The sequence below is a fragment of the Ruegeria hyattellae genome (assembly GCF_041537925.1).
Taxonomy (GTDB): Bacteria; Pseudomonadota; Alphaproteobacteria; order Rhodobacterales; family Rhodobacteraceae; genus Ruegeria_C.
In genome coordinates this window covers 56,763-112,486 of the sequence record NZ_JBGOSH010000004.1, presented here as the reverse complement: position 1 = coordinate 112,486, position 55,724 = coordinate 56,763, and the positions used below count along the sequence as shown (strand labels likewise).

Below are 55,724 nucleotides of genomic sequence, written 5' to 3'. Positions count from 1 at the left end.
CCATTCCTCGTTCACGCCGTCATGGTTGCGCGGCAGCATGCGCATCACTTCGCGCCCCTTGGTGTCGACCCGGATGTTCGAGCCCAGCGCATCCATCACGTCGATGCTCTCGGTCTTGGTCAACTCCCACGGACGGGCGGTGAAGGCGTAGGGCTTCGAGGTCAGCGCGCCAACCGGGCAAAGATCGATGATATTGCCCTGCAGGTTGCTGACCAACGTCTCGCCCAGATATGAGGTGATCTCGGCATCCTCGCCACGGCCGGTCTGGCCCATCTGAGTGATTCCCGCCACTTCGCTGGTGAAGCGCACGCAGCGCGTGCAGGAGATGCAACGAGTCATGTGCGTCTCGACCAGCGGCCCCAGATCGAGGTCATCCACAGCGCGCTTGGCCTCGCGAAAACGGCTGAAGTTCACGCCATAAGCCATTGCCTGGTCTTGCAAATCGCACTCGCCGCCCTGATCGCAGATCGGGCAATCCAGCGGGTGGTTGATCAACAGGAACTCCATCACGCCCTCGCGGGCCTTCTTGACCATGGGCGAGTTGGTCTTGACCTGCGGCGCCTGTCCTTCGGGACCGGGACGCAGATCGCGCACCTGCATCGCGCAGGAGGCCGCCGGTTTCGGTGGGCCGCCCACAACCTCGACCAGACACATCCGGCAATTGCCCGCGATTGAGAGCCGCTCGTGATAACAGAAGCGCGGGATTTCCACCCCTGCCTGCTCACAGGCCTGGATCAGGGTCATCGCCCCGTCTACCTCAACCTCAGTCCCGTCGATGTTGATTTTTCGAAGGTCAGACATTGGTGTTTCGTCCTTTTGGCAACGCAACCACAAGCGCGGCGCCTGCAAATTGCAGTGCTGTAGTTTTTCCAGGCTGTGTGACATTCAGTTGAGACGACGAAGCGGCGCCCGTTTTGACACCAACCCTGCCATACCCGCTTGTGCTGGTTTGGCAGGCCGACAGTGTCACAAACAGCCCCAAAACGATTATTGCCGACGTTCTCAGCCTCATGTCACCGCCCCCTCAGATACACGCCGACGGCGCTGTTTCTGTCGATTTCCGACCGGCCCAATGCGCAGAAGCTATCCGGCTGGTCGTAGCTGACGCCGTTCTGCGCCAGATAGGCCTCGCCCTTGCGGCGCATCCGGGCCTTTTCGGCATCCGAATCCACATAGGCGCGGATTTCGCTGTCCGAATACCCTAGAGCATTGGCCTTGGATTTCAGGTCCCAAAGTACCCCGATCGCCTTCAGCCTGCGGCCGCTGATGCTGGCGCATTGCTTGTCGATCTCATTGGCGATGGCGATGAAATAGAGCTCGTTGTCGATCTCTGGCACGTCCCGCAGGGGCTGCTTGGCCCACCCCATCGTCGGCAGAGTCAGGGCAAGGGCAAGCAGGGCGGTTTTGCAATATGTCATGGGATTTCCTTTCATTCCGGACGCACCAGAACGAGCACCCACGCCCGCGTTATTCAATAACAGCGACCGCCAATGGCGAGGATATGCGCCAGATATGCTCATGGGCGCTGACAGGTTCCCTGAAAGGTCAGACGGCCATCCACCACACGCAACTGTGCCGGGTCGGTATCGGGCCCGACGGCCCATTCGATATCGGAATTGCCGTAATTCTCAATGCAATATCGCGTGCCCTGATAGCGCCCCGCCTCGCGCGCGCCATCAAGCGATCTGGCGACATCGTCGATCGTCACCGTGAACTCGGCCCGAGTCCTGCGCTTGTCCACTGCCGAGGCCTTGGTGCGGAAAGCTTGCCCGTCGAACAGTATCTGGTCCTTTTCCCTTTGGCCACATGCGGCCAGAGCCGCAACAAGGCAAAGCGTCCAAGCGGGCACCAATGGTCGATCGAGGAGTGTTCTTGCCGACATTCTTGTTCCCTATTCCGCCGCGACCGGCGCACAGCCATGGCTGTGCCACATAGTGGCATTCTTCAGATAGGCCCAGTCAAAAGCCTGATCGCTGGCCCCATTGGCGCGCAGAAGCTCGAGCCGCGCCAGTGCCTCGTCCAGCGTGGGTTCATGGCCCTCAGACACCCACCACATGACGAAATGCATCTGGCCGAGCAGTTCGAACCATTCCGCGCGGCGCTCATAGAACTGCTTGTGGATGGTGCCCCAGACAAAGCGTTCGAGGCTCGCCACATCTTCCCACACGGTCAGATTGGCCACCTGCTGCGGGTCGTCGCCAATGGCGTTCTCGGTATTGCCCGTGCCCGGCTCGCCCGAGCCTTCCATCATCCAGACAAACCCCGGCATCCGCTTGCCCAGCCCGTTGATGCGGTCGAGATTTTCCATGAACTCCGCCACACGCGGGTCGTCGGTCGGGGCCAGCAAACGGCCCACATTGAGCTCGGCCAGGTGATATCCGTCAGGGCGTGTCAAAACAACTTCACCAGTGCCAAAAGGCCAATGAGGATCATGCAGAGCCAGCCACCCACATATGCGAAGGAACGCAGGCTGGTATTCGGGGCGCCCAGCCCCTTGATATGGATGAACAGCATCAACAGACGCGAGACCAGCGCCAGCGAGGCCAGCAGGTTCACCCAGAACGGGCTGGCACCGGCAAGGATCGCCGCAACCACCACGGTGAGAAAGGCGGGCAGCGTCTCGGTGCCGTTCAAATAAGCGCGGTTCAGACGGTAAGCGCGGTCGCCATAGTCCTGCTCGGGCGTGGCGCCGGGGGCCAACCCCTTGGCCTGCTTGGCCAGCGCGGTGAGAGGCGACATCACCAGAAGGATCACGGTGAAGATCACCAGCGAGGCGATCGCGTGGGAATATGCAAGAACGGTTTCCATTAGGTTACTCCTTGATCAGAAAACGCCCGATCGCGTCATTAGTCCCGGCGATTTTCTGCGCAAACCCGCAAAAGACCTTGTTTCCCTTATGCAATATGCCGCGATCGGCCAAAACAGTCTTTCCCATCTGCTGCTGCCATTCTGTTTGCCCATAAAACAGCAAGCGCCGCATCTTTTGTCGGCGCAGACCTTGCGCAACGGCCGCGTCGGATACGGCAAAAACAAACTGTTGATAATCCTGGCCCAAATGGCCGATGCCCGAGCACTCGTCGCTCATCCACCACGCCGCAGCAGCCTCCCCTACAGCCTGTTCATAGTCCGCCTTGGGTGCAGCGGTCACGGTTGTCGCGCATGTCACAATGGTCGCAGTCATAGCGGCCACAACTATTATGCCTTGGATTCTAGCTCTCATTCCGCCGCCATCGCGCCCATGCGCCCGGATTTCTGTGCCTTGATGCGATCTTCGATCTCTTCGCGGAAGTTGCGGATCAGGCCCTGGATCGGCCAAGCTGCCGCGTCTCCGAGCGCGCAAATGGTGTGGCCCTCGACCTGTTTGGTTACATCGAAGAGCATGTCGATCTCTTCCAGTTCGGCCTCGCCGCGTACCAGGCGGTCCATCACCCGCATCATCCAGCCGGTGCCCTCGCGGCACGGCGTGCACTGGCCGCAGCTTTCGTGCTTGTAGAATTTCGACAGCCGCCAGATCGCCTTGATGATGTCGGTGGACTTGTCCATCACGATCACCGCCGCCGTGCCCAGACCCGAGCCCAGATCGTTGCGCAGGTGGTCGAAATCCATGATCGCGTCGCGCATATGCTCGCCGCGCACACACGGAACGGACGAGCCGCCCGGGATCACCGCCAGCAGATTGTCCCAACCGCCGCGGATGCCGCCGCAATGGGTCTCGATCAACTGCTCGAAGGGGATCGACATCGCCTCTTCGACGACGCAGGGATTATTGACATGGCCCGAAATCGCGAACAGCTTGGTCCCCGCATTGTTCTGCCGCCCGAACCCGCTGAACCAGTCCGGCCCGCGCCGCAGGATTGTGGGCACAACAGCGATGGATTCCACGTTGTTCACCGTGGTCGGACAGCCGTAAAGCCCCGCCCCCGCCGGGAACGGCGGTTTCATCCGGGGCATACCTTTGCGGCCCTCAAGGCTTTCCAGCAGCGCAGTTTCCTCGCCGCAGATATAAGCGCCTGCCCCGTGATGCAAAAAGATATCGAAATCCCAGCCTGAACCGGCAGCGTTGCGCCCGACCAGCCCGACCTCATAGGCCTCGTCTATCGCGGCCTGCAGCGCCTCTTTCTCGCGGATATATTCACCGCGGATGTAGATGTAGCAGGCATGGGCGTTCATCGCGAAAGACGCGATCAGGCAGCCCTCGATCAGCGTGTGCGGATCATGGCGCATGATCTCCCGGTCTTTGCACGTACCGGGCTCGGATTCGTCGGCATTGACCACCAGATAGGCGGGCCGCCCGTCGCTTTCCTTGGGCATGAAGGACCATTTCAGACCGGTGGGAAAGCCCGCGCCGCCGCGCCCGCGCAAGCCGCTGTCCTTCATGTTCTGAATGATCCAGTCGCGGCCCTTCTGGATGATCCCGGCGGTGCCGTCCCAATGGCCGCGCGCCTGCGCGCCTTTCAGCGTGCGGTCATGCATCCCGTAAAGGTTGGTAAAGATGCGGTCCTGATCTTTCAGCATCGCCGGTTATCCCTGACTGTCCCGGCGCATGCGCCAGAGTTGCAATATATTGACGCCCGCATAAACGAACCCGGCCAGAGCGGCGAGGTCAAACAGCAGCGCGTAGCGGCCCGGCAACCCGATCGCCGGACCGATGAACAGGGTCAGCGCCAGCCACGCCACCATGGTGATGGCAATCACCATACCGATATGGCGGCCCTTGCGGGCGATGGCCTGGTCCTTGTCCATTCACATCTCGCCACCTAGTCGGCGGCATTTCCCTCATAGCGCCAGCTGCCTTTGCGGCTGGCAAGTTCCTGTTCCCCGGCCAGCACGGCCGAGGGTTTCACAACCGAGCCGGTTCCCGGCGCGGACGCTGCGGCGGGTGCCACGGCGGCTTCCGGTTCAGGCTCAGCAGCCGCTTGCGCTGGAGCTTCGGCCACCGGTGCAGGCGCTGACTCGGGCGCTGACGTCTCCGGCTCGACCGGTTGTGCCGCAGCCTCGGGCGGAGGTGCTGGTTTGGGTGCCTCGGGCGCTGGCGCCGGTTTGGGTGCCTCGGGCGCTGGTGCGGGTTGGGTTGCAGGTTTCGTCGCGGAAGCAGGCGCGCTTTCGTTTTTCGCGTCCGGGCAGAGGAAACGCGACACCACAAAACCGATCACACCGAACGCCACCAGCCCGGCGATCACCGCGCCTATCAGACCGGCGCCGCCGATGACCATGTAGAGCACCGCAAAGCCGACACCGCCGAAACCCGCGGCGCGCCAACCGCGCGAAGCGCAGCTTTTCTGATTGCTGTTACCGGTCATCTGTTGTCTCCCCTAATCGTGCTCAGTCTTCGTTTGTCTCGTCTTTCCTAGCGCGTTTCGCGAATTCCGTTTCTTTTCCTGCGGCCAGCTCAGCGGCCTGTGCGATCCAGCCATCCCGTTCGATCCGGCCTTTGAATTTCAATCGGCTGTCGACCCAGGCGATATGGATCGGCGTCCATGCGGCGATCTGGTCGAAATGGAAGAACCCAAGCTCATTGAGCGTCTGTTCCAATTTTGGCCCAACCCCCTTGAGCAGCTTGAGGTCATCCGCCTTGCCCTCGTGTGGGGCGTCAAGCGTTTCGGGCGCCTCATCCGCTGCCGCTTCCGGCGCGGTTTTCGCCGGCGCGGGTTTGGCCGCTTTTGCCTCAGCCGCCTGTTTCACAGCCGGTTTCGGGGCCTCGGGCGCGGGTGGTGGCATGTCCTTTGCATCCCGGCTGACGACTTTGCCATCCTTGCCCATCCATGGAGTCAGCAGCCGCACTTCACTTCCGTCAATCCGCTTGATCGTGTCGCCGATATCCGTCGCCAGCGCGACCGAGGCGTTCTGCGCCGGTTTGCCGCTGTCATACTCGGTCAGAGAGGTCAGCCCGCTTAGTGGCTCACAGGCATAGCGCCCGTTCTGCGGTCCCGGCGTGGGCACCTTACCGGCCGCCATCTCGTCGATGATCCGGGCCAAGCTCTCGGTGGTCAGGTCCTCGTAATAGTCCTTGCCGATCTGCGCCATTGGCGCATTGGTGCAGGAACCGAGGCATTCCACCTCTTCCCAGGAAAACTTGCCATCATCCGAGACTACATGCGGCTTGTCGGCGATCTTCTCGCGGCAGACCGCGACCAGATCCTCGGCCCCGCAGATCATGCAGGAGGTTGTGCCGCAAATCTGGATATGTGCAACCGAACCAACTGGTTGTAACTGAAACATGAAGTAGAACGAGGCCACTTCGAGCGCGCGGATATAGGCCATGCCCAGCATATCCGCGACCGATTCAATCGCGGGGCGTGACAGCCACCCCTCCTGCTCCTGCGCGCGCCACAGCAGCGGAATGATCGCGCTGGCTTGACGCCCGTCGGGGTATTTGGTGACCTGCCCCTCCGCCCAGGCCAGATTGGCGGGTGTGAAGGCAAAATTGTCGGGTTGGTCGGGATAAAGACGGCGCAGCATCAGGCGGCTCCATTGGCGCTGAGAGCAAGAAGGGCAACCACAGCGGCTGCGATACCTGCAATCAGGTGTGGCATGAACGGGCGCTGCGCGCCGCGGTAAACCCAGGCATCATAAAAACCGAGGAAGGCATAGACCAGAAAGAGACCCGCAATAACGGCCATATCGCCGTACAAGGCGGCAAGCAGCGCCAGCGCTGCCATCCCGGTGTAGCGTCCGCCCATGACCTGCGGCAACTGCTCCAGATGGTGACTAGTCCGCTCCATCCCCAGCTTGAGATCGCGCAGGAAGATTGTCGAGATAACGGCAAGGCCTGCACCTCCGAAGCCTGCCAGAATTAACGCGAGCGTGGCCATCAGCGGTCGATCTCCCCGAACACCACATCCATGGTGCCTATGATCGCTGCGACATCGGCCAATTGGTGCCCACCAGCCACATGGTCCATCGCCTGCAAATGCAGGAAGCCCGGTGCGCGGAGTTTGGCGCGATACGGCTTGTTGGTGCCGTCAGCCACCAGATAGACGCCGAACTCGCCCTTGGGGGCTTCGACGGCGGCGTAAACCTCGCCCGCGGGCACGTGGAAGCCTTCGGTATAAAGCTTGAAGTGGTGGATCAGGCTTTCCATCGAGGTTTTCATGTCAGACCGCGAGGGCGGTGTGATCTTGCCGCGTGCCAGAATGTCTCCGGGACAGTCGCGCAGCTTGGCGATGGCCTGCCGGATGATATGCAGCGACTGGCGCATCTCTTCCATGCGGACAAGATAGCGGTCGTAGCAATCGCCGTTCTTGCCCACCGGCACCTGGAACTCGAATTCGTTGTAGCATTCATAGGGTTGCGCGCGGCGCAGATCCCAGGCGAGGCCAGATCCGCGCACCATCACACCCGAGAAGCCGTAAAGCTGGATGTCTTCTTCGGTCACCACGCCGATATCGCAGTTGCGCTGTTTGAAAATGCGGTTCTCGGTCAGCAGCCCGTCGATATCGTCCATCACGGCGGGGAACTCGTGGCACCACGTCTCGATATCGTCCAACAACGCATCGGGCAGGTCCTGATGCACGCCGCCGGGGCGGAAGTAAGCCGCGTGCAAACGCGCGCCACAGGCCCGTTCATAGAACACCATCAGCTTTTCGCGTTCCTCGAACCCCCAGAGCGGCGGGGTCAGCGCGCCCACATCCATCGCCTGCGTGGTCACGTTCAGCAGGTGGTTCAGGATGCGACCAATTTCGCTGTAGAGCACCCGGATCAGCGAGGCGCGGCGGGGCACCTCAACACCGGTCAGTTTTTCGATCGCCAGACACCAGGCATGTTCCTGGTTCATCGGGGCGACATAGTCGAGCCGGTCGAAATAGGGCAGGTTCTGCAGGTAGGTGCGGCTTTCCATCAGCTTTTCGGTGCCACGGTGCAGCAGGCCGATATGCGGGTCGGCGCGCTCGACGATTTCGCCATCCAGTTCCAGCACCATCCGCAACACGCCGTGGGCGGCGGGGTGCTGGGGGCCGAAATTGATGTTGAAGTTGCGGATTTTCTGCTCGCCGGTCAGGGCGTCTTCGTATCCTCTGGAGCCGTCCATGAGCGTTCCCTACCCTTCAAGCGCCGGACCATCCATGGTCCGGAACACTTTGGTGATCAGTTTCCATTTGCCGCCGTCGCGGACAAAACCCAGATGGTCCTCGAAGCGGCGCGGCGGCACATCGACCCAAAGATGGGCGCGCGCTGTTTCCTCTCCTGCGACATCCACACTCAGAATTTCGAAGGATGGATCGCCTGGAAAGGGATCGCGTCCCGCAACCCGCTCCAGATAGTCGGCTTTGTCCCAGAACACGGTTCCACCGGCGCCGGTCACAGCCGTCATCAAAAATTTCTCGTGGCACATGTCTACAAAAACATCAGGTTCGGAGCGATGAATCGCTTCGCAATACGCTGTGGCGAGCGCGTGAATGGCCTGGGTATCGCCCCCTTGGGCACCGCCCACCATCACCGCTTCTCCAGTTCCTGAAGCTTCAGCCCCATCCACCATAAGAGCGCGATGGTGCCAAACGGGATCAGACAAGCAGCGGCCCAGTATTTGTTGATGCCGAAGAATGGCAGCAACTTGACCATCGGGATCGCGGTCAGGGCCGACAGGATCAGCCACCAAAGGGTTCCCATTATTCTGCCTCCTGCTTCTCATCGCCGGGAAGGATGTACTCGGCACCTTCCCACGGGCTCATGAAATCGAATTGACGGTATTCCTGCACCAGGCTGACGGGCTCATAGACCACCCGTTTCTGCGCCTCGTCATAGCGCACTTCGGTATAGCCGGTGGTCGGGAAATCCTTGCGCAGCGGATGACCGCGAAAGCCGTAATCGGTCAGGATGCGGCGCAGGTCGGGGTGACCGGTGAACAGGATGCCAAACATATCGAACACCTCGCGCTCGAACCAGTTGGCCGAGGGGTGGACCTCGATGATCGAGGCCACCATATCCCGCTCGCGGATCGAGACGCGCAGGCGGATGCGCTGGTTCTGATACATACTGAGCAGGTGATAGACCACGTCGAAGCGCTGCGGGCGCTGAGGATAGTCCACCGCCGTGATGTCCACCAGCGTCGAGAACCTGCAGGTCGGGTCGGATTTGAGGAACTCGATGAAGCCCGGCAGGTTGGATGGCGTCACATCCATGTTCAGCTCGTCATGGGTAATATCCCAGGACAGCACGCAATCGGGGCGTTTCAGTTCGATATGGGTCCCGAGTTCCCGAAGCGTGTCGCTCATCTTGTCATCTCCATCCACGCGCGGGTCATCGCACGATTGTCCCCGTACGTCGGATCTTGCGTTGCAACTGCATCAGACCGTAAAGCAGCGCCTCGGCGGTGGGCGGGCAGCCGGGCACGTAGATGTCGACCGGCACGATCCGGTCACAGCCGCGCACGACGGAATAGCTGTAATGGTAATAGCCGCCGCCATTGGCGCAGGAGCCCATCGAGACCACGTAGCGCGGCTCGGGCATCTGGTCATAGACCTTGCGCAAGGCGGGCGCCATCTTGTTGGTCAGTGTTCCGGCCACGATCATCACATCGGACTGGCGCGGGCTGGCGCGCGGCGCAATGCCGAAGCGTTCAGCGTCATAGCGCGGCATCGAGGTGTGCATCATTTCGACCGCGCAGCAGGCCAGACCAAATGTCATCCAGTGCAAGCTGCCGGTGCGCGCCCAGTTGATGATGTCCTCGGTCGAGGTCAGCAGGAAACCCTTGTCCTGCAACTCGGCATTCAGGGTTTGCGTCGCGACCTCTTTGTCGACGTCTGCCGTGTTTGCTCCGGTCATCAGTCCCATTCCAGCGCCCCCTTCTTCCATTCGTAGGCGAAGCCGATAGTCAGGACGGCAAGGAACACCATCATCGACCAGAACCCCGTATCACTGATGTCCTTGAAACCAACGGCCCAGGGAAACAGAAAGGCAATCTCGAGATCAAAGATGATGAACAGGATCGACACCAGGTAGAAGCGGACATCGAATTTCATCCGTGCGTCATCGAAGGCGTTGAAGCCACATTCGTAGGCGCTAACCTTTTCGGGATCGGGGTTGCGGACGGCCAGCACGACAGCGGCGAGAATCAGGACGATGCCCAACCCCACCGCAACGGCCAGAAACACCAGAATCGGGAGGTATTCCCGCAACAGATCATCCACGAATGGCTCCTTTCCCGCGCGGCCCGTTTCGGGCGCACCGTCAATTGGCGAGTTGACGCGTCATTCTGTACCGCCGCACTCTAGGGGCGTCAACCAAGCGGCATCCTTGGGACCGTGGAATATCGTCGCATAAGCTTGGAGATTTTCCTGAACAATCGCGACTTTGCAGAGTTTTTGCAACGCGCAGCGGCCTGTTAGCTTTGGGGCAACCCGGTTTCAGAGGACGCATGCCGCTCAACTATCTGCCGGAGGCAAATGACGCAGGCCGCCGTTCGAAAAATGCGGCGATCCCTTCCAGGGCTTCGTCGGTCTCCCAGCGCTCGACAAGCGCGGTGATCGTGGCGTCGATAATCGCGTCGTCGATGCGCGGCCCAAGGCTGCGGGCCAGCGCCTTGGCCGAGGCTACGGCACCCGGCGCGCAGGTTAGGTAGGGCACGACTTCGGCTTCGACCGCGTCGTGCAGTGAATCCTCCGGCACGGCGCGCGCGAGCAGGCCCAGTTCCACCGCCTCTGCGGCCCCAAAGAGCCGCGCCGACATGAAAACCCGCCGCGCCCGCGCCTCGCCCATGCGCGCAACTACGTAGGGCCCGATCGTGGCAGGGATCAACCCCAATCGCGTTTCGGTCAGACCCATCTTCAGGCCCTCCACCCCGATTGCCACGTCGCAGACCGAGGCCAGTCCGACGCCACCGCCAAACGCATTGCCCTGCAGCGCGCCGATCAACGGTTTTGGCAGCGTGTTGAGCGCCTGCAGCATCTCGGCCAGCTTGCGCGCCTCGGTGAAGCGCGTCTCGCGGTTGGCCGCCATCTGGGCCTGCATCCAACCCAGATCGCCACCCGCGCAGAAGGATTTACCTGCGCCAGTCAGCACCACAACCCGCACAGCCTCATCCTGCGCTAATGCCGCCGCCGCCGCGGTCAGGTCGGCGAGCATCTGCCCAGACATGGCATTGTGTTTTTCGGGCCGGTTCAGCGTCAGGGACGCCACCCCGCGTGCGTCGACAGATATTTCTATGGTTTCAAACACCTAGTTCCTCCTGAGCATCATTTCGGATCACCCTACAGATCATCGAAACAGACTGATCTACGGCAGTCAGCGCCGTGTCGATCCGCATCGCAGCTTCGGTCATGGTCTCATATTCCCGCGCTTGTATGGCATCCCAATCGGGACCAACCCAACCATCAAGATTTACGACCCGGTTTTCCAACCGATAGCGATGCTTCCGGGGATCGCTGCAAACCACCTCCACATCCAAATGCCGCGCTCTGGTTTCCTTGGAAACGTCGCGCCACGCCTCGCGTGTCAAGCGAATGGGGTTCACACAATCTGCAATCACATCGAAGCCCTGCTTCAAGGCCCCTTTGGCCACCGCTTGCGCCGCGGCATACCCGGCATCTGCCAAATCGTTGGCCTGCATTCGAGAGGCTTTCATCGCCGTCTCGATTTCGTCAATCCACAACAGGAGCGCACCGGTTTCCTCGGCCAAGCGCTTGGCAATTGTTGTTTTCCCAACCCCCGGCAACCCGCTCAGGCAGATGAGGGTCGGCATTTATGCACTCCGCATGGCGCGCGCCATATCCGCCGCCTCATCCAGGATGGTGGCGTCTAGACCGGTCTCATAGCCTAGCCGTGCCAGATGCGCCGCCACCGCTTCGGTCGCCACATTGCCCGCAGCACCAGGTGCGAAGGGGCAGCCGCCCAGTCCGCCCACAGCGGCGTCGAATACGCGGATCCCCAGCGACAGGGACGCGTCGATATTGTCCAGCGCATGACCGCCGGTGTCATGGTAATGCCCGGCCAGCCGGGTCACCGGTACCGCCTCGCGCACCGCCAGAAGCATCCGCACGATGCTGTCGGGCGTGCCCCGCCCCAACGTATCGCCCAGCGAAATCTCATAGCACCCCAGACCAAAGAGCCGGTCCGCCACTTCCGCCACCTTTTCGGGCGGCGTCGGTCCGTCATAGGGGCAATCGGTCACACAGGAGACATAGCCCCGCACCGGCAGATCGATATGGCGGGCCGCCTCCAGAATGGGCTCGAATCGTTCGATCGACTCGTCGATGGATGCATTGATATTGGCCTTCGAGAACCCCTCGGAAGCCGAGGCAAACACCGCGATCTCATCCACCCCGGCCGCCAGCGCGTCCACGTATCCGCGCATATTCGGCACCAGCGCCGCATAGCGGATGCCATCACTGCGTTTGATCCCGCTCAGCACCTCACCGGACCCGGCCATCTGCGGCACCCGCTCAGGCGAGACGAAGCTGGCGATTTCGATCCGCGAGAACCCGGCCCGGCTCAGGCAATCGACCAGTGCGATCTTGTCCTGGGCCGGAATATCGCGTGGCTCGTTCTGCAACCCGTCCCGAGGTCCGACCTCGAATATCTCGACCCGCTCGCTCATCCCGACACCTTTCCCTGGTTCTTTGCACGCGACATGCGCGGCACCTGTCGTCGCAGCCTGCGCCGCGCCCGGTTGGGACGCAACCTCATTCCTCCTGCAAGCGCACCAGCGCGGCGCCGGCCTCGACCTGCGCGCCCTCAGCAGACAGCACCTCGGCCACCACCCCATCGCGCGCGGCCAGCAGCGCATGTTCCATCTTCATCGCTTCCAGCACCGCAAGCCGGTCGCCTTCGCGGACCTGCTGCCCGGGTTCGGCCAAGACCGCCTTGACCAGGCCCGGCATCGGCGCCTCGATCACATTGGTATCGCCGCCGCCCGAGGCATCGCGATCCAGCGGATCAACGATATCAAACGCCAGCCCGTGCCTGTCGAACACGGTCACGGTGGACCCTGACAGCGCGGTGTCCGGCATCGCCTGCCAGCCAATCCGCCAGCGCCCGTCGCGACGTTCGGCCCGAATCTGATCGGGCCCCACCTGCCAGAGCTGGAGATCAGGGCCTTCCACCTGCACGTCCACTACAATGGCCTCACCCTGCCAGCCCAGATGCGCGGCCCTGCGCACAGGCGCCCAAAGGGTGAAGCCGGTGTCGTCACTTGTCTCCACCAGACCAAGCGCCCGCATCGCCGCCGCAACCACATGGCACGGTTCCGGGCCCGGCGCGCAAGCCAGCCGGTCCAGATCGCGCCCGATTAGCCCGGTATCCACGTCACCCGCCGCAAAACCCGCATGCCCGGCCAGCGACCCGAGAAAAGCCAGATTAGTCACCGTGCCGCCCACCTGCGTGTGATGCAGGGCGCGCTCCAGTCGGGCCAGCGCCACCGCGCGGGTTGGTCCATGCACCACGAGTTTCGCGATCATCGGGTCATACCAAGGGCTGATCGTATCCCCGGCACGCACGCCGCTATCAGCCCTGCATCCATCCGGAAATTGCAGATGGGTTAGCGTTCCCGTAGCTGGCAGGAAGCCTTTCGGCACGTCCTCGGCATAGAGCCGCGCCTCGAAGGCGTGGCCGGTGATCGATAGGTCCGCCTGTCTCTTGGGCAGTGCCTCACCCGAGGCCACGCGCAGCTGCCATTCGACCAGGTCAATGCCGGTGATCGCCTCGGTGACGGGGTGTTCGACCTGCAGACGGGTGTTCATCTCCATGAACCAGAACCGGTCCGGGCGCAGCCCGTCCGAGGCGTCAACGATGAACTCAACCGTACCCGCCCCCTTGTAGCCAATTGCCTCGGCCGCGCGCACGCCTGCCTGTCCCATCGCGTCACGCATCGCTTGCGTCATGCCCGGCGCGGGGGCCTCTTCGATCACCTTCTGGTGACGGCGTTGCAGTGAACAATCCCGCTCAAACAGATGCACCGCATGGGTGCCATCGCCAAAGACCTGCACCTCGATATGGCGCGGTTTGGAAACGAATTTCTCGACCAGCACCGCGTCATTGCCGAAGGCTGTGCGTGCCTCACCCCGGGCACTCTCCAGCGCGGCCAGAAAATCTTGCGGCTGTTCGACAAGCCGCATGCCCTTACCACCGCCACCCGCAACCGCCTTGATGAGAACCGGATAGCCGATAGCATCTGCCGCGCCAGAGAGATGTTCGGGGTCCTGGTTGTCACCGTGATAACCCGGCACCACCGGCACGCCCGCCGCCTCCATAAGCACCTTGGCAGCATCCTTAAGCCCCATCTTGCGGATCGCATCCGCTGACGGCCCAATGAAACTTAACCCTGCGGCCTCGACCAGATCAACGAAATCAGGATTTTCGCTAAGGAAACCATAGCCGGGATGGATCGCCTGCGCGCCGCTATCAAGTGCGGCCTCGATGATCACATCGCCCCGCAGATAGCTGTCCCCCGGAGCCGCGCCGCCGATATGCACCGCCTCATCCGCCATCGCCACATGTTTGGCCGCAACATCCGCGTCGGAATAGACCGCGACACAGGCCACGCCCATGCGCTGCGCGGTTTCCATGACGCGACAGGCAATCTCGCCCCGGTTGGCGATCAGGATCTTGCTAAACATCTCCATCCTCTCCGAAATCTTTGACCAGCCGGAACCGCTCGCAGATCAGTTCCATCTCGGCGAACCAGCCGCCATTGCGTTCGAAATAGGCGCGGTGGGCCGCCTGCCAGCCTGCCAAGTCATCGTTTTCGCCCTCGGCCAGTGCGAAATCCGCATCCACATCGCAATACCGGCGCTGCGTGACCTCGACGGTCTCGATCACCAGCGCCGCATTCCCGTCCCAGTCCAGTGCGATGTCCTGACGCCCGACCACCGGCAGCGCGTCGCCCCCCTCACCGTAATCGCGCAAAGCTCCGCAAGTGGCGGTTTTGCGCTCTGATCGCACTAGGGCCAGCAATTCGTCGCACAGCGCCCGACTGTCGCCAAACGTGAAAGGTTCGGCTTCGGGATAGCGTTCTTTCGCAAGGTTGATCGCAAGGCTCATGAAAGGACGCCGCCGGAAGCGCATGGGAGTTGCAAGCGAATTGCGTTGCAGGAGATCAAAGCACTTCGCAAGGCTGGGCTTGCAGCCCCGTACATGACTACGTCGCGTTGGACGACTAGAGTTTTCTCGGACATCAGTTCACCACCTCTTCCTGCACCCACATCTGACAGAGGTCCTTGGGGACCAACTTGCCTTCATTCCATTCAACCAAGATGCTGCCGTAAGAAGCGCAAGGCCGACCTGTCAGGCAATCCCGTGAGGAAACAACTTGCCTGTCGGTCGAATTGCGACCCAGTTCTTTGATCGTTCCAAATACACCTGCGACGTAAATGGTCATGCCGACTACAGGCAAACCCTCAATATGCGTCAACATGAGAGCTAAGCCTGGCTTAGTTGGGAGATGTAGAGCATCCTCAATCAATCCTCGAAACTTGGGCATCAATCACATCCGGAACACGCCGAAACGTGTTTCCTCAATCGGGGCGTTCAGCGCCGCGTTCAGTGACAGGGCCAGCACGTCGCGGGATTTGCGGGGGTCGATGATGCCGTCATCCCAGAGCCGGGCCGAGGCATAAAGCGGGTGGGATTGTTCCTCGAACATCTCGATGGTGGGGCGTTTGAATTCGGCCTCTTCTTCGGCGGACCATGTGCCGCCCTGCCGCTCGATCCCGTCACGCTTGACAGTGGCCAAGACGCCCGCCGCCTGCTCGCCACCCATGACCGAGATGCGGGAATTGGGCCATGTCCACAGGAAGCGCGGCTGATAGGCACGCCCCGCCATGCCATAGTTGCCGGCGCCAAAAGACCCACCGACCAGCATGGTGATCTTGGGCACATTGGTCGAGGCCACCGCGGTCACCATCTTGGCCCCGTGCCGGGCGATGCCTTCGTTTTCGTATTTGCGGCCCACCATGAAGCCGGTGATGTTCTGCAGAAACACCAGCGGGATTTTGCGTTGCGAGCAGAGTTCCACAAAATGCGCGCCCTTCTGGGCGGCCTCGGAAAACAGCACGCCATTGTTGGCGATGATACCCACCGGGCAGCCTTTGACGTGTGCGAACCCGGTTACCAGCGTCTCGCCAAAGCGCGGCTTGAACTCGTCGAAGCGCGAGCCATCGACCAGCCGCGCGATCACCTCGCGGATGTCATAGGGCGTGCGCAGATCGGCAGGCACCACGCCGAGGATCTCGTCGGGGTCATAAGCCGGATCTTCGGGGCTGGCCCAATCCACGGTGAGCGGCTTGCGACGGTTGAGGCTCTGCACCGCGCGGCGCGCCAGCGCCAGCGCATGGGCGTCATCCTCTGCCAGGTAATCCGCCACACCGGACAGGCGGGTATGCACGTCGCCGCCGCCCAGATCTTCGGAACTCACCACCTCGCCTGTCGCGGCTTTCACCAGCGGCGGACCGGCGAGGAAGATCGTGCCCTGTTCCTTCACGATGATCGTGACATCGGACATGGCGGGCACATAAGCCCCGCCCGCCGTACACGACCCCATCACAACGGCGATCTGAGGGATGCCCTTGGCGCTCATCCGCGCCTGATTATAGAAGATGCGGCCAAAGTGATCGCGGTCGGGAAAGACCTCGTCCTGATTGGGCAGGTTGGCGCCACCACTGTCGACCAGATAGATGCAGGGCAGATGGTTTTCCTTGGCTATCTCTTGCGCGCGCAGGTGTTTCTTGACCGACATCGGATAATAGGTGCCGCCCTTCACGGTGGCATCGTTGCAGACAACCATGACCTCTTGCCCCTGAACCCGGCCAATGCCCGCGATGACCCCAGCACTGGGCGCGGCATCGCCATACATCCCATGCGCCGCTGTCGCGCCGATTTCGAGGAAGGGAGAGCCCGGATCGAGCAGGTTCGCCACCCGCCGCCGCGGCAACATCTTGCCCCGGCTTTCATGGCGCGCGCGCGATTTTTCTCCACCACCCATACGGGCAGCTTCAGCAGCTTGCGCGATCTGCGCCAAAGCGTCGAGATGGGCCGCACGGTTGGCCTTGAAGCCCTCGGAGGCGGGCATGGCTTTCGAATTGAGCTTCATGATTTACCCCTTTGCTCTGCGAGCCAATCAGTCAATGTTTGGGCTGCGAGATATCTCTGTATGGCGGTCAGAGCTGTACAATAAACTCGTGACCCTTCATTCTGGCACTGAATTTCTGGGGTCAATTCACTCAAAATTGACAAGCGAAGATCATAAAAACCTTTTTGCACGCCGTCGGCATCTATGGTGTCTGGAAAGTCGACTATTATGCGATCCGCCCGATCCTCAAAACCCGTTGCAAGCCTAAGAAAACATGTCTGATTTTCCTGAGAGAACTCGCAATATGATAAGATGACATCTAGGCATCGCTCCCTTTCGTTCACCCAGTCCAATTGGTTCTTCGAGCTCTTCATACACCTATCCACCCAGTCCACCGGATTGGGATCGTCTGCAGAGGCAAAAGTCATCATGGCAAAACTCGCCGAAAACAGCGTTACAAAAAACAATGGGGTCTTCATGTCTGCACCTCCGTTTCTTTTGTTGCGAGCTGCTTCAATTCCTTCCGAATAACCTTCCCGGTCACCGTCATCGGCAGTTCCTCCAGAAACGCCACCTCGCGCGGGTAGGAATATTGCGCCAGACGGGCTTTGACCCACTCCTGCAACTCCGCACCCGTGACCTCGGTACCGGGTTTCAGCACCACATAAGCTTTGACGATCTCGGTACGCAGCGGGTCGGGTTTACCGACAACGCCCACGGTCGCCACGGCCGGGTGGGTTAGCAGGCAATCCTCGATCTCGGACGGGCCGATGCGGTAGCCCGACGAGGTGATCACGTCATCCTCGCGGCCCAAGAAGCGCAGATACTCGTCCTCCCACATGCCGCGATCTCCGGTGATCAGCCAGTCGCCGCGGAATTTCTCGGCCGTCGCTTGCGGGTTGTTCCAGTATTCCAGCAGCATCGAGGCCGAGCCGCGCCGGATGGCCACGTCGCCCTCCTCCCCGGTTGGCTGGCCCTTGGCGTCGAGCACGGCGACTTCATGCCCCGGCACCGGCTGCCCGATGCAGCCGGGGCGCGCGGGGAAATCCTCGGCGCAAGAAGAGACAACCATGTTGCACTCGGTCTGGCCGTAGAACTCGTTGATCGTCAGGCCGAACGCCTTTTGCCCCCAAGTCAGCATCTCACCCCCCAGTGGCTCGCCGCCCGAGGCGACCGAGCGCAGGTCGGGGATGTTCTGATCCGCCGCTTTCAACATCCGCAGCGCTGTGGGCGGGAAGAACACGTTGCGCACGCCACCGCGCGCGATCACATCGGCGCAGGCCTGCGGGCTGAACTTTTCCAGCCGTGCGGCCACCACCGGGATGCCCAGCGCCAGACCCGGCATCAGCACATCAAAGAGCCCGCCGATCCAGGCCCAGTCGGCCGGGGTCCAGAGGCAATCACCCGCGCGCAGATGGTTATGGCTGATCGACACACCCGGCAGGTGGCCGGTCAGCACCCGGTGCCCGTGCAGCGCGCCTTTGGGTTTGCCCGTGGTGCCCGAGGTATAGATCAGCACCGCCGGGTCGTCGGGACCGGTTTCAGCCCGCGTCACGGCAAGGCCATCCTGCCCGATCTCCGACGCAATCAGAGGCGTGGACAGATCACCGAGCAGATCAGCGCCTTCATCATCGGTCAGCACCAACTCCAGCCCGGCATCCTCGATCCGGCTGCGCAGCGCGTCGCGCTGGAAGAGCTTGAACAGCGGTACCGAGACCGCGCCCAGCGCCCAGATCGCCAGATGCGCCGCAGCACACCAGGGCGACTGGCCCAGCAACACGCCGACGCGATCTCCACGCTGGACACGGGCCGCGAGGGCTCGCGAGATGCCATCCGCCATCAAGGCAAGTTCGCCGTAAGAGGTATCGCGCCGCTGCGTCCCTGTCAGGTCGATGATCGCCACCCGGTTTGCTGGCCGCGCAAGGCATTGATCCGCCATGTTCAGGTGGTCGGGAAGCTCCCAGCCTCCACCCGGGCGCAACCCCGGTATGCGCCTAGAGAAACCCATCGCATTGCCCTGCTTTTATTGATGTTTTGCCGCGACTGCGCGTCGGGCAAGCCGCGTTTTCTTGATCCAGATCAGGGCGTTTCTGCGGCGCGGCAGGAACAACACAGTCATCACCCAAATCAACGACAAGAGACGACACATGAAACTGAGAACCGCCGTTTTGACCTCCGCTGTCGCCATGGCAGCCATTGCCGGCCCCGCCCTTGCGCAATCGCAAGGTGACTGGACCGTTGGTGTTGGTGTTGGCTACCTTGATCCCAAATCCGACAACGGCACCGTTGCCGGGACCGAACTGAATGTCGGCAGCGACACCCGCCCGATCTTCACCGCGGAATATTTCATCCGCGACAATCTGGGTATCGAATTGCTGGCTGCGACCCCGTTTGACCACGACCTGTCGCTGTCGGGCGTCGGCAAGATCGGCAGCACCAAGCAATTGCCGCCCACCCTGTCGCTGAACTACCACTTCCCGACCCAAAGCAAGTTCACCCCGTATGTGGGTGCGGGCCTGAACTACACCATCTTCTTTGACGAGAAATCGTCGCTGGGCGATCTGGAGATCGACAATTCCTGGGGCATCTCGCTGCAGGCCGGTGTGGATTATCAGATCACCGATGCGGGCGCGATGCGCCTGAACGTTCGCTGGTTCGACATCGATTCCGACGTCAAGCTGGATGGCAACAAGATCGGCGAGGCCGAGATCGACCCTTGGTTGGTTGGCCTGTCCTACGTGCACCGGTTCTGAGCCATTGATCCTAGCGGGCGTGGTCATGGGTCATTCACCCAGCCACGCCCGTTCAAGATAGATCGCCTGATCGGCGGTGAGCCGCAGCAGGCAGTTCAGCCCGGCCGGACCGGTACCGCTGCCACCACCCCATTGCGATATCTCGAAATCACAGGTGGTGTCGCGATAGGCGATCCATTTGCGCTGCATTTCGCGCAGCGCCGGGGTGACCCTCGGCCCGCTGGTGCCCCATTTTTCCGCCTCTTCATCCGAGGCCTGCGCCTTGGCCAGCAAGGTGCCATAAGCCGCATTCAGCCAGCCATCCCACTGCTTGACCTCCTGATCGAGGCAAGAGCTCATGCCCACCGTGGTCTCGCCATAGGGATCGTTCTCCATGCAGGCCTCAGCCGCTTTGCCCGCGCAGGCCCGACGCGCCGCCGGATCGGAGGTGGCCGCCAGGCAGGATTGCGTCGCCGCGATCGAGAAATTCAAATCCTGCGCCTGCGTCGCCGGTGCGGCCCAAAGCAGGGCGACTGCCGCAGCACCCAAAGCCCGGTGCATCACATCGCCCCCATCAGTTCACGACCGATCAGCATCCGGCGGATCTCGGACGTGCCCGCGCCGATCTCCATCAGCTTGGCATCGCGGAAAATGCGGCTGACCGGCGCGTCCGCCAGGAAACCCGCGCCGCCCAGCGCCTGCACCGCCTGATGGGCCTGGGACATGGCTTGCTCGCTGGCATAGAGACAGCAGGCGGCGGCGTCCTGCCGGGTCACATCCCCGCGGTCACACGCCTTAGCGACCTCGTAGACATAGGCGCGCGCGGAGTTCATTGCGGTATACATGTCGGCGATCTTGCCCTGCATCAGCTGGAAATTCCCAATCGGCTGGCCGAACTGCTTGCGCTCGACCATGTAGGGCATGACCTCATCCATGCAGCTTGCGATGATACCCGGCCCGATGGCGGCCAGCACGACGCGTTCATAATCAAGGCCCGACATCAGCACCTGCACGCCCTTGCCTTCCTCGCCCAGCACATTCTCGAACGGCACTTCGACATCCTCGAAGATCAGCTCAGCCGTATTCGAGCCACGCATCCCCAGCTTGTCGAAATGCGGTGAGGTCGAAAAGCCCGTCATCTCTTTCTCGATCAGAAAGGCGGTGATACCTTTTGGTCCAGCCTCGGGGTCGGTCTTGGCGTAGACCACCAGCGTGTCCGCGTCCGGCCCGTTGGTGATCCAGTATTTGTTGCCGTTCAGCCGGTAGTGGTCGTTGCGTTTCTCGGCGCGCAGTTTCATCGACACCACGTCTGACCCCGCCCCCGCCTCGGACATGGCCAGTGCACCCACTTTGTCGCCCGAAAGCAGGCCCGACAGGTATTTGCTTTTCTGCGCTTTGGAGCCGTTCAGATTGATCTGGTTCACGCAGAGGTTCGAATGCGCACCATATGACAGCGAGACCGAAGCGCTGGCGCGCGCGATTTCCTCAACCGCGACCGCATGGGCAAGGTAGCCCATCCCCGCGCCGCCATATTCTTCGGAAACCGTGATGCCCAAGAGGCCCAGCTCACCCATTTCGCGCCAGAGTTCGTTTGGGAAGCTGTTGGAGGCGTCGATCTCCGTCGCCATGGGACGAACCCGCTCCTGCGCCCAGCGATGGACCATCTCGCGCAGGGCGTTCACGTCCTCACCCAGATCGAATTTCATGGTCGCGTTGAACATCGCTGGCCTCCCTTTTCGATTATTGAACGGGTGTTCATATAACATCCACAACTGCGCCCGTCAAAGAAGAACTGAACAGGCGTTCAGGGCATCATGACAGTTTAGATTTGATCTTCTTCCAGAGCACCGGCCAAGCGGCGAGCAGCATCACAAATCCAGCCGTCCCGACATTCACCGGTGGTGGTGGCGGCAATTGCCCCGGCACATTGACTTTCACCTGCGCGTAATGCTGTTGCATCTCTTTCACGGCGGCACGGCCAAGGCGCTGCACATTGGTATGCAATTCCTGACGCTGCTTCAGGCGCTTCTCACGCTCAACCTTCAGGGCCTCGATCTTGTTGTCGATCTGCAGGATACCGGCATCGAGCTTTTCGATGGCATCCTCGCCCTTCTTTGCGTTCTTGATCGCGGTGATCACTTTGGTTTCCGCTTGTTTCACCAAAGTCATCGCCAGTTTGCGCTTCTTCACCTCTTCGGCAAATTTCTTCTTTTCATCGGCCTTCGCGGTCGTGACCTTGATCTTTTCCTTTTTGTGATCAACGGATTTCCCACCGCGCTGTGGTTTTGCCATGTCAAAAGCTCCCTCAAATATGGGCAGCCTAACATGTTCGTGGACCGGCGCTAGGTCGCGTTATGGGCGCGTGTCACTTCCGAGCGGATGATACTTGCGATCAGGGCGCAATCCTCGGTACTGAAGGTCAGCGGCACGCGCATGTCGACTATGCCCGCCAGGACGCGGTCGGTGGCTGGCATCGCCTCGGACGGTGCATATCGCCAACTGTCATAGCGCGAAGTAAAGGCCACCGGTTCCGGCGCGCCGAACCATTTCAACTCCACGCCACGCGCGGCACAGCGGTCGATCACATCACAGAGCGCCCTGTCCTGCCAGTCGAGTAACAGGAACTGAATCGACGAGCCGACATAACTCTCTTCCTCTGGCCGTTCGATCACGATCAGGCCGGGAGTGTCGCGCAGCCCCTCTTCCAGAACGCGGTAGCGGTCATTCCAGCGCGCTACTTGCGCGTCCAGATCGCGCAGTTGCGGGCGCAGAATCGCGGCGCGCAGATTGTCCATCCGGCCCGAGATATTTGGGGTCTGATACTTGACCCGCTCGAACACCTTTGGCGACGGGGCCGCCTTGTGACGACCATAGAGCATGTAGGACCCCGACAGCATCACAGCCCGCGCCGCAAGCTCTTCGTCATCGGTGACCAGCAAGCCGCCTTCGCCGGAATTCACATGCTTATAGGTCTGGCAGGAATAGCAGCCCATCGCCCCGTGTCGCCCCGAGGACACATCGCGCCAACTTGCGCCCATCGTATGGGCGCAATCCTCGATCACCGTGACCTGCGCCGCATCGCACATCGCCATCAGCCGATCCATATCACAGATATGCCCGCGCATATGGCTGAGCAGCAGCACCTTGGCGCGGTCCAGCTTGGCCGCGAGATCGTCCAGATCGATGGTCAGATCCTCGGTGACGCCGACAAATTCCGGGATCGCCCCTACCGAGGCGATCGCCCCGGGCACCGGCGCCAGCGTGAAGGCATTGGACAGCACCCGGTCACCGGGTTTGACACCTAAAGCCCTCAGTGCCGTCGCCATCGCATAGCCGCCCGAGGCCACGGCAAGGCAGTAGCGCGCACCGGTCAAAGCGGCGAATTCCTGTTCCAGCAACGCGGTCTCACCCGCTTCGCCCTCGGCCACGTTATAGCGGTGCAGCCGCCCGTGTTGCAGCACGTCAAGCGCCGCCGCGATGGCGTCGTCGGGAATCGGTTCCTGCTGGGTGAAACTGCCGGTGAATCTCTCTGCCATGTGGCGTTTGTGAAGCGCGCGCCGGACCCGGTCAAGCCCGCGCGGCCTTAGCAGGGGCATCCGGATGGCCGATCAGCTCTGGCACCAGATCCGGCAGATGCGCAAAATCATGCAATAGCGCCTCGGGTTCCAGCGCCGCCATGTCTTCGCCCGACGGCCCGAATGTCACCAGTACCGATGGCACTCCGGCTGCGCGCGCGGTGTCCCGGTCGGTATCGGAATCACCGACAAGCAGGCACAGATCTGGATGCCCGCCCGCGCGCTTTGCTGTTTCACGCAAGGGCGCGGGGTCGGGTTTGCGCACCGGCAGCGTGTCGGCCCCCACCAGTGCGGCAAAGGCGTCACGTATGCCAAGCCGCTGCAACAGCAGATCGGCGTGCCCCTCTGGCTTGTTGGTACAGATACCGACCCCGTATCCGGCTGATTTCAACTGCTCGACCGCCTCCATCGCCGAGGGGTAGAGGAAGGTGTGCACATCGATCTTCTCGGCATAGGCATCCAGCAGCACCGGATAATAGTTGTCGACAGTATCCGCATCGAACTGACCGACCCGGTGCAACCCGTGCGTCAGCATCATCCGCCCGCCGCGCAGGGCAACGCCCGCATCCGCGCCATGTTGAAGCACATCGCCATGGCCCATCATCCTGAAACAGGCATTTGCCGCCTCCAACAAGTCACCGGATGTATCGGCCAGCGTGCCATCCAGATCGAAAATAACCGTTCGCATCCTGCCTCCTGTCGGCGCGCATCCGCCGCGTTCTGTTGCATCCCGCAATCTCATTTGATCGCACCAGTGCTTGCGCCCCTGCCCCCAGCGGATAAAACGGGCACAAGGAAAATACAAAGAGAAACCATTTTCATGAGCATCGCCCTCGTCATCCTTGCCGCAGGCAAAGGCACACGGATGAACTCGGATCTACCCAAGGTACTGCATCCGATCGCGCAAGCTCCGATGCTTGTTCACGCCATGCGCGCGGGCCGGGCCTTGTCGCCCGAACGCACCGTCATCGTCGCTGGCCATGGGGCCGAGGCCGTCACCAAAGCCGCGCTGGCCGAGGATGAGACCGCGCAGGTCGTGCTGCAGGAGGAACAACTTGGCACCGCCCATGCGGTCGACCAGGCCCGCGCGGCGCTGGACGGGTTCGAGGGCGATGTGGTGGTGCTTTATGGCGATACGCCCTTCCTCAGGCCCGAGACGCTGGAACGCATGATCGCGGCGCGCGCCGGGAACGATCTGGTCATCCTCGGGTTCGATGCCGCCGATCCTGCACGCTACGGACGGTTGGAGATGAGTGGCGACAAGCTGGAGCGCATTGTCGAATTCAAGGATGCAAGCGAAGAGCAACGCCGGATCAGCTTCTGCAATTCCGGCTTGATGGCCTGCAATGCGGCGGTGCTCTTTGATCTGATTGCGGCGGTCGGCAATGACAACGCCTCGGGTGAGTATTACCTGACCGATGTGGTCGAACTGGCCCGTGCCCGCGATCTGAACGTCACTGCAGTGGCCTGCCCCGAGGCCGAGACGCTGGGCGTGAACTCGCGCGCCGATCTGGCGCAGGCGGACGCCGTGTTCCAGACTAACGCGCGCAATGCCCTGCTGGATCTGGGCGTGACCCTGATGGCCCCCGAAACCGTCTACCTCGCCGCCGACACCGTGATCGGGCGCGATACGGTGATCGAACCCAACGTGGTCTTCGGCCCGGGCGTCACGGTGGAAAGCGGCACGCAGATCCGTGCCTTTTCGCATCTGGAGGGCTGCCATGTCAGCCGGGGAGCCGTGGTCGGTCCTTACGCGCGCCTGCGACCGGGCACCGAACTGGCCGAAGACACGAAGGTCGGCAATTTCGTCGAAATCAAGAATGCCGAGATCGCTGAAGGCGCCAAGGTCAACCATCTGAGCTATGTTGGCGATGCCAGCATCGGCGCCAGGTCCAATATCGGCGCGGGCACCATCACATGCAATTACGATGGCTTTATGAAACACCGGACCGAGATTGGTACGGGCGTCTTCATCGGCTCGAACACGATGTTGGTGGCGCCTGTTACCGTGGGCGACGGCGCGATGACAGCAACCGGCACGGTAGTGACCCGCAATGTTGACCCGGACGCGCTGGCAGTGGCCCGCGCCAAACAGGAAAACAAGCCGGGCTACGCGAAAAAACTCTTCTCCATATTACGGAAGAAGAAAGAAAACCTGTCGAAAGGTCAGTAGAGATGTGTGGAATTGTAGGTGTTCTTGGCGATCACGAGGCCGCCCCCATCCTGGTCGAGGCGCTGAAACGTCTGGAATATCGCGGCTATGACAGCGCCGGAATCGCCACCGTCAACAAAGGCGCGCTGGATCGGCGGCGGGCGGTGGGCAAGCTGGTCAATCTCAGCGATCTGCTGGTGCATGAACCCCTGCCCGGCAAATCCGGCATCGGCCATACGCGCTGGGCCACCCATGGCGCGCCCTCGGTCAGCAATGCCCACCCGCACCGCGCCGGATCAGTGGCCGTGGTGCATAACGGCATTGTCGAGAATTACCGCGAATTGCGGGTGGAACTGGCCGAGCATGGGATCGAATTCCAGACCGAAACCGACACAGAAACTGTCGCCCTGCTGACCGAGCATTTCCTGCGCTCGGGCCTTGATCCGGTCACCGCCGCCTACCGCGCCATCGACCGGCTGGAAGGGGCGTTTGCGCTGGCCTTTCTCTTTGACGGCGAAGAAGATCTGATCGTAGCGGCGCGCAAGGGTTCACCGCTGGCCATCGGCCATGGCGACGGCGAGATGTTCGTGGGTTCGGACGCCATCGCACTGGCGCCGCTGACTGACAGGATCACATATCTGGAGGAAGGCGACCGTGCTGTCCTGACTCGCACAACGCTGGAAATCCGCGATGCGCAGGGTGAACTCGCCAATCGCGAGATGCGCACCATAGCCGCCGACCGCGCCCGCGCCGACAAGGCCGGGCACAAGCATTTCATGGCCAAGGAAATCGCCGAGCAACCCACCGTAATTGCCGAAGCCATCCGCGCCTATCTGCCCTCTGGCTCTGACGTCGTGCGCTTGCCCGGCGAGGGGATTGATTTCTCACAGGTCGACCGGTTGACCATGGTGGCCTGCGGCACCGCCTATTTCGCATGTCTGACCGCGAAGTACTGGTTCGAGCAACTGGCGCGCATCCCGGTCGAGGTCGATATCGCCTCGGAATTCCGCTATCGCGAACCACCGATCCCCGAGCGCACCGTGGCGCTGTTTGTCAGCCAGTCGGGAGAAACCGCCGACACGCTTGCCGCGCTGCGCTACTGCGAGGGAAAGGCCGACAAGATTGTTTCGGTGGTCAATGTTCCCGAAAGCTCGATCGCGCGGGAAAGCCAGTTGGCACTCCAGATCCACGCAGGTGTCGAGATCGGCGTCGCCTCGACCAAGGCATTCACCTGCCAGCTCAGCGTGCTGCTGATGTTGGTGCTGAAAGCGGCACGGGACCGCGGCACGCTGACGCAAGAGCAGATCGCCGATCACGTGTCGGCACTGCGCGGGCTGCCCGCGCTGCTCAATAGCGCGCTGGATCAAGAGGACGCCATCCGCGCCGCCGCGCAGAAGCTGAGCGAGGCGCGAGACGTGCTGTTCCTGGGGCGCGGCGTGATGTACCCGCTTGCCCATGAAGGCGCATTAAAACTGAAAGAAATAAGCTATATACACGCCGAAGCTTATGCTTCTGGAGAGTTGAAGCACGGCCCCATCGCGCTGATCGACAAGCATATGCCGGTGGTCGTGATGGCGCCGCGGGACCCGCTTTTCGACAAGAGTATCTCGAACATGCAGGAGGTGATGGCACGCAAGGGCAAGGTGCTGCTGATCTCGGATGATGACGGCATTGCCGAGGCGCAAGACGGTGTCTGGTCCACAGTGCGGATGCCCCATGCCCATCCCAGCCTGACGCCGATCCTCTATGCAGTGCCCGCACAGTTGCTGGCCTATCACACCGCCGTCGCCAAGGGCACGGATGTGGACCAGCCGCGTAATCTGGCAAAATCGGTGACAGTGGAGTAACCCATGGGAAAACAGTTCCCCGCAATCGACGACGCGCATCGCACGTTCATCGAAGCACAGCACATGTTCTTCACCGGCTCGGCCGGGCCAGAGGGGCGGGTCAATATCTCGCCCAAAGGGATGGAGTCGCTGCGGGTGATGGGACCGAACCGCATCCTGTGGATGAACCTGACGGGCAGCGGCAATGAAACCGCCGGGCATCTGCTGGAAATCAACCGCCTGACGCTGATGTGGTGCTCTTTCGAAACGCGCCCCATAATCCTGCGCGCCTATGGCACCGCCCACACCGTGCAGCAGGGCGATGCCGGCTGGTCCGATCTGGCCCAACACTTCCCACCCCATCGAAGCGCAAGGCAGATCTTCGATGTCGACATCGAGATGGTCCAGACCTCCTGCGGCTATACCGTCCCGCTCATGGACTACCGCGCCGACCGCGACACAATGCAGAAATGGGTCGACGGCAAATCCGACGCGGACATCCGCCAATACTGGGCCGACAGGAACCAGACCACCCTCGACGGCAAACCAACCGGCGTTCCGGTTCGAGGGGCCTGATGCTCGCGGCCCATCTCGACCAGCTCAAAGCTCATGTTGAGCCCGGCCGCGCCGAACAGAAAGCGGCCTATCACAAACAGACCCGTGCGGTTCTGGGTGTCCCCAACCCGGCGATCAATGATCTGACCAAGGCGTGGCGGCAGGTGCTGAGCCTGCCGGAGCGGATCGAACTGGCCGACGCGCTGTGGCAGAGCGATATCTTCGAGGCCCGGATCGCCGCCGCCAAGCTGCTGACGCAGGCCCGCATCCGCCCCGATGATGCAGTCTGGGAATTGTTGTGCAGCTGGGTGCCGGAATTCGACAGTTGGGCCATTGCGGACCACGCCTGCGGGGCCATCTCAAAACGGCTGGTGGCCGATCCCGCGCGTCTGGATCAGGTCGAGGGCTGGACCGGGTCGGAGCACATGTGGACCCGCCGCGCTGCGCTGGTCTCCACCCTGCCCTGGACCAAACAGAACAACCCCAAACCGGATGATCTGGCCCGCCGCGACCGTATCCTGGGTTGGGGCGCCAGCTATGTGCCCGACCGCGACTGGTTCATCCAGAAGGCGGTGGCCTGGTGGCTGCGCGACCTGTCCAAACACGACGCGCCGCGGGTCCGAGCCTTTCTGGCCGAACATGGCGAGGCGATGAAACCCTTTGCCCGGCGCGAAGCGGGAAAGTATCTGGACCGCTGAGTTTTGGGGGGTGGCAAAACCCTTCGCCCCTTGCCCACTATCACGATTGCGCGCAGTCTCAGCGGCAAGCCAAGCCCAAAACAACAGATTGTCCAGCCATGCCGCAAGCAAACAAAGACCGTGTCCGTGCCCTGCTCAAAAGCATCGAGACCGGCGATCCGGAACCGATCTCGGTCGTGAACGAGGCCAAGTACATCCAGCACAATCCGCAAACCCATGAAGGTAGCGAAGGGTTGGCGGCGCTTTTCCAGCGTCTTTCGAAAACCTCGCCGCGGGTGAATATCGTGCGGGCCTTCGAGGATGGCGATTATGTCTTTGCCCATACCGAATATGATTTCGCCACCCGGCGGATCGGGTTTGAGCTGTTCCGGTTCGAGGATGGTCAGGCGGTTGAACATTGGGACAACATCCAGCCCCGACTGGGTCCGAACCCCACCGGGCGCAGCATGGTGGACGGCCCGACCGAGGCCAGCGATCACGCGCTGACCGAGGCCAACCGCAGCCTTGCCCGCAGCTTTGTCAAAACCGTGCTGATCGGCGGGATGCTGGACAGGATCCCCGAGTTCATCCCAGAACAGGGTTATATCGAACACAACCCCCGGCTCACTGATGGCCGCGCCACTCTGATATCAGCACTGGAAGAGACCGAGAATGGCCACCGCATGATCGACTATCACCACCTGCACCGCGTCGTGGTCGAGGGGAATTTCGTACTCTGCGTCAGCGAGGGGGAATATGCCGGCCAGCACTGCGCCTATTTCGACCTGTTCCGGGTCGCCTACGGCATGCTGGTCGAACACTGGGACACCACCGAAAAGATCGCACCCCGCTCGGAGTGGAAGAACGACAACGGCAAGTTCTAAGGTAGATCGAACGAAAAATTGTTGTTCACGCCCCGCGGCCTGAACTCGTACTATGCGGGACAAAGTGAGCTTTCGCTGCACTTGCTCGCGTCACAACAAACCTTGCTTCGCGCTTACCCAAAACTAACCGATGCCACTCTTGGTGTTTCCTTCAAGAGCTCAGTTCGTTTCGCCACCTATTCAATTTAAGGCCCAAAGCACTTCATCAAATTCAGTCGACACCGTGTACTTGATAACATCCCATTGATCTCTATACAGGAAAGCCGACCATGCGACAAAAACACCTGCTCCGCCGGGCGCTTCAAAGAAGGACACCTCATTCACAAGGACTGGGGATTTCTTTTCAGAGAACAGTGTCGAGCAATAGCTAAAACCAGACGGGAACGCCTCAAACAGTGCGTCAATAATGGATTCCGCATCCGGATGCTCTTCGGAAGAGAATCTGTCCGTAAGCTCAAAGAAATACCTGTAGTTGCCTTGAGCAAAAACAGACTTAATTTTCTCTAGCTCCGGTACGTTGCTACCAAGCATTTCGCATTGAGTTTCCGCTTTCGCATCGCTCGCGGCCCAAAAGAAAACGAAAGTCACAGAAAGAAGGAGAAATTTGAGTAGCTTAAATACCGAATTGCGCCCTTGCACTATTTCCTAGCCCCTTGAATCTGCGCGGTCATTGGCGCTCAACTTGATATAACTTCTACTGATAGGCAATCCCGTCCCTTGCCTGGCCGTACCATGCAACACGATGGCAGCATTGTACGGGTCTTGGATGAATAACTATCGCCCATGAGTAGTTACTTTGGGCTCAAACCGGTCATCTTATAGTTTCGGTAGGTCATTGAGGCGGTTCAGCTCACTCGGGTGTCGGCTGTTCGTGCAATCCCAACTTTTGCGCGAACCGCGCGATCGCCAGACCACGGGCGGCTTCGCCTTGATTCCGCGCGGGAGATCCTCCGCTATGGGCTCCAACTTGCCATCCTGGCTGGGCTACAGCTCGATGCCGGTTCGATTTCACTCCGACAGACCGGCAGCGTATTTATTCTCCTGAGCAGCAAAACTCCCGTCCACCGTCGAAAGTCTAATCGGGAATTACTTAGTCCGTTGCCGATGCAGTCAAAAATGCGACATACCACAAGTCGCCTGACATCCGAAACATGCGTCTGTTCGGATGCGCGCTCAGGTCCTAATTGGCATAGACGTCCAGCTCAACCAGCTGGTCGATCGGCGCCAGCAGCGCCCGCATCGCCTCCAGTGACAACCGGCTGCCTGCGGTGTCCTCGCCCTCGATCGGGATCAGCGTAACGAAGGCCGAGGCCCCAGTTTTGCGCACCACCACCCGACCCGAGCGTTCGAGACTGACCAGCGGTGTCTCAAGCCAAACGCCGGGCTTCAATACGTCGCCCAGACCCGCAATCGTCTGCTTGGCTCCGGTCCAGCCCGGATCGAACTGCTCGGTCGCGACGACCTCCTCGACCTCTTCTGGGGAATCAGCCTCGGGCGTTTCCACCGTCTCGTTACCTGATGCAGAGGATGACCCGCTGAACAAACCATCCGTCGTGTCGCGGATCTGCGCGCATCCGGCAATCAGGATCAAAGCGGTCAAAGCGGTCAAAGCTAAGTATCTCATGCCGGAACCCTAGCCAGAGACGACCAGCCATGCCAGACCCAATACATGATGCCTCTTGCCGCAGGCGGGGCTGCGCTTTACGTATAGCGCCATGACAGCACCCCTGATTGACCCCTTTGCCCGCGCCATCACCTATCTCCGCGTTTCGGTTACCGACCGCTGCGATTTTCGTTGCGTCTATTGCATGTCCGAGAACATGACCTTTCTGCCCAAGAAAGAACTGCTGACGCTGGAAGAGCTGGATCGCATGTGCTCGACCTTTGTGGGGCTTGGCGTGCGCAAGCTGCGCATAACAGGGGGTGAACCGCTGGTACGGCGCGACATCATGACCTTCTTCAACGGTATGACCCGGCATCTGGACAGCGGCGCTTTGGATGAACTGACGCTCACCACCAATGGCTCGCAGCTGGAGCGGTTTGCCGATCAGCTCTATGCGGCGGGCGTGCGGCGGGTGAATGTCTCGCTCGACACGCTGGATGAGGCCAAGTTTGCCGATATCACCCGCTGGGGCCGCCTGAAACAGGTGCTGCGCGGAATTGACGCGGCACAGAAGGCTGGGCTGCGGATCAAGATCAACGCCGTGGCGCTCAAAGGGTTCAACGAAGAAGAACTGCCTACGATCACCGAATGGTGCGCCTCCCGCGACATGGACCTGACCTGGATCGAGGTCATGCCGATGGGCGATATCGGCAACGAGGACCGGCTGGGCCAATATTGGTCGCTCAAGGATGTGCGGGCCGAGTACGAGAACCACTATACAGTCAGCGACCTGACCGAACGCACCGGCGGCCCGGCCCGTTACGTGCGGCTGGAGGAGACCCGGCAAAAGATCGGCTTCATCACGCCGCTTTCCCACAATTTCTGCGAAAGCTGCAACCGCGTGCGCCTGACCTGCACCGGCGAGCTTTACATGTGCCTCGGGCAAGAGGATATGGCCGATCTGCGCCAGCCCCTGCGCGATCACCCCGACACCGAAGCGCCCCTGCAGGACGCTATCCGAGCCGCCATCAGTCATAAGCCCAAGGGCCATGATTTCGACTATTCCCGGCAAACGCTCGATGGCCAGATGCCCCGGCATATGAGCCACACGGGCGGCTGAGATGCCCGAAGAGGGCGTCACCCCGACGCCGCTATACCGGATATACGCTGCCGTCACCGGCGCGCTTGGCCCGGTGGCATGGCGCCGCGTGCGCCGCAAGCTCGACGTGGCCGGGATCGCGCCCGAGCGGCAGCGCGAGCGATTGGGCCAAGCTACCCTGCCCCGCCCTGAAGGGCAGCTTATCTGGTTTCACGCGGCCAGCGTGGGCGAAAGCCTTTCAGTGCTCACGCTGATCACCCGGATGGGTGCAGCACTGCCGCAGGCAGAGTTCCTGATCACCTCGGGCACGCCCACCTCAGCCGAGTTGGTCGCCAAGCGCCTGCCACCGCGCACCCGGCACCAGTTTGCCCCGCTCGATACCGGATCGGCCGTCCGCCGGTTCTACGATCACTGGCACCCACAGGCAGGCATATTCGTCGAAAGCGAGCTCTGGCCGCGCATGTTGGTCGAGGCCGACCGGCGTGGCATAAGACTGGCCCTGCTCAACGCTCGCCTCTCGCAGAAATCGGTGCAGGGATGGCAGAGATTCCCGGGCACCGCCCGGTTCATCCTTGACCGTTTCACGCTGTTTCTGACCCAGAACAGGCAGACCGCCGACAACCTCCTCGCCATGGGCGCCGACCCGGACCGGGTACGCCCGGGCAGCAATCTCAAGGCCACATCGGCGCCGCTCCCGGTGGATGAGGCAACCCGCGATGCGCTGCAGTCCATGATCGGGAACCGCCCGGTCTGGGTCGCAAGCTCGACCCACAAGGGAGAAGAGGAACAGGTGCTGCAGGCCCACAAAACCCTGCTCGCCGCGCATCCCGACCTGCTCTTGCTGCTGGTCCCCCGCCACCCAGAACGCGGTGACGCGGTGCAGGGGCTGATAGATGCCGCGGGCCTGACTTCCGCCCGACGCACCTCGCAAGACCCGATCACAGTGCAAACCCAAGTCTACATGGCCGACACGCTGGGCGAGACGGGAACCTGGTACGCGCTCTGCAAGCTGGTCTTTCTTGGCGGCTCGCTGCTGGAGATCGGCGGCCACAACCCGTTCGAACCCGCGCACGCAGGGGCCGCGGTGATCACCGGGCCGGGATATTACAACTTCGCTGAAACCTATGCCCAAATGAAGCAGGGTGGCGGCGCGCGAGAGGTTCACGATGCCGACAGCCTCGCCCGCGCCGTCGCGGGCTGGCTGGAAAACCCGGCGCAATTCGACGGCGCTCGACAGGCTGCCTCGGCCTATGTGGCGAGCCAGCGAAACGCGCTGCAGGCTGTTATCGATAGCCTGTGTCTAGAGCTTGAACTGACCGGACCCGCAGAGACCCGCTGACCCCTGTTCCCATTCCGATCCGACATTTCAGGTCTCTCGACATGCAAGACCTCAACTCCAAACTCGCCGAATATCCCGATCCCTTCTGGAGACGTTTCAAGGTCATGCAGGCCGACCTTGACGGCTTTTGCCATGTCAATAACGCGATCTACCTGAATTGGCTTGATGCCACGTTCTGGGAACACACCCGCGCGGCCGGACAGAGCGAGCAGGCCTGCATTGACCAGAACCGCAGCATGGCCGCCATCCCGCACGAGATCGACTACCTGTCTTCCGCCTTTCTCGATGACGACGTGGTCGTCTTTAACCAGATCGCCTTGAATGACGGAAAGCCGCGCGCAAGCCGGCGCTTTCAGGTGGTCCGGCTGGGTAACCGCAAAACCGTCCTGTGTGCAAGATCGAGCTATGAATGCACAATCCTGACAACAGGTGCCCCACCCGCATGCCAGAAATTTCCAGAACCGCCTATGGCGTGAAAATCCCTAACGAGACTTAGCGCCCGCCGCGTCCTGATCCGCTCTTCATCTGGCCAAAGGTATCCCGGGGAATCGAGCGGCGCGATGGGGGCAGCGCCCCCCTGCCCGCCTTCAACTCACGCCGCGGGCATCCGCTGTTCGACGATCCCGGCCCACCAGCTGCATCCGGCGGGAATGGCCTCGTCGTTGAAGTTGTATTCTGGGTGATGCACCATCGCCGTATCGCCATTACCAACAAGTATATAGGCGCCCGGACGTTCCTCGAGCATGAAGGCGAAATCCTCACCGCCCATCACCAGCGGCGCGTCCTCGCAACTGCCTGAGACATCACGCGCCACGCCAGCGGCAAACTCAGTCTGCGCTTCGGAGTTCACCATCACCGGATAACCGCGATGATAGATCACTTCTGCAGTGCCGCCGAAGGTCATTGCAATACCAGAGCAGATCTCCTTGATCCGCTGCTCGGCCAGATCGCGCATTTCAGTGCTCATGGTGCGCACAGTGCCTTTCAGAAAGACCTTCTGCGGGATCACGTTGAACGCGTTGGACGAGGTTTCGAACGAGGTGACCGATACGACAAGCTGATCGGTCGGGTCGGCATTGCGACTGACAATGGTTTGCAGCGCCAGCACCAACTTGGACGCCATCACCGTGCTGTCAACGGTGGTCTGCGGCTTGGCAGCATGACCGCCCTTGCCCTCGAGCGTGATCTCGAACTGGTCGGTGGCGGCAAAGAACGCGCCGGGACGGATCGCAAAGCTGCCCACTGGCTGGCCCGGCCAGTTATGCATGCCATAGACCTCCTGAATGCCCCAGCGGTCCATCATGCCGTCCTCGCACATCTCGCGGCCACCTCCGCCGCCCTCTTCGGCGGGTTGGAAGATGATCACGGCGGTGCCATCGAAATTGCGGGTCTCGGCCAGATATTTTGCGGCCCCAAGCAACATGGCGGTATGCCCGTCATGGCCGCAGGCATGCATCGCGCCGGGCGTTTTCGAGGCATAGCCCAGCCCCGTCGCCTCGTGAATCGGCAGCGCATCCATATCGGCGCGTAGCCCGATCACCTTGCCCGCGCTGTCGGTCTTGCCTTTGATGACACCTACCACCCCGGTCCGACCGATGCCGGTCACAACCTCGTCACAGCCGAATTCCCGCAGCTTGTCGGCCACCAGCGCGCTGGTGCGGTGGGTGTCGAACAGAATCTCGGGGTTCTCGTGAATGTCGCGACGCCACGCGGTGATTTCATCCTGCAGCTCTGCAAAGCGGTTCTTGACTGGCATAACTTGCTCCTGCGATTGCGGCCCGCGGGCCGATACCTGTTGTCCCGATCACATATGCGCCCCGACCTGCACGTCCAGAGCGAAACAAGCCAAAAAGATCAGAGTTCCGGCCCCAACTCCAGCGCCGATCCGTCGCTGAACCGCGATAGGCGGAACCGGGTCAGATCGTGGCCGGGCGCGTTGCCGGTCACCAAGTCGGCAATGATGCGTCCAAAGGCTGGGCCGATCCCGAAACCGTGCCCGCTCATCCCGGTACAAATCATCAGGCCCGGCAGCGCTTCGGCGCGATCCACCACCGGCACCACGTCGGGCATCGTGTCGATCATCCCGGCCCAGGCAGCCGAGGCCCGCACCGCGCCAAGCGCCGGAAAGAGGCTTGAAAACCGGTCCAGTATCTGTCCCACCTTGCGCCTATTTGGTGAGGGGTTCAACACGCGGCAGCGCTCGAAGGGCGAGACCTGATCACCCGACCAGTGCCGTTTGGTACCCCAGGCATCGGGGAAGTCACGCGGGGCGGCAGGCAGATAGCGCCGCCCGAACGGGTCCATGCACAGTTGCGGCCAAAAGGCGCGCGCGGCACGAAACGCGTCCGGGCCGATCCAGAGATCATGCGCGTCCCCTTCGGCCAACGAATAACCGCCATCGACGCGTCTCCGCAGGGCGATCTCACCGAAATCCGCCCCGCCCGCATAGACATCCGGGATTGGGGTCGTGGCCACCACGGTGGCGCGCACCGAGAGCTGCGGGATACCTATCCCATGCCGCCGCAGAAACAGGTTGGACCAGGCACCGCCCGCCACCACCACATCGCGTGTTGCGATCCGTCCGGCCTCGGACACCACGCCCGCGACGCGCCCGGCCTGCACGTCCAGAACCCGCGCCGCGCAGTTCTCGCGGATAACCGCGCCTGCCGCCACAGCCGCCCGCGCCAGCGCCGGGACCGCCATCCAAGGCTCGGCCCGCATGTCCGAAGGCGTGTGCATCGCGCCGGGCCAGGTGCCCTGCGCCTGCGGGATCAGACCCGCCAGTTCGGCCCCGCTTAGCATTCGGGTATCAACGCCGTTTTCGCGCGCGTGCGGCAGCCAGCCTTCGAACCCGGCCAGTTCTTTTTCGGATCGCGCCACATAGGTCAGGCCGCAGGGGCGCAAACCCAGATCTTCGGTCAACTCCGTCTGCAATTGATGCCAGATCTGGTTGCCCTCGACCATGATCGGAAGCTCGGCGGAGTCGCGGCCCATCTGGCGCACCCAGCCCCAATTGCGCGCCGATTGCTCGCCCGCGATACGGCCCTTTTCCAGCAGCACCGGGCGCACGCCTTTCTGTGCCAGAAAATAGGCGGTCATCACTCCGATAATGCCACCGCCAATGATGACGACGGGCGCGCTTGAGGGCAGCGCCGCGTCATGTTCGATCGGCGACATGTCGGTGATTGGAATGCCCTTCATCTCGACAGATGGTCCAGAAGCGCGATCATGAAATCCTGCCCGGCCCGAAACTGCTCGACCGACAGGAACTCGTTTGCCTGATGCGCCTGCGCGATGTCGCCGGGGCCACAGATGATAACGGAATATCCGGCATCCTGAAACTGCCCGGCCTCGGTGCCGTAGCTGACCACATGAGTGCCATTGTCACCGGTCAGCGCGCGGGCCAGAGCCTCTGCCACGCCTTGCTCTTCGGGCACCAGACCGGGGACCTGGAAGGCGTCGCTGATCTCGATGTGGGCATCGGGGTGCACCTCTTGCATCTCGGCCTCGACCTCTCCCGCGAAAGCCCGAAAATCGGCTTTCCAATCGTTCAGCGAGACACCCGGCAAGGTTCGGCACTCGATGAAGAACCAGCAATCCTTGGCGGTGATGTTGCTGGCGGTACCACCTTCGATCGTGCCCACATGCTGGGTGGTCCAGGGCGGATCGAAGAGCGCAGCCGTCGCGTCACGCGGAGCCGCGCGGTTCAGGCGGTTGCGCTGATTGGCCCAGTCGATCAGCCGCGCCGCTTCATGCACCGCACTCACCCCCTGATGCAGCAGCGAGCTGTGCACTTCGAACCCGTGCACATGCACGTTCAGCCCGACATCGCCCTTGTGCCCCGTAACCACCTGCATCATCGAAGGCTCGCCTACGATGACAATGCGCCCCTTGGGGACGACCGGTTCCATCGCCCGGATCAAATGCGGTGCACCGATGCAACCGATCTCTTCGTCATAGCTCAGCGCCAGTTGCAGCGGCGTGGTCATCTCGCGCCCCTGCGCCTCGACCAGGGCCCAGATCGCCAGCGCGTCGAAGCCTTTCATGTCGCACGTGCCGCGCCCGTAATAGCGGCCCTCGGCCTCGACCACCTCAAACGGATCGGTGTCCCATGTCTGTCCATCCACCGGCACCACATCACTATGGCCCGAAAGGACCACAGCCCCTTCCTGCCACGGCCCTGCATGGGCAAAAAGCGCGGCTTTTTCCGGCTGACCCGGCGCTTGCATCCGGTGCGCCGTCACGCCATGGGCGATGAGATAGCCCTCAACCCAGTCGATCAGCGGCAGGTTCGAATCGCGGCTGACCGTGGAAAAAGACACCAGCTTTTCCATCAGCGCGCGCGGAGACAGTTTCTCGGTCATGTAACGCCTCTTGGCAGATCGTTCCGAGGGGGTGTGCGCACGCTAAGTCGCGGGGCAAGCAGCTGTCAAACCGAATGAATCCTAATCAGCGCGCGGGCGCAGCGCACTGGCCAGCAGCACGATCACAAGCGCCAGCGGCACCAGCACAGCCAGCGCCAGCCGCAGCGAGGCCAGATGCGCCAGAAACCCGATCACCGGCGGCCCGATCAACAGACCTCCATAACCCAGCGTCGCCACGCTGGCGATCCCCTGGCCCTGCGGCACATCCGGATCATTGGCCGCACGGGTAAAGGCCAGCGGCATGACCACGGCATACCCCACGCCCATCAGCCCAAGCCCCACCAACACGATCGAAGGGGTACCTGCGGTGACAACTGCCGCTGCCCCGACGGTTGCAAATGCCCCGCCCAACCGCGCCGCGAAGACCGGACCGAGTGCGCCGATCACCCAGCCGCCCACAAGACGCACCGCCACCATGGCAACCGAAAATACCGCATAGCCCAATGCCGAAACGCTCTCTGCCGCACCGATGCTATCGCGCAGATAAATCGCGCTCCAATCAGCAACCGCGCCCTCGCCCATTGCACCGCAAAATGCGGATAGCCCGACCAGCACAAGAACCCCGGTCGGAAAGGCAAAGACCTTGCCGCGCGAAAGATCCGAGCGTTGCGAGGTCCACCGGATGCGGGCGACCGCAAGCGTCAGCACTGCAACGATGGCCCCCGACACCATAAAATGCGCCAGCACAGACATCTGCGCCTGAACCGCCGCAAACCCGCTGAGCGCGCCCAGCCCGGCCCCCAGGCTCCACATGGCGTGGAACGACGACATCGCCGCTTTCCTGAAGTGCCGGTCAACTTCCGCGCCCCAGGCATTCATCGCCACATCCATCGACCCATGGCTGGCCCCGAACAGAAAGAGGGCAAGACACAGGAACGCGAAGCTACCCGCCACGCCCAACAGGATCAGGCTGAGCGCATAAAGGACGCCCACAACCAGGGTGACGCCATATGCCCCAAACTTGTCAACCAGCCGCCCTGTGATCGGAAAGGAACAGACCGCGCCCGCCGCCAGAAACAACAGCGCCACCCCCAAGGTTTCATGCGACAGCGACAGAGCGTCGCTCACCGCCGGGATGCGCGACGCCCAGATGCCGAAATAGGCACCGTTGAGGACAAACATGGACGCCACTGCGCTCCACGCTCTTGGAAACCGGACCATGTGGTGACCTTTATGCGAGAAGGCCAACGGCCCTTTCAGTGAGTCTTAGCGGCGAAAGCGCGGCCTGAACAGCGGATCACTCCAGGTGTTTACGGATGCGTTTCACCATGAGCCAGACCGCCGCGATAACCGGCAGGGTCACCCCGGCGGTCAGTGTGGTCTTGGAGAGGCCCAGCTTGGTCAGCGGCCCCAGCAGATAGACCGCCAGCGACACCGCGTAATAGCTGATCGCCACCACCGACAGCCCCTCGACCGTATGCTGCAGTCGCAGCGCCAGATCGGCGCGGCGGTCCATGCTTTCCAGCAGTTCCTGATTCTGCGCGCTGCGTTGCACATCAACCCGCGTTCGCAGTAGCTCACCGGCGCGCATCGCCCGATCTGACAGGCTCTGCAGCCGGTTCTGCGTAGATTTGACCGTTCGCATCGCCGGGTCGTAGCGGCGTACCATGAAATCCGACAGGGTTTGGCGGCCCAGAAACCGTTCTTCCCGCAACAGCTGGATGCGCTGGTTCACGATGGCTTCATAGGCGCCCGTCGCGCCAAACCGGAACGAAGCGCGCGCCGCCATCGTCTCCAACTCGGCGGCGGCAGTCAGAAGGTTCGGCAGGGTCTCTTCGGCCGGGGCCGCCTCATTGGCCATCTCACCGGTCAGTTCAGTCAGCTTTGTGTCCAACTCGCCCAACCGAACCCCCATCTTGCGCGCATCCGCAAAGCCCAGCATCGACATCGCCTTGTAAGTCTCGATCTCACACAATCGCTGCACGATTCGGCCCACCCGCCGCTTGTCGGTTCCGTCCGTGACAAAGACCGCCAGTCGCACATGTCCCGCCGGATCGATCCGGAAATCCCCGGCCACCACCGCCGCATCGTCCAGCACATGTGCAACCGCGAGGCTTTCAGGCACAAACCAATCGCGCAGCGACGTGATGATCCTTGGCATATCGGGACGGCGCATGACGCGCAGAGCGATCGAGGTGATCCGCTGCCCCGGCGCACTCTCCAGCCAATCGGCCGGAAACACCTCGAAATCGGCCGGGTCAAAAGCCCGGCTACTGACCCCATCCGAAAAGGCGGTATAGGCCACGAACTCGGTATGCTGCTCCCATTTTAGATGATGGCGACCAAGTGTGCCCGAGAAATGCGTGGCCCCCGGTTGCGGATGCTGCGTGCCGTGCCGGTCGAGCAGGTCGAGAAGATGCGCGTGCGCTTCCTCGCGTGCGACACCATTCACACCATCGGGATGTTTGATGGCAAGATAGACTGCCGTGCCTGGCGCCGTGGCGACCGGAAAGGGTCGTGCGTGCAGCTCATTGGCGATCGCGTAGCGCAGTGGGTGGTCGTGAATGGGCGGCATGTCTGGCTCCAAGTAATCGACCTCACTATAAACACTCCCACTCAGTGAGAAAATATCTTTTTATTTCAATATTCTACCGGAATACCGCCGCATACATCTCTTAGCCATCCCCGTTCCAACCTTCATCTGGCTACAAATATCCCGAGGGGGAGGTCGCAGGCCAAGGGGGCAAAGCCCCCTGAGACAATCAATAAAAGAAAAGGGCGCCCGCAGGCGCCCTTTGCAATTGGATCAGACCCGTGCTCACTCGATCATCGGCAGCAGCTTGTCCAGCGAGGCTTTTGCGTCGCCATAGAACATGCGGGTGTTTTCCTTGAAGAACAGCGGGTTCTCGATTCCCGAATAGCCGGTGCCCTGACCGCGCTTGGACACAAAGACCTGCTTGGCCTTCCAGCATTCCAGAACCGGCATGCCGGCGATGGGGCTGTTGGGGTCGTCTTGGGCGGCTGGGTTCACGATGTCGTTGGACCCGATCACGATGGCTACATCCGTATCCGGGAAGTCATCATTGATCTCGTCCATCTCCATCACGATGTCATACGGCACCTTGGCTTCTGCCAGCAGCACATTCATGTGGCCGGGCAAACGGCCCGCCACCGGGTGGATCGCAAAGCGCACGTTCTTGCCAGCCGAGCGCAGCTTGCGCACCAGTTCGCTGACCGATTGCTGTGCCTGCGCCACCGCCATGCCGTAGCCGGGGATGATGATGACACTGTCGGCATCGTTCAGCGCTGCGGCCACGCCATCGGCCTCGATGGCGATCTGCTCACCCTCCACGGCCATCTGCTCGCCCTGCGGGCCACCGAAGCCGCCAAGGATCACGCTGACAAAGTGACGGTTCATCGCCTTGCACATGATGTAGGACAGGATCGCACCCGAGGAACCAACCAATGCACCGACAACGATCAGCAGATCGTTGCCGAGGCTGAAGCCGATCGCCGCTGCGGCCCAGCCCGAGTAACTGTTCAGCATCGACACAACCACCGGCATGTCGGCGCCGCCGATACCCATGATCAGGTGATAGCCGATGAAAAGCGCGGCCAGCGTCATCAGGAACAGCGGGAAGAAACCGCCCGTGCTAGTGTACCAGATCAGACAGATCAGCGAGAGCACCGCAGCACCCGCGTTCAGCATATGCCCGCCCGGCAGCTTGGTTGCCACCGACGTCACCTTGCCTGCCAGCTTGCCGTAAGCGACGACAGACCCGGTGAAGGTGATCGCCCCGATGAAGATACCAAGGAACAGTTCCACATGCAGGATCGCAAGCTCTGCCGAGGTTTTCTTGGCGATCAGCTTGGCGAACGCCCCCAGATCGGACAGGTCGGCCTCTTTCGCCGAATCGACAATCGCCATCACTTCGGCCACGTTCTTGATCTCGAAATGGGCGTTGAAGCCGACAAAGACTGCCGCCAGACCCACAAGCGAGTGCATCGCTGCAACAAGCTGCGGCATCTCGGTCATCTGCACACGTTGCGCAACATAGACGCCAATGGTGCCGCCACCGGCAATCAGCAGAAGCGACAGCAGCCACAGGCCGGAACCCGGCCCGATCAACGTAGCAAATACTGCCAACCCCATACCGACGATCCCGTACCAGACCGCGCGCTTGGCGCTTTCCTGGTTGGACAAACCGCCAAGGGACAGGATGAAGAGAACAGCTGCAACAACGTAAGCAGCAGTGGTAAAGCCAAAATCCATCTCTCGGCCCCCCTTAGGATTTCTGGAACATGGCGAGCATGCGCCGTGTGACGAGGAAACCGCCGAAGATGTTGATCCCGGCCATGAAGACAGACAGCCCCGCCAACAGGATCACCAGGAAACTGCCCGATCCGATCTGCATCAGCGCCCCCAGGATGATGATCGACGAGATTGCGTTGGTGACCGCCATCAACGGCGTGTGCAAGCTGTGCGCGACGCCCCAGATCACCTGGAAGCCAACAAACACGGCCAGCACGAAAACGATGAAATGCTGCATGAAGCTTGCGGGCGCAATCAGGCCCACCAGCAGCGTCAGCACGCCACCAACGGCCAGCAACGTGACCTGCTGCTTGGTCTGGGCCTTGAATTCTGCAACTTCCTTGGCGCGCTTTTCTTCCGGGGTCAGTTCCTTGACTTCGGGCTTTTTCTGCACGGCAATCGCCTGCACTTTGGGCGGCGGCGGCGGGAAGGTGATCTCACCCTGATGGGTCACGGTGGCACCGCGGATCACGTCATCTTCCATGTCGTGATTGACCTGACCGTCCTTCTCGGGCGTCAGATCGGTCATCATGTGGCGGATATTGGTGGCGTAAAGCGTCGAGGCCTGCGACGCCATCCGGCTGGGGAAGTCGGTATAGCCGATGATGGTCACGCCATTATCGGTCACGATCTTCTCATCGGCCACGGTCAGCTTGCAGTTGCCGCCCTTTTCCGCCGCCAGATCGACGATCACCGAGCCCGGTTTCATCGCTTCGACCATGTCCTTGGTCCAAAGCTCGGGCGCTTCGCGGTTGGGGATCAAGGCGGTCGTGATGACGATATCGACCTCGGGGGCCAATTCGCGGAACTTGGCAAGCTGCGCTTCGCGGAACTCTTCGGACTGGACGCTGGCATAGCCACCGGTGGCCGCGCCATCCTGCTGGTCGTCCTCGAAATCGAGATAGACGAACTCGGCACCCATCGATTCGACCTGTTCGGCCACTTCGGGGCGCACGTCGAAGGCCAGCGTGATCGCACCCAGCGAGGTCGAGGTGCCGATGGCGGCCAGACCGGCAACGCCCGCGCCCACCACCAGTACCTTGGCAGGCGGCACCTTACCGGCTGCCGTCACCTGACCGGTAAAGAAGCGACCAAAGTTGTTGCCTGCCTCGATCACCGCGCGATACCCGGCGATATTGGCCATCGACGACAGCGCATCCATCTTCTGAGCCCGGCTGATCCGCGGCACCATTTCCATGGCGATCACGTTCGCGCCCTTGGATTTGGCGGCCTCCATCCCCTCTTCGTTTCCGGCAGGATTGAAGAAGGAAATCAGCGTCTTGTCCTTTGTCAGTCGCTTGAGCTCGGTGGCGTCAGGCTGGCGCACCTTGGCGACAATGTCAGACGCTTTCCAGAGCGCGGCGGCGGTCTTGATGACCTCGACCCCGGCCTCTTCATAGCGCGCATCCGAAAAACCGGCCGCTGCCCCCGCGCCGCTTTCGATGGCGCAGTCATAACCCAGCTTTTGCAGTTGGCGCGCCGAGTCTGGCGTCATCGCAACGCGCGCCTCGCCTACAAATTTCTCTTTTGGTGTGCCTATCTTCACCTGTCAGGCCCCCTTTTGCTGTCTGCATCCGGACGCAGATTGAAACGGTTCGCGGTGCCTTGACCTATATTGCGCAACAAAATTTCGCAAGCGCAGCATTTGGATTGGCCGTCGAGTTGCTCTTGTTCTACAGCCAGCGGCGCGTCTTGCGCTCGTACCGGGCGAAGTCGGCACGGAATGTCCGGCGCAGCGCGGCTTCCTCGGGCAGGACAAAGCGCCGCTCAAGCAGCCAGACAAAAATCGGGATCAGCGGCAGCGACAAAACGGCGTCGAAACGCAGGATCAGACCAGCGAGAATCAGGGCATCCCCCAGATAGATCGGGTTGCGCGAACGCGAAAAGATGCCGCTGGTGACCAGCGCCGAGGCGGTCCGATGCGGGATCGGCGTGGTGCGATGCCGGCGCAGCTCCAGCAGGGCCAGCACCATCAGCAAAAGCCCCGCGCCCACGCACAGCCCGCCCAGCAGATCGGCCCAGACCCCGCCAAAGCTGAACCGGAACGCGGCCCAGCGCGCCTGCCCCCATGCGATCAGTATGAACCCGACCAGCCAGATCGGCGGAATATCAAGCCATTTCATCAGCGCTCCTCCGGAGATTTCGCGCACAACCTGCCACATCCACTGACCGTACGCGCCAAGACGCAACGCCGCAGCAGACCTTGCTCATCCCCTGCAAGCAGGCCATCGTCGCGACACCAAGTGTCAGCAGGATGTCAAATGACCGATTTCACCACCACCAAGACCCTGTTTCACCTGCCCGAGGGCATGACTTATCTGGACGGCAATTCGTTGGGTCCGCTGCCACTGTCCGCCACTGACCGTATGGCAGAGGTCATGCAGGGCGAATGGGGCGAGATGCTGATCACCGGCTGGAACAAAGCGGGCTGGATCCACCAGCCATCGCGTCTGGGTGACCGGATCGGAAGACTGATCGGCGCGGAACCCGGCCATGTGGTTGTGGGTGATACGTTGTCGATCAAGGTCTATCAAGCGCTGGCCGCCGCGCTGGCGCTGTCACCGGACCGGCGCGTGGTTTTGTCAGATACCGGCAACTTTCCGACTGACCTCTACATGGCAAGGGGGTTGCTGGACACGCTGGGTCAGGGGCACACATTGCAGTTGGTGGACCCCGAGCAAGTCGCCGCCTCGCTGAGTGACGAGGTTGCGGTGCTGATGCTGACCGATGTCGATTTCTGTACCGGTCGCCGCCATGACATGCGGGCCCTGACCGAAAAGGCGCATGAACTTGGTATCATAACCATCTGGGATCTGGCACATTCCGCGGGTGCGGACGCCATCGACGTCACCGGCTGCGGGACAGATTTTGCAGTGGGCTGCACTTACAAATACCTCAATGGTGGCCCCGGGGCGCCCGCCTTCATCTATGTCGCGCCCCGCCATGCGGATAATGCACTGCCCGCCCTGTCGGGCTGGCTGGGCCATGCCGCGCCTTTTGCCTTCGATCTGGACTACCGCGCCGGGCAGGGCATCGAGCGGATGCGCGTGGGCACCCCGCCGGTGCTGCAAATGGCCGCGCTCGACGCCGCGCTGGATGTCTGGGACGGGGTCGCGATGGCGGATGTTCGTGCCCGGGCGGTCGAGTTGAGCGAGATGCTCATCGCGGGGGTCAGCGAGCAATGCCCCGACTTGCAGCTTGCCAGCCCGCGCGACCCCGCCCAGCGCGGCAGCCATGTCTCGTTCCGCCATCCCGAGGGCTATGCCGTCATTCAGGCCTTAATCGCGCGCGGCGTCATTGGCGATTTCCGCACACCCGATATCTTGCGGTTCGGCATCACGCCGCTGTTTCTGGACGAAACTGACATAGCGCGTGCCGTGACGATCCTGGAAGAAATCATGCAAGACCGCGTTTGGGACCGGGACGAATACAAGGTCCGCCAGTTGGTCACCTGATCTAGTTGGCGATTCCCGCGCCAAACACCGCGGCGAGCATTCTTACCGACTGGCAATAATCGTCGTAAGACCCGGCGGTCACCTTGGCCCCTTTCAGCGACGATGTGATGAGCGCCGCCATTTCTTCGGCACTGCCAGGCAGTGTCACGTCCCCGGCCTTCTCATGTCGTGCCAGCCAGTCGGCATAGATCTTGCGCAGACGCGCCTCACCTTCATGTACCATTTCCGAAGATGTTGTTGTCCCCGCCTCCATCAACTCCATCCCGTGGGCAGAGCTGAGCATCGGCCGCACCACGATCTCACCCTGCGCGAGAACTGCCGTTTCCAGCACCTCCGGCACGGCGCCGTCCTGGTTCAGCGCCGCGGCCAGCGCGGCGCTGCACTTGTCGTAGCAATGCCGCACAAGCGTCTGGAAAATATCATCTTTGTTCCGATAGTGCAGGTACAGCGCCGCCCGCGACATGCCCGCCCCACGCGCGATGTCATCCATCGAGGTCTTGCGAAATCCATATGTCGCAAAGGCGGTCCAGGCCGCGTCCAGAATGGCTTTCTGCTTTGTGTCGAGATCGAGATCCTTCATGACTCCAGTCTTTGACATTTTGTGTCGATTTTGTCAATTGACATCCTGACAAATTCCGCTATTTTTGTCACAACTCAGCAGATGCGGAGAGACGCGCCATGCCAACATCCCTGACAATCAACGGAACCACCCATGAGGTCGACCTGCCCGATGAAATGCCCCTGCTCTGGGTGCTACGCGATGAGGTTGGCCTGACCGGTACGAAATTCGGCTGCGGCGTAGCCGCCTGCGGGGCTTGCACAGTGCATATCGACGGCGAAGCGGTGCGCTCCTGCCAGGTTGCTTTGTCGGATGTCTGGGGTGATGTCACTACCATCGAAGGCGTCGGCACACCCGATGCGATGGCCAAGATCCAGCAGGCCTGGGTTGACCATCAGGTCGCGCAATGCGGCTATTGCCAGTCGGGACAGATCATGCAGGCTGCGGCATTGCTGGCCGAAAACCCCAGCCCCTCGGACAACGAGATCGACGAGGCGATGCAGGGCAATCTCTGCCGCTGCGGCACCTACCCCCGTATCCGCGCCGCGATCCACACCGCCGCTGGCAAACTGAAGGAGGCGTAAATCATGGCATCTGTCGGAAAAATCCTCCGCCGTACTTTCCTGATCGGGTCGGCCGCCATCGTCGGCGGCGTGGCTTTTGGCGTCTATTATGTGAACCGCCCCGCCCCCAACCCGCTGAAACCGCAAGAAGGCGAAACCGCACTGAACCCCTTTGTCCTGATCGATCAGGAGGGCGTTACATTGTTCGCGCCCCGTGCCGAGATGGGTCAGGGCGTGATGACCACTTGGGCGGCGCTGATCGCCGAAGAACTGGATGTGGAACTGGATGATATCCGCGTCCTGCACGGACCAGCGGCGGCGGCCTATTACAACAGCGCGATGTTGGGCGAGGCACTGCCCAACAAGGGCTATGACATCTCGGATTTCCAGCACAATCTGGCCGAAGCGCTTGGTGTGCTGGGCAAGGTGTTCAGTCTGCAAGTCACCGGGGGCTCAACCTCGATGAAGGACGGGTTCGTGCGCATGCGCGAGGCCGGAGCCACCGCCCGCGAAACCCTGAAACAAGCTGCCGCAGATCAGTTGGGCGTCGACCGTAGCCTACTCAAGACCGAAAAGGGCGCGGTCATCGCCCCGGACGGCACAAGCATTTCCTATACCGAACTGGCCGTGGCCGCCGGTCAGATCGACCCGCCCCATGTCGAACTGCGCGACCCTTCGGAATGGCGCATTCTGGGCAAACACCATCCGCGCGTCGACATGGTCGGCAAATCCACCGGCACCGCCGAGTTTGGCATCGACGTGCGGCCCGAGGGCCTGAAATTCGCCAGTGTCCGCGTCAATCCGAAACTGGGTGGCGAGATGAAGGGGTTTGACGCCAGTGCCGCCGAATCCATGACCGGCGTCGAAAAGGTCGTCGATCTGGGCAATGGCGTTGCGGTGATCGCAAGCAATACCTGGCTTGCCATGCAAGCGGTCGAGGCCATTGATGTGGACTGGGGCGAGGCGCCTTACCCGCCGGAAACCGACGCGCTCTTCGACGTCATCGCAGCGAGTTTCGACGGCGAGGCCAACTCTGCCATGCGCGACGATGGCGATGTCAGCGTGCTGCCCGACGGTGCGACCGAGATCACGGCGGAATACAAGCTGCCCTATCTGGCCCATGCCACGATGGAGCCGATGAATGCCACCGCACTCTTTACCGGCAAAACCCTGGACATCTGGGCTGGCAACCAGGCCCCCACGATTATCCAATCGAAAGCGGCCGAGGTCGCCAATCTCGACCCCGAGGCGGTGTCCGTTCACACCCCCTATCTTGGCGGTGGTTTTGGTCGCAAAGGCGAGTTCGACTACTCGGTGATCGCCACCAAGGTCGCGATGGCGATGCCCAATGTGCCAGTGCAGACCACATGGTCGCGCGAAGAAGATATGCGCCACGACTTCTACCGTCCCGGCGCGATGGCCCGGATGCGCGGTGCGGTCAAGGATGGCAAGGCGGTACTCTGTGACGGCCAGATCGCGGCGCAGTCTGCAGTCTATCAGGCCATGGGCCGGATCGGAATGCCTGCGGGTGGCCCCGACAAGGTACTGGTCGAGGGCGCCTTCAACCAGCCTTACGCGATCCCCAATTACCGGATGCGCGGCTACGTGACCGATCTGGCCGTGCCGGTAGGGTTCTGGCGCTCGGTCGGCAACAGTTTCAACGGCTTCTTCCACGACACTTTCCTGGATGAAATGGCCCATGCCGCCGGGCGCGACCCGCTGGAATTCAGGCTGGAGTTGATGAAATCCGAACATGCCCCCTCGGCCGGTTGCCTGGAGGCAGTGCGCGAGATGTCAGGCTGGACCGGCAAGACGCCCGACGGTGTCGGGCGCGGCGTCGGCTTCTGCTACAGCTTCGGCACACCGGTGGCGCAAGTTATCGAGGTGGTCAACGAGGATGGCACGATCCGCATCAACAAGGCCTGGATCGCCTGCGATATGGGCCTCGCGCTCGACCCCAATACGGTTGAGGCGCAGATGGTCGGCGGCATGATCTATGGCCTGTCGGCAGCGTGCTTTGGCGAGATCACCTTCGCCGATGGCGAAGTCGAGCAGTATAACTTCCCCGATTATGACGCGTTGCGCATGCACACCACGCCGGTGACCGAGGTGCGCGTATTGGAAACCAACCGACATATGGGCGGAGCGGGCGAGCCGGGCACCCCACCCGCGATGCCTGCACTTGGCAATGCGCTCTTTGACCTGACTGGTCAGCGCGCGCGCACGCTGCCACTGTCCCATAGCTTCGATCTGCTGATCTGAGGCGTCCTATTGAAGGACCTGAACGCATCGCCGGGCCTCCGGCGGTGCATTCATCTGCGCAAAAGCGGCATGTGCCCTTCCCCTTCCCGACCCCATTCGCTATTGCAGGCCTGACCCGAATTCGTTGACGCAGGACGCACCCCATGGCGATGGAAAAGACTTTTAACGCGGCCGAGGCCGAGGCCCGCATCTATGAGGCCTGGGAACAGGCCGGAGCCTTCAAGGCAGGCGCGAACAGATCGCGCGACGAAAGCTTTACCGTCATGATCCCGCCGCCCAACGTGACGGGCGCGCTGCATGTGGGTCATGCGTTCAACAACACGCTGCAGGACATCCTGATCCGCTGGCACCGCATGCGCGGCTTCGACACGCTGTGGCAACCCGGTCAGGACCACGCAGGCATCGCCACGCAGATGCAGGTGGAAAAGATGCTGGCCGCCACCCAACAGCCCGGTCGACGGGAGTTGGGGCGCGAGAAATTCCTGGAAAAAGTCTGGGAGTGGAAGGGCGAATACGGCGGCACGATCATTGAACAGCTGAAACGTCTGGGCGCATCCTGCGACTGGTCGCGCAACGCCTTCACCATGGCCGGTGCAGCAGGCGATCCGCGCACTGGTCACGAGAATTCGGCCAATTTCCATGACGCGGTGATCAAGGTCTTTGTCGAGATGTACCAGCAAGAGTACATCTATCGCGGCAAGCGGCTGGTCAACTGGGACCCGCATTTTGAAACCGCGATCTCGGACCTCGAAGTCGAGAACATCGAAACGCCCGGCCATATGTGGCACTTCAAATACCCGCTGGCGGGCGGCGAGACCTATACCTATGCGGAAAAGGACGAGGACGGGAATATCGTGCTTGAGGAAGAGCGCGACTATATCTCGATCGCCACGACGCGGCCCGAAACGATGCTGGGTGACGGCGCGGTGGCCGTTCATCCCTCGGACGAGCGCTATGCGCAGATCATCGGCAAGCTGTGTGAAATCCCGGTTGGCCCGAAAGAGCACCGCCGCCAGATCCCGATCATCACCGATGATTACCCGGACCCGAATTTCGGCTCAGGCGCGGTGAAGATCACCGGTGCGCATGATTTCAACGATAGCATGGTGGCCAAACGCGGCGGCATTCCGATGTACCGGCTGATGGACACGCGCGGAGCGATGCGGGGTGACGGCGCGCCTTATGCCGTCGAGGCTGGTAAAGCACAGGACTACGCGCGTGGGCGCGCGTTCACCGAGAACGAGATCGACGCGATCAATCTGGTGCCCGACCACCTGCGCGGACTTGACCGGTTCGAGGCGCGTGCGAAAGTTGTCGAAGAGATCACCGCCGACGGTCTGGCCGTTATGACCCGCGCGGACAATCCGGTGCTGGGCACCAAGCTGAGCGAAGATGACGATCCGGCTGCTCTTGTACCGCTGGTCGAGAGCAAACCGATCATGCAGCCCTTTGGCGACCGCTCGAAAGTTGTGATCGAGCCCATGTTCACCGACCAGTGGTTCGTGGACACCGAAAGGGTCGTCGGCCCCGCGCTGGATGCGGTCAGGGCCGGCACGGTCAAGATCATCCCCGAGTCGGGCGAGAAAACCTATTACCACTGGCTGGAAAACATCGAGCCCTGGTGCATCTCGCGCCAGCTCTGGTGGGGGCATCAGATACCGGTCTGGTATGGTCTTGATTTGTCCGCCGAAGATTTCAAAGGCGACGAGAACGAGGGCGAGCTTGATCTGGTCGAACTGGGTCGTCTGCTGAACGAAGGTGGCATGCTGCATCGTGGCAATGTCATGGAATGCGCGGCGAGCCTTGAGGCTGTCACCGAAAAATTCTTCGATGACAACGCCAATATTCCCAGCCCACTGAGCCATGCAAGCGTTGTCGAGGTTGCCGACAAGCATGAGGCGATTCATCTATTCGCTGAAAGCCTCGCGCAGTACGCGGTCGAACAGGACCCGACCAAGCTGGTCTATCCGGTCTGGCGCGACCCTGACGTTCTCGACACCTGGTTCTCGTCCGGCCTCTGGCCCATCGGCACGCTTGGCTGGCCCGAACAGACCGAGGAGCTGGAGCGCTACTTCCCGACCGATGTTCTGATCACCGGATTCGACATCCTGTTCTTCTGGGTCGCCCGGATGATGATGATGCAACTGGCCCTAGTCGATCAGATCCCGTTCCACACCGTCTACCTGCACCAGCTCGTCCGTGACGAGAAGGGCAAGAAGATGTCCAAGACCACCGGCAACGTCATCGATCCTCTGGAGATCGTGGACGAGTTCGGCGCCGACGCGTTGCGGTTCACCAATGCTTCGATGGCGGCGATCGGTGGCGTACTGAAACTCAGCAAGGAACGCATCACCGGCTATCGCAATTTCGGCACCAAACTGTGGAATGCCGTCCGCTTTGCTGAGATGAACGAGGTCTTCACCGACACCGTGCCGCAGGCTGCGATCACCGATCTGAAGCCCAAGGCCGCCGTGAACCGCTGGATCATCGGCGAAACCGCCCGCGTGCGAGAAGAGGTCGACGCAGCACTCGAGAGCTATCGCTTCAACGACGCGGCGAACGGGCTTTACGCCTTTGTCTGGGGCAAGGTCTGCGACTGGTATGTGGAACTGTCCAAGCCGCTGCTACAGGGTGACGACGCCGAGGCTCAGGCCGAAACCCGTGCCACCATGCGCTGGGTTCTGGATCAGTGCATGGTCCTGCTGCACCCGATCATGCCCTTTGTCACCGAAGAGCTCTGGGGCCTGACCGGCGCGCGGCCCAAGATGGTCGTTCATGCGGATTGGCCCACTTACGGTACTGAACTGGTCGATGCCGAGGCGGACCGCGAGATGAACTGGGTGATCTCAGTGATCGAAAACACCCGCTCTGCGCGTCAGCAGATGCGGGTGCCAGCGGGGCTTTATGTACCCATGCTGGTCACCAAGATCGACGCGCATGGTCAGACCGCGTGGGACCGCAACGAGGCGCTGATCAAACGTCTGGCGCGGATCGACAGCCTGACAGCGGCAGAGGAACTGCCCAAGGGCACGATCTCGATTGCAGCGCCAGGTGCGTCCTTTGGCCTGCCTCTGGCGGACATCATCGATATCGGTGCTGAAAAGGAACGGCTGGAGAAAGCCAAGAGCAAGCTGGCCAAGGAACTTGGCGGGCTGCGCGGGCGTCTCAACAACCCCAAATTCGTGGCCTCGGCCCCCGAAGAGGTTGTCGCAGAAGCCAAGGCCAACCTCGCCGCCCGCGAAGAAGAAGAGGCCAGGCTGGACGAGGCGCTGGCGCGACTGGCCGAGATCGCCTGATCGGTCTTCCTGCTTCGAAAAGGAAATTTCACCTCGCCGCGCTCGCGCCCGGCGGGGTTTTTCACCAGGTTGCAGGCATAACACGGTCCACACGAAATCTCGCCGAGCGTCGGATTCTCAAGGCTAAGGCCGAGGGCCAGCTTGAGGGGCAGCGGGCAAAGGCCAGCCCCTGCCCGATCGCTCGGGCGAGGCGATGAGTGACCCGGCGCTGGCTGCGGACCATCGGATCATAGCGCAGGCGTGCCTTCTGACGGAGGAGTTCTCACTCAAGAAAGGACAGGATACCGCGCGGGCGGACTATGCCCGGCTGTCCGACCTCGAGGCGCGCAAAGGGGCGATGGCAAGGATCGCGGATCTGGAAATGCGCTATAACATGGCGCGGGATGCGCGCCACAGCTTCATGCGCTAGCGCCCAGCAAAGGCGCGGCTGGACACCGAGATCGTGTTTTTCGACGGGTCCTTGGCATTGGAGAACGCATAGCCATCCGCCGCGTGAATCGGGCCGAATTCCAGACCTCGCTCCCGAGCTTGCGCGCAAAACGCAGCCACATCCGACACATCAAAGACCAGCTTGATCCCCACCTGCCCCTCGCGCGTGCCCTTGCCCGCCGGGTGCAGCATCAGGTGTATGCCCGAACCGGGCGGGACCAGCTCAACGATCCGAACATCAGCCCGCCGCACGGTGCGATATCCAAAATGGGTTTCATAGAACATGGCCATCGCATCCATGCGCTTTGTGTAAAGCACCAGACGCGACAGTGGCGGCTGCATCGCAGGAGTCCTTATTTGAAATCGGGCTTGCGGCCCTGCATGTTGGCCGCGATGACCTCCATCTGATCGGGTTTGCCGATCAGCGCAAGCTGCTCGGCACTTTCGGCCAATAGCACATCAGCGCGCCCGGCCCGTTCCGACAGATCAATCAGCCGCTTGGCCGCCCGGATGGCGGAAGGTGATTTTCCGGCGATCTCCTCAGCCAGCGCGCGTGCTGCCGCCAGTGGATCGTCATGGATCTCGGTCACCAGTCCCCACTCCACGCCGCGTTCGGCCGAGACCGGGCGGGCGGTGTAGGTCATCTGGCGCAGCGCGTCCGAGCGCATCAGAGGCGGCAGCAGCACCATACCGCCCATATCGGGGATCAGGCCCCATTTCATTTCCATGATCGCCAGCTTGGTATCCGGGGCGGCAATACGGATATCAGCGCCCAGTGCAAGTTGCAGACCGCCACCATAGACCGCTCCCTGCAAGGCGGCGATCACCGGCACCTGCACCCGTCGCCAAGCCAGCGCGACCTCCTGCGGCTCGTTGGCATCGCCGAAGTCTCGGGCATTTATGTAGGCTTCGGTGTCGCGCCCGGCCAGTTGTGCGAAACTCGCCACGTCCAGACCAGCGCAAAAGCTGTTGCCCTCGCCCGACAGCACCACGGCGCGCGCGTCCGAGACGGCCACCTCCTGACCGGCGGCGACGATGGCCTTGAACATCGCGTCGTCCAGCGCGTTTCGCTTGTCGCCACGGGTTAGCGTGACATGCGCCACGTGGTTTTCATACTCTACCGATACGCGTGCCATCTCGATCCCTCCGGTTCAGTTCGGTGCCACTATGCGCGGCCCAAGCGCGTCGGTCCATTCTAACGCGGCGGCAGGTCGGTCACCGGCATACGTGCGAACCAGGGCGAGGACAGGGTCATGACATAAAACATGTCACCTACCTGCCTGGCGCTTGTGGTGACGCCCAGCCGCCCGTCGGGGTCCTGAAGATTGTGCAGGAGCGTTCCGTCGCCGTCGAACTGGATCACCATGCCGCGATGGACTGGCGCCGGGCGCACCCAGGGACCAAGCCGCCAGACCACCTTGCGCAGGAACGGGTAGGGCAGCAGTTTTTCCGAAGGCGCGCGCGGGCTGGCAAAGGCCAGCCAATAGGTGCCATCGCCCTGCGCCTTGAGATTGTCCGGATAGCCCGGCAGGTTATCCAGAAACACTTCTTGCTGCCCGGCCCTGTCCCCCTTGAGCCAAAGCCGATGCACGCGCGCGCGCCCGGTTTCGGCGATCAGCAGGAAATCCTCTTCCGGCGACAGAGCCACACCATTGGTATAGACGAGACCTTCGGCGATTTTCTCGACTGTTCCATCGGGATCGCGACGGGCGACATAGCCGGTATCGGACTGCTCCCAGATCGTCATCACCGAAGTGAGTTTCGTACCCCCCATCGTCTCAGGATCGAACCGGTCGGTTGAGTTCGAGAAATAGACCGTCCCGTCGCGCGCCACATCAAGGTTGTTGGCATAGATCACTGGCGCGCCGTCAATCTCTGAGACCAGCATTTCCAATCTGCCGGGACCGGACCAGCGGGTCAGGCCGCGAAAGCTGTCAGCGATATAGAGCGCACCATCAGGCCCCGCCTTCAGGCCAAGCGGTCGCCCGCTTAGTTGATCGACCCGCTCTGGCGCGGCCCCATCGATGCGGAACAGATCACCTGACAGGCTCGCGGTATAGACATGGCCCTGAGGGGTGACCGCGATATCCTCGGGGCCCAGCTCTCCATCCGGCAGCAAGACCTTCTCGGCCTTGTCCAACGCGGTGTTGACCGCAAAATCACCAGCGAAATCGGGCGGCTCGGGCAGTTTATTGGCCACCGGTTGCAGCGGGATCGGCCAGAACAGCAGGTAAGCGGCGGCAATCGCAACCAGCAGCAACAACACACGCATTCCGATTCCTATTCTGACTTTGTTCCCGTTTTGCAAGTATTGATCCAAGCCCCGCACCGACGCAAGACTTGTTCCGGCCCTGTTGATCCGCTTATCTGCCGCCATGACCTATCCGCGCTATACCCCGCTTGCTTGTTCCCTGCCCGCAACTGTCCCATTTGTGGGCCCTGAAACGCAGGAGCGGGCGCGAGGTGACGCTTTTGCGGCGCGGATCGGTGCCAATGAGAACGTGTTCGGCCCCTCGCCCAAGGCGATTGCCGCGCTTCAGGACAGCGCCGCGTCCTTGTGGATGTATGGCGACCCGGAGAACCACGATCTGCGCCAAGCGCTGGCCGCCCATCACGGGGTTACCCCCGGAAACATCGTGGTCGGCGAAGGAATCGACAGCCTGTTGGGCTATCTGGTACGCCTGATGGTCGGGCCCGGTGATGCGGTGGTGACCTCCGACGGGGCCTATCCCACCTTCAACTACCATGTGGCAGGATTTGGGGGTGCACTGCACAAAGTGCCCTATCGCGACGATCATGAGGACCCCGAAGCGCTGTTTCGCAAGGCCGCCGAGACCGGGGCCAAACTGGTTTATCTGGCCAATCCCGACAATCCTATGGGCAGTTGGCATTCTGGCGCGCAGATCGATGCGGCGATGGAACATCTGCCCGAGGGCACGCTGCTGGTGCTGGACGAGGCCTATATCGAATGCGCCCCCGAAGGCACCGCGATGCCGATTGCCGCGGATGATCCGCGGGTGGTCCGCATGCGAACCTTTTCCAAGGC

60 protein-coding genes (2 of these 60 cut by a window edge) are annotated in these 55,724 nt (G+C 61.7%); 15 read left to right on the top strand and 45 right to left on the bottom strand.

Features of this window, described 5'->3' with window-relative positions; all coding sequences use genetic code 11:
• From nuoG to AB1E33_RS11220, 26 genes are all read right to left on the bottom strand, one after another.
• Positions 1-801, bottom strand: the start of a protein-coding gene (nuoG, locus tag AB1E33_RS11345) for an NADH-quinone oxidoreductase subunit NuoG (RefSeq protein WP_372577390.1). It extends 1,221 nt beyond the left edge of the window; 801 of the gene's 2,022 nt are visible here — the first part of the coding sequence; the start codon lies at positions 799-801; its stop codon lies beyond the left edge, outside the window.
• Between the two features lie 212 nt (positions 802-1,013).
• Entirely contained in the window at positions 1,014-1,418 is a 405-nt protein-coding gene (locus AB1E33_RS11340) for a DUF5333 domain-containing protein (RefSeq protein WP_372577389.1), read from the bottom strand.
• A 98-nt stretch (positions 1,419-1,516) separates the two neighbouring features.
• Positions 1,517-1,882: a hypothetical protein gene (locus AB1E33_RS11335; RefSeq protein ID WP_372577388.1), complete on the bottom strand. Its 366-nt coding sequence runs from the start codon at positions 1,880-1,882 to the stop codon at positions 1,517-1,519.
• A gap of 9 nt (positions 1,883-1,891) precedes the next feature.
• On the bottom strand, positions 1,892-2,395 hold the full coding sequence (locus tag AB1E33_RS11330; protein ID WP_372577387.1) for a DUF3291 domain-containing protein: 504 nt from the start codon (positions 2,393-2,395) through the stop codon (positions 1,892-1,894).
• Positions 2,392-2,808: an MAPEG family protein gene (locus AB1E33_RS11325; RefSeq protein ID WP_372577386.1), complete on the bottom strand. Its 417-nt coding sequence runs from the start codon at positions 2,806-2,808 to the stop codon at positions 2,392-2,394. The genes AB1E33_RS11330 and AB1E33_RS11325 overlap by 4 nt, the downstream gene beginning before the upstream one ends.
• A 4-nt stretch (positions 2,809-2,812) precedes the next feature.
• Positions 2,813-3,148 carry a hypothetical protein gene (locus tag AB1E33_RS11320; protein WP_372577385.1) on the bottom strand — a complete coding sequence of 112 codons (336 nt, stop codon included), beginning with the start codon at positions 3,146-3,148 and terminating at the stop codon, positions 2,813-2,815.
• Positions 3,149-3,216: 68 nt separating this feature from the next.
• The gene (nuoF, locus tag AB1E33_RS11315; protein ID WP_372577384.1) at positions 3,217-4,515 is read right to left on the bottom strand and encodes an NADH-quinone oxidoreductase subunit NuoF; all 1,299 of its coding nucleotides are present in this window, start codon (positions 4,513-4,515) and stop codon (positions 3,217-3,219) included.
• Between the two features lie 6 nt (positions 4,516-4,521).
• Positions 4,522-4,743 carry a DUF5337 domain-containing protein gene (locus AB1E33_RS11310; protein ID WP_372577383.1) on the bottom strand — a complete coding sequence of 74 codons (222 nt, stop codon included), beginning with the start codon at positions 4,741-4,743 and terminating at the stop codon, positions 4,522-4,524.
• 14 nt (positions 4,744-4,757) lie between these two features.
• On the bottom strand, positions 4,758-5,300 hold the full coding sequence (locus AB1E33_RS11305) for a hypothetical protein (protein ID WP_372577382.1): 543 nt from the start codon (positions 5,298-5,300) through the stop codon (positions 4,758-4,760).
• Between the two features lie 22 nt (positions 5,301-5,322).
• Positions 5,323-6,459: an NADH-quinone oxidoreductase subunit E gene (locus tag AB1E33_RS11300; protein ID WP_372577381.1), complete on the bottom strand. Its 1,137-nt coding sequence runs from the start codon at positions 6,457-6,459 to the stop codon at positions 5,323-5,325.
• On the bottom strand, positions 6,459-6,812 hold the full coding sequence (locus AB1E33_RS11295; RefSeq protein ID WP_372577380.1) for a hypothetical protein: 354 nt from the start codon (positions 6,810-6,812) through the stop codon (positions 6,459-6,461). Before AB1E33_RS11295 ends, AB1E33_RS11300 begins: the two co-directional genes overlap by 1 nt.
• Complete coding sequence (locus tag AB1E33_RS11290) at positions 6,812-8,026, bottom strand: NADH-quinone oxidoreductase subunit D (RefSeq protein ID WP_372577379.1); 1,215 nt, start codon at positions 8,024-8,026, stop codon at positions 6,812-6,814. The genes AB1E33_RS11295 and AB1E33_RS11290 overlap by 1 nt, the downstream gene beginning before the upstream one ends.
• Positions 8,027-8,035: 9 nt before the next feature.
• Positions 8,036-8,431, bottom strand: a complete 396-nt coding sequence (locus tag AB1E33_RS11285) for a nuclear transport factor 2 family protein (protein WP_372577378.1) — start codon at positions 8,429-8,431, stop codon at positions 8,036-8,038.
• Positions 8,431-8,604 (bottom strand): hypothetical protein, encoded by a 174-nt coding sequence (locus tag AB1E33_RS11280; protein ID WP_306193330.1) that lies wholly within the window; start codon positions 8,602-8,604, stop codon positions 8,431-8,433. Before AB1E33_RS11280 ends, AB1E33_RS11285 begins: the two co-directional genes overlap by 1 nt.
• Positions 8,604-9,209, bottom strand: coding sequence for an NADH-quinone oxidoreductase subunit C (locus AB1E33_RS11275; protein WP_372577377.1), 606 nt, complete (start codon positions 9,207-9,209; stop codon positions 8,604-8,606). Before AB1E33_RS11275 ends, AB1E33_RS11280 begins: the two co-directional genes overlap by 1 nt.
• A gap of 25 nt (positions 9,210-9,234) precedes the next feature.
• Complete coding sequence (locus AB1E33_RS11270) at positions 9,235-9,768, bottom strand: NuoB/complex I 20 kDa subunit family protein (RefSeq protein WP_372577376.1); 534 nt, start codon at positions 9,766-9,768, stop codon at positions 9,235-9,237.
• Positions 9,759-10,124, bottom strand: coding sequence for an NADH-quinone oxidoreductase subunit A (locus AB1E33_RS11265; RefSeq protein WP_372577375.1), 366 nt, complete (start codon positions 10,122-10,124; stop codon positions 9,759-9,761). The genes AB1E33_RS11270 and AB1E33_RS11265 overlap by 10 nt, the downstream gene beginning before the upstream one ends.
• A 238-nt stretch (positions 10,125-10,362) precedes the next feature.
• On the bottom strand, positions 10,363-11,151 hold the full coding sequence (locus AB1E33_RS11260) for a crotonase/enoyl-CoA hydratase family protein (protein ID WP_372577374.1): 789 nt from the start codon (positions 11,149-11,151) through the stop codon (positions 10,363-10,365).
• Positions 11,144-11,674: a P-loop nucleotide/nucleoside kinase family protein gene (locus AB1E33_RS11255; protein ID WP_372577373.1), complete on the bottom strand. Its 531-nt coding sequence runs from the start codon at positions 11,672-11,674 to the stop codon at positions 11,144-11,146. Before AB1E33_RS11255 ends, AB1E33_RS11260 begins: the two co-directional genes overlap by 8 nt.
• Entirely contained in the window at positions 11,675-12,529 is an 855-nt protein-coding gene (locus AB1E33_RS11250) for a hydroxymethylglutaryl-CoA lyase (protein ID WP_372577372.1), read from the bottom strand. It abuts the gene before it with no gap.
• An 85-nt stretch (positions 12,530-12,614) separates the two neighbouring features.
• Entirely contained in the window at positions 12,615-14,546 is a 1,932-nt protein-coding gene (locus tag AB1E33_RS11245; RefSeq protein ID WP_372577371.1) for an acetyl/propionyl/methylcrotonyl-CoA carboxylase subunit alpha, read from the bottom strand.
• Complete coding sequence (locus AB1E33_RS11240; RefSeq protein ID WP_372577370.1) at positions 14,539-14,970, bottom strand: ASCH domain-containing protein; 432 nt, start codon at positions 14,968-14,970, stop codon at positions 14,539-14,541. The genes AB1E33_RS11245 and AB1E33_RS11240 overlap by 8 nt, the downstream gene beginning before the upstream one ends.
• A 133-nt stretch (positions 14,971-15,103) precedes the next feature.
• On the bottom strand, positions 15,104-15,409 hold the full coding sequence (locus tag AB1E33_RS11235; RefSeq protein WP_372577369.1) for a hypothetical protein: 306 nt from the start codon (positions 15,407-15,409) through the stop codon (positions 15,104-15,106).
• Positions 15,410-15,412: 3 nt separating this feature from the next.
• Positions 15,413-17,017 carry a carboxyl transferase domain-containing protein gene (locus AB1E33_RS11230; RefSeq protein ID WP_372577368.1) on the bottom strand — a complete coding sequence of 535 codons (1,605 nt, stop codon included), beginning with the start codon at positions 17,015-17,017 and terminating at the stop codon, positions 15,413-15,415.
• Positions 17,014-17,475 carry a hypothetical protein gene (locus tag AB1E33_RS11225; RefSeq protein ID WP_372577367.1) on the bottom strand — a complete coding sequence of 154 codons (462 nt, stop codon included), beginning with the start codon at positions 17,473-17,475 and terminating at the stop codon, positions 17,014-17,016. Before AB1E33_RS11225 ends, AB1E33_RS11230 begins: the two co-directional genes overlap by 4 nt.
• On the bottom strand, positions 17,472-19,004 hold the full coding sequence (locus AB1E33_RS11220) for an AMP-binding protein (RefSeq protein WP_372577366.1): 1,533 nt from the start codon (positions 19,002-19,004) through the stop codon (positions 17,472-17,474). Before AB1E33_RS11220 ends, AB1E33_RS11225 begins: the two co-directional genes overlap by 4 nt.
• 139 nt (positions 19,005-19,143) lie before the next feature.
• Between AB1E33_RS11220 and AB1E33_RS11215 the strand changes: the two genes are divergently transcribed.
• Positions 19,144-19,749: an OmpW/AlkL family protein gene (locus AB1E33_RS11215; protein ID WP_372577365.1), complete on the top strand. Its 606-nt coding sequence runs from the start codon at positions 19,144-19,146 to the stop codon at positions 19,747-19,749.
• Between the two features lie 30 nt (positions 19,750-19,779).
• Here the strand turns inward: AB1E33_RS11215 and AB1E33_RS11210 are convergent, their stop codons facing one another.
• The 5 genes from AB1E33_RS11210 to AB1E33_RS11190 form a co-directional block, all read right to left on the bottom strand.
• The gene (locus tag AB1E33_RS11210; protein WP_372577364.1) at positions 19,780-20,289 is read right to left on the bottom strand and encodes a lysozyme inhibitor LprI family protein; all 510 of its coding nucleotides are present in this window, start codon (positions 20,287-20,289) and stop codon (positions 19,780-19,782) included.
• Positions 20,289-21,449: an acyl-CoA dehydrogenase family protein gene (locus AB1E33_RS11205; protein ID WP_372577363.1), complete on the bottom strand. Its 1,161-nt coding sequence runs from the start codon at positions 21,447-21,449 to the stop codon at positions 20,289-20,291. The genes AB1E33_RS11210 and AB1E33_RS11205 overlap by 1 nt, the downstream gene beginning before the upstream one ends.
• A gap of 91 nt (positions 21,450-21,540) precedes the next feature.
• The gene (locus AB1E33_RS11200) at positions 21,541-22,020 is read right to left on the bottom strand and encodes a hypothetical protein (RefSeq protein ID WP_372577362.1); all 480 of its coding nucleotides are present in this window, start codon (positions 22,018-22,020) and stop codon (positions 21,541-21,543) included.
• 50 nt (positions 22,021-22,070) lie between these two features.
• Positions 22,071-23,264 (bottom strand): DegT/DnrJ/EryC1/StrS family aminotransferase, encoded by a 1,194-nt coding sequence (locus AB1E33_RS11195; protein WP_372577361.1) that lies wholly within the window; start codon positions 23,262-23,264, stop codon positions 22,071-22,073.
• Between the two features lie 31 nt (positions 23,265-23,295).
• Complete coding sequence (locus AB1E33_RS11190) at positions 23,296-23,991, bottom strand: HAD-IA family hydrolase (protein ID WP_372577360.1); 696 nt, start codon at positions 23,989-23,991, stop codon at positions 23,296-23,298.
• Between the two features lie 132 nt (positions 23,992-24,123).
• On the opposite strand from AB1E33_RS11190, the gene glmU reads away from it, so the two are divergent.
• From glmU to AB1E33_RS11165, 5 genes are all read left to right on the top strand, one after another.
• Entirely contained in the window at positions 24,124-25,476 is a 1,353-nt protein-coding gene (gene glmU / locus AB1E33_RS11185; RefSeq protein ID WP_372577359.1) for a bifunctional UDP-N-acetylglucosamine diphosphorylase/glucosamine-1-phosphate N-acetyltransferase GlmU, read from the top strand.
• A gap of 2 nt (positions 25,477-25,478) precedes the next feature.
• A complete protein-coding gene (gene glmS, locus AB1E33_RS11180; protein ID WP_372577358.1) occupies positions 25,479-27,302 on the top strand; it encodes a glutamine--fructose-6-phosphate transaminase (isomerizing) in 1,824 nt (607 codons plus the stop codon).
• 3 nt (positions 27,303-27,305) lie between these two features.
• On the top strand, positions 27,306-27,857 hold the full coding sequence (locus tag AB1E33_RS11175) for a pyridoxamine 5'-phosphate oxidase family protein (RefSeq protein WP_372577357.1): 552 nt from the start codon (positions 27,306-27,308) through the stop codon (positions 27,855-27,857).
• A complete protein-coding gene (locus AB1E33_RS11170; RefSeq protein WP_372577356.1) occupies positions 27,857-28,534 on the top strand; it encodes a DNA alkylation repair protein in 678 nt (225 codons plus the stop codon). The genes AB1E33_RS11175 and AB1E33_RS11170 overlap by 1 nt, the downstream gene beginning before the upstream one ends.
• Before the next feature lie 98 nt (positions 28,535-28,632).
• A complete protein-coding gene (locus tag AB1E33_RS11165; RefSeq protein ID WP_372577355.1) occupies positions 28,633-29,397 on the top strand; it encodes a nuclear transport factor 2 family protein in 765 nt (254 codons plus the stop codon).
• A 180-nt stretch (positions 29,398-29,577) separates the two neighbouring features.
• Here AB1E33_RS11165 and AB1E33_RS11160 read toward each other — a convergent pair whose 3' ends face one another.
• Both AB1E33_RS11160 and AB1E33_RS11155 read right to left on the bottom strand, forming a co-directional pair.
• Complete coding sequence (locus AB1E33_RS11160) at positions 29,578-30,036, bottom strand: hypothetical protein (protein WP_372577354.1); 459 nt, start codon at positions 30,034-30,036, stop codon at positions 29,578-29,580.
• A gap of 541 nt (positions 30,037-30,577) precedes the next feature.
• Positions 30,578-31,021 (bottom strand): hypothetical protein, encoded by a 444-nt coding sequence (locus tag AB1E33_RS11155; RefSeq protein ID WP_372577353.1) that lies wholly within the window; start codon positions 31,019-31,021, stop codon positions 30,578-30,580.
• A gap of 91 nt (positions 31,022-31,112) precedes the next feature.
• On the opposite strand from AB1E33_RS11155, the gene moaA reads away from it, so the two are divergent.
• From moaA to AB1E33_RS11140, 3 genes are read left to right on the top strand one after another with little or no spacing between them, the layout of a single operon-like run.
• Positions 31,113-32,120: a GTP 3',8-cyclase MoaA gene (gene moaA / locus AB1E33_RS11150; protein ID WP_372577352.1), complete on the top strand. Its 1,008-nt coding sequence runs from the start codon at positions 31,113-31,115 to the stop codon at positions 32,118-32,120.
• 1 nt (position 32,121) lies between these two features.
• Complete coding sequence (locus AB1E33_RS11145; RefSeq protein ID WP_372577351.1) at positions 32,122-33,438, top strand: 3-deoxy-D-manno-octulosonic acid transferase; 1,317 nt, start codon at positions 32,122-32,124, stop codon at positions 33,436-33,438.
• Positions 33,439-33,479: 41 nt separating this feature from the next.
• Complete coding sequence (locus tag AB1E33_RS11140; protein WP_372577350.1) at positions 33,480-33,914, top strand: acyl-CoA thioesterase; 435 nt, start codon at positions 33,480-33,482, stop codon at positions 33,912-33,914.
• Between the two features lie 116 nt (positions 33,915-34,030).
• Here AB1E33_RS11140 and AB1E33_RS11135 read toward each other — a convergent pair whose 3' ends face one another.
• From AB1E33_RS11135 to AB1E33_RS11100, 8 genes are all read right to left on the bottom strand, one after another.
• Complete coding sequence (locus AB1E33_RS11135; protein WP_372577349.1) at positions 34,031-35,194, bottom strand: M20 aminoacylase family protein; 1,164 nt, start codon at positions 35,192-35,194, stop codon at positions 34,031-34,033.
• 98 nt (positions 35,195-35,292) lie between these two features.
• Entirely contained in the window at positions 35,293-36,639 is a 1,347-nt protein-coding gene (locus tag AB1E33_RS11130) for an NAD(P)/FAD-dependent oxidoreductase (RefSeq protein WP_372577348.1), read from the bottom strand.
• Positions 36,636-37,802 carry an acetylornithine deacetylase gene (argE, locus tag AB1E33_RS11125; protein ID WP_372577347.1) on the bottom strand — a complete coding sequence of 389 codons (1,167 nt, stop codon included), beginning with the start codon at positions 37,800-37,802 and terminating at the stop codon, positions 36,636-36,638. Before argE ends, AB1E33_RS11130 begins: the two co-directional genes overlap by 4 nt.
• A gap of 81 nt (positions 37,803-37,883) precedes the next feature.
• Positions 37,884-38,984, bottom strand: a complete 1,101-nt coding sequence (locus AB1E33_RS11120; protein ID WP_372577346.1) for an MFS transporter — start codon at positions 38,982-38,984, stop codon at positions 37,884-37,886.
• A 115-nt stretch (positions 38,985-39,099) separates the two neighbouring features.
• A complete protein-coding gene (locus tag AB1E33_RS11115) occupies positions 39,100-40,377 on the bottom strand; it encodes a DUF3422 family protein (protein WP_372577345.1) in 1,278 nt (425 codons plus the stop codon).
• Between the two features lie 243 nt (positions 40,378-40,620).
• The gene (locus AB1E33_RS11110; protein ID WP_372577344.1) at positions 40,621-42,075 is read right to left on the bottom strand and encodes an NAD(P)(+) transhydrogenase (Re/Si-specific) subunit beta; all 1,455 of its coding nucleotides are present in this window, start codon (positions 42,073-42,075) and stop codon (positions 40,621-40,623) included.
• A 13-nt stretch (positions 42,076-42,088) separates the two neighbouring features.
• Positions 42,089-43,660, bottom strand: a complete 1,572-nt coding sequence (locus tag AB1E33_RS11105; protein ID WP_372577343.1) for a Re/Si-specific NAD(P)(+) transhydrogenase subunit alpha — start codon at positions 43,658-43,660, stop codon at positions 42,089-42,091.
• A gap of 127 nt (positions 43,661-43,787) precedes the next feature.
• Complete coding sequence (locus AB1E33_RS11100) at positions 43,788-44,237, bottom strand: methyltransferase family protein (RefSeq protein ID WP_372577342.1); 450 nt, start codon at positions 44,235-44,237, stop codon at positions 43,788-43,790.
• A gap of 138 nt (positions 44,238-44,375) precedes the next feature.
• Between AB1E33_RS11100 and kynU the strand changes: the two genes are divergently transcribed.
• Positions 44,376-45,569 (top strand): kynureninase, encoded by a 1,194-nt coding sequence (gene kynU, locus AB1E33_RS11095; protein ID WP_372577341.1) that lies wholly within the window; start codon positions 44,376-44,378, stop codon positions 45,567-45,569.
• A 1-nt stretch (position 45,570) separates the two neighbouring features.
• On the opposite strand, the gene AB1E33_RS11090 is transcribed toward kynU, so the two are convergent.
• Complete coding sequence (locus AB1E33_RS11090; RefSeq protein WP_372577340.1) at positions 45,571-46,149, bottom strand: TetR/AcrR family transcriptional regulator; 579 nt, start codon at positions 46,147-46,149, stop codon at positions 45,571-45,573.
• A 98-nt stretch (positions 46,150-46,247) separates the two neighbouring features.
• Between AB1E33_RS11090 and AB1E33_RS11085 the strand changes: the two genes are divergently transcribed.
• The 4 genes from AB1E33_RS11085 (at position 46,248) to AB1E33_RS11070 (ending at position 52,658) form a co-directional block, all read left to right on the top strand.
• Complete coding sequence (locus tag AB1E33_RS11085) at positions 46,248-46,712, top strand: (2Fe-2S)-binding protein (protein WP_372577339.1); 465 nt, start codon at positions 46,248-46,250, stop codon at positions 46,710-46,712.
• Positions 46,713-46,715: 3 nt separating this feature from the next.
• The gene (locus AB1E33_RS11080) at positions 46,716-48,953 is read left to right on the top strand and encodes a xanthine dehydrogenase family protein molybdopterin-binding subunit (protein WP_372577338.1); all 2,238 of its coding nucleotides are present in this window, start codon (positions 46,716-46,718) and stop codon (positions 48,951-48,953) included.
• A 143-nt stretch (positions 48,954-49,096) separates the two neighbouring features.
• A complete protein-coding gene (locus AB1E33_RS11075) occupies positions 49,097-52,249 on the top strand; it encodes a valine--tRNA ligase (RefSeq protein WP_372577337.1) in 3,153 nt (1,050 codons plus the stop codon).
• A 193-nt stretch (positions 52,250-52,442) separates the two neighbouring features.
• On the top strand, positions 52,443-52,658 hold the full coding sequence (locus AB1E33_RS11070) for a hypothetical protein (RefSeq protein ID WP_372577336.1): 216 nt from the start codon (positions 52,443-52,445) through the stop codon (positions 52,656-52,658).
• On the opposite strand, the gene AB1E33_RS11065 is transcribed toward AB1E33_RS11070, so the two are convergent.
• Genes AB1E33_RS11065 through AB1E33_RS11055 form a run of 3 tightly spaced genes read right to left on the bottom strand, consistent with a single transcriptional unit; the run spans position 52,655 to position 54,950 of the window.
• Positions 52,655-53,020 carry a VOC family protein gene (locus tag AB1E33_RS11065; protein ID WP_372577335.1) on the bottom strand — a complete coding sequence of 122 codons (366 nt, stop codon included), beginning with the start codon at positions 53,018-53,020 and terminating at the stop codon, positions 52,655-52,657. The genes AB1E33_RS11070 and AB1E33_RS11065 overlap by 4 nt on opposite strands.
• 11 nt (positions 53,021-53,031) lie before the next feature.
• Entirely contained in the window at positions 53,032-53,814 is a 783-nt protein-coding gene (locus AB1E33_RS11060; RefSeq protein WP_372577334.1) for a crotonase/enoyl-CoA hydratase family protein, read from the bottom strand.
• 59 nt (positions 53,815-53,873) lie between these two features.
• On the bottom strand, positions 53,874-54,950 hold the full coding sequence (locus tag AB1E33_RS11055; RefSeq protein WP_372577333.1) for an SMP-30/gluconolactonase/LRE family protein: 1,077 nt from the start codon (positions 54,948-54,950) through the stop codon (positions 53,874-53,876).
• Positions 54,951-55,053: 103 nt separating this feature from the next.
• Between AB1E33_RS11055 and AB1E33_RS11050 the strand changes: the two genes are divergently transcribed.
• A protein-coding gene (locus AB1E33_RS11050) for a pyridoxal phosphate-dependent aminotransferase (protein WP_372577762.1) crosses the window boundary here: on the top strand, positions 55,054-55,724 show its 5' portion. 439 nt of this gene lie beyond the right edge of the window; only the first 671 of its 1,110 coding nucleotides appear in the window; its start codon is at positions 55,054-55,056; its stop codon lies off the right edge, out of view.

Bases quoted from the DNA above. Each gene is read 5' to 3' on its own strand.
- AB1E33_RS11280 (WP_306193330.1), bottom strand. From the start codon at position 8,604: ATGGGAACCCTTTGGTGGCTGATCCTGTCGGCCCTGACCGCGATCCCG.
- AB1E33_RS11135 (WP_372577349.1), bottom strand. From the start codon at position 35,194: ATGCCAGTCAAGAACCGCTTTGCAGAGCTGCAGGATGAAATCACCGCG.
- AB1E33_RS11295 (WP_372577380.1), bottom strand. From the start codon at position 6,812: ATGGCCACGCTCGCGTTAATTCTGGCAGGCTTCGGAGGTGCAGGCCTT.
- AB1E33_RS11070 (WP_372577336.1), top strand. From the start codon at position 52,443: ATGAGTGACCCGGCGCTGGCTGCGGACCATCGGATCATAGCGCAGGCG.
- AB1E33_RS11285 (WP_372577378.1), bottom strand. From the start codon at position 8,431: ATGGTGGGCGGTGCCCAAGGGGGCGATACCCAGGCCATTCACGCGCTC.
- AB1E33_RS11215 (WP_372577365.1), top strand. From the start codon at position 19,144: ATGAAACTGAGAACCGCCGTTTTGACCTCCGCTGTCGCCATGGCAGCC.
- AB1E33_RS11245 (WP_372577371.1), bottom strand. From the start codon at position 14,546: ATGTTTAGCAAGATCCTGATCGCCAACCGGGGCGAGATTGCCTGTCGC.
- kynU (WP_372577341.1), top strand. From the start codon at position 44,376: ATGACCGATTTCACCACCACCAAGACCCTGTTTCACCTGCCCGAGGGC.
- AB1E33_RS11155 (WP_372577353.1), bottom strand. From the start codon at position 31,021: ATGAGATACTTAGCTTTGACCGCTTTGACCGCTTTGATCCTGATTGCC.
- AB1E33_RS11080 (WP_372577338.1), top strand. From the start codon at position 46,716: ATGGCATCTGTCGGAAAAATCCTCCGCCGTACTTTCCTGATCGGGTCG.
- AB1E33_RS11210 (WP_372577364.1), bottom strand. From the start codon at position 20,289: ATGCACCGGGCTTTGGGTGCTGCGGCAGTCGCCCTGCTTTGGGCCGCA.
- AB1E33_RS11075 (WP_372577337.1), top strand. From the start codon at position 49,097: ATGGCGATGGAAAAGACTTTTAACGCGGCCGAGGCCGAGGCCCGCATC.
- AB1E33_RS11100 (WP_372577342.1), bottom strand. From the start codon at position 44,237: ATGAAATGGCTTGATATTCCGCCGATCTGGCTGGTCGGGTTCATACTG.
- AB1E33_RS11130 (WP_372577348.1), bottom strand. From the start codon at position 36,639: ATGAAGGGCATTCCAATCACCGACATGTCGCCGATCGAACATGACGCG.
- AB1E33_RS11255 (WP_372577373.1), bottom strand. From the start codon at position 11,674: ATGCCGACCCTCATCTGCCTGAGCGGGTTGCCGGGGGTTGGGAAAACA.
- AB1E33_RS11310 (WP_372577383.1), bottom strand. From the start codon at position 4,743: ATGGACAAGGACCAGGCCATCGCCCGCAAGGGCCGCCATATCGGTATG.
- AB1E33_RS11175 (WP_372577357.1), top strand. From the start codon at position 27,306: ATGGGAAAACAGTTCCCCGCAATCGACGACGCGCATCGCACGTTCATC.
- AB1E33_RS11250 (WP_372577372.1), bottom strand. From the start codon at position 12,529: ATGAGCGAGCGGGTCGAGATATTCGAGGTCGGACCTCGGGACGGGTTG.
- AB1E33_RS11205 (WP_372577363.1), bottom strand. From the start codon at position 21,449: ATGTTCAACGCGACCATGAAATTCGATCTGGGTGAGGACGTGAACGCC.
- AB1E33_RS11225 (WP_372577367.1), bottom strand. From the start codon at position 17,475: ATGAAGACCCCATTGTTTTTTGTAACGCTGTTTTCGGCGAGTTTTGCC.
- glmU (WP_372577359.1), top strand. From the start codon at position 24,124: ATGAGCATCGCCCTCGTCATCCTTGCCGCAGGCAAAGGCACACGGATG.
- glmS (WP_372577358.1), top strand. From the start codon at position 25,479: ATGTGTGGAATTGTAGGTGTTCTTGGCGATCACGAGGCCGCCCCCATC.
- AB1E33_RS11200 (WP_372577362.1), bottom strand. From the start codon at position 22,020: ATGGCAAAACCACAGCGCGGTGGGAAATCCGTTGATCACAAAAAGGAA.
- AB1E33_RS11300 (WP_372577381.1), bottom strand. From the start codon at position 6,459: ATGCTGCGCCGTCTTTATCCCGACCAACCCGACAATTTTGCCTTCACA.
- AB1E33_RS11110 (WP_372577344.1), bottom strand. From the start codon at position 42,075: ATGGATTTTGGCTTTACCACTGCTGCTTACGTTGTTGCAGCTGTTCTC.
- AB1E33_RS11240 (WP_372577370.1), bottom strand. From the start codon at position 14,970: ATGAGCCTTGCGATCAACCTTGCGAAAGAACGCTATCCCGAAGCCGAA.
- nuoF (WP_372577384.1), bottom strand. From the start codon at position 4,515: ATGCTGAAAGATCAGGACCGCATCTTTACCAACCTTTACGGGATGCAT.
- AB1E33_RS11230 (WP_372577368.1), bottom strand. From the start codon at position 17,017: ATGAAGCTCAATTCGAAAGCCATGCCCGCCTCCGAGGGCTTCAAGGCC.
- AB1E33_RS11120 (WP_372577346.1), bottom strand. From the start codon at position 38,984: ATGTTTGTCCTCAACGGTGCCTATTTCGGCATCTGGGCGTCGCGCATC.
- AB1E33_RS11065 (WP_372577335.1), bottom strand. From the start codon at position 53,020: ATGCAGCCGCCACTGTCGCGTCTGGTGCTTTACACAAAGCGCATGGAT.
- AB1E33_RS11060 (WP_372577334.1), bottom strand. From the start codon at position 53,814: ATGGCACGCGTATCGGTAGAGTATGAAAACCACGTGGCGCATGTCACG.
- AB1E33_RS11235 (WP_372577369.1), bottom strand. From the start codon at position 15,409: ATGCCCAAGTTTCGAGGATTGATTGAGGATGCTCTACATCTCCCAACT.
- AB1E33_RS11305 (WP_372577382.1), bottom strand. From the start codon at position 5,300: ATGACCGGTAACAGCAATCAGAAAAGCTGCGCTTCGCGCGGTTGGCGC.
- AB1E33_RS11340 (WP_372577389.1), bottom strand. From the start codon at position 1,418: ATGACATATTGCAAAACCGCCCTGCTTGCCCTTGCCCTGACTCTGCCG.
- AB1E33_RS11090 (WP_372577340.1), bottom strand. From the start codon at position 46,149: ATGAAGGATCTCGATCTCGACACAAAGCAGAAAGCCATTCTGGACGCG.
- AB1E33_RS11145 (WP_372577351.1), top strand. From the start codon at position 32,122: ATGCCCGAAGAGGGCGTCACCCCGACGCCGCTATACCGGATATACGCT.
- AB1E33_RS11055 (WP_372577333.1), bottom strand. From the start codon at position 54,950: ATGCGTGTGTTGTTGCTGCTGGTTGCGATTGCCGCCGCTTACCTGCTG.
- argE (WP_372577347.1), bottom strand. From the start codon at position 37,802: ATGACCGAGAAACTGTCTCCGCGCGCGCTGATGGAAAAGCTGGTGTCT.
- AB1E33_RS11275 (WP_372577377.1), bottom strand. From the start codon at position 9,209: ATGAGCGACACGCTTCGGGAACTCGGGACCCATATCGAACTGAAACGC.
- AB1E33_RS11290 (WP_372577379.1), bottom strand. From the start codon at position 8,026: ATGGACGGCTCCAGAGGATACGAAGACGCCCTGACCGGCGAGCAGAAA.
- AB1E33_RS11325 (WP_372577386.1), bottom strand. From the start codon at position 2,808: ATGGAAACCGTTCTTGCATATTCCCACGCGATCGCCTCGCTGGTGATC.
- AB1E33_RS11165 (WP_372577355.1), top strand. From the start codon at position 28,633: ATGCCGCAAGCAAACAAAGACCGTGTCCGTGCCCTGCTCAAAAGCATC.
- AB1E33_RS11115 (WP_372577345.1), bottom strand. From the start codon at position 40,377: ATGCCGCCCATTCACGACCACCCACTGCGCTACGCGATCGCCAATGAG.
- AB1E33_RS11170 (WP_372577356.1), top strand. From the start codon at position 27,857: ATGCTCGCGGCCCATCTCGACCAGCTCAAAGCTCATGTTGAGCCCGGC.
- AB1E33_RS11270 (WP_372577376.1), bottom strand. From the start codon at position 9,768: ATGGGACTGATGACCGGAGCAAACACGGCAGACGTCGACAAAGAGGTC.
- AB1E33_RS11335 (WP_372577388.1), bottom strand. From the start codon at position 1,882: ATGTCGGCAAGAACACTCCTCGATCGACCATTGGTGCCCGCTTGGACG.
- AB1E33_RS11195 (WP_372577361.1), bottom strand. From the start codon at position 23,264: ATGGCAGAGAGATTCACCGGCAGTTTCACCCAGCAGGAACCGATTCCC.
- AB1E33_RS11085 (WP_372577339.1), top strand. From the start codon at position 46,248: ATGCCAACATCCCTGACAATCAACGGAACCACCCATGAGGTCGACCTG.
- AB1E33_RS11220 (WP_372577366.1), bottom strand. From the start codon at position 19,004: ATGGGTTTCTCTAGGCGCATACCGGGGTTGCGCCCGGGTGGAGGCTGG.
- AB1E33_RS11140 (WP_372577350.1), top strand. From the start codon at position 33,480: ATGCAAGACCTCAACTCCAAACTCGCCGAATATCCCGATCCCTTCTGG.
- AB1E33_RS11190 (WP_372577360.1), bottom strand. From the start codon at position 23,991: ATGCGAACGGTTATTTTCGATCTGGATGGCACGCTGGCCGATACATCC.
- moaA (WP_372577352.1), top strand. From the start codon at position 31,113: ATGACAGCACCCCTGATTGACCCCTTTGCCCGCGCCATCACCTATCTC.